The following is a 57,671-nucleotide window of genomic DNA, read 5'->3' as shown; positions in this document are numbered from 1 at the left end:
GAAGCGAGGATGTTGCGGACGCGTTCGTGCGACGGCGACGGCAGTAGCCCGGCCGCGGCGAGCCTGCCCGCGAGACCCGGCCGGGTGACGCCGCGCAGCTGCACGTTGCCGCGGGAGGTCAGGTGGAGGGCGCCGTCCCCGAGCTCGTCGGCGGCGTCGGCGAGCGCCCTGAGCTGGTCCGCGGTGATGGCACCGCCGGGCAGCCGGACGCGGGCGAGCGGACCGTCGGCCGCGTCGTGCGTGGCGAAAACACCAGGGCACGCGTCGGCTCGGACACGTGCGCTCGTGGACATGCGCTCACTGTAGATGGCCCCTTCGAGCAAGAGTATGTCTCAGATCATATGTAGTAGATGTGCTACATTCGATCGCAGCACTGAGATGGGGGTGACCTATGAGAGATCCACACGACGTGATGATCTCCGTCCAAGATCTCCGGATGCGGTACGGCACGAACGACGTCCTCCACGGCGTCGATTTCACCGCGCACCGTGGCGAGGTGATCTGCCTGCTCGGCCCGAACGGGGCGGGCAAGACCACGACGATCGAGATCCTCGAAGGCTTCCGGATGCGGTCGGAGGGCGAGGTCAGCGTGCTGGGCGTCGACCCGGCGCACGCCGACGAGAACTGGAGGGCGCGGCTGGGGGTCGTCCTCCAGGCCTGGCGTGACCACGCGAAATGGCGGGTGCGCGAGCTGCTGGAACACCTGGGCGGCTACTACGCGCCGTACTCCACGGACCGCATCAAGCGGCCGTGGGATCCGGACGAGCTGGTCGCGGCGGTCGGCCTGACCGAGCACGCGGACAAGAAGGTCCGGATGCTCTCGGGCGGGCAGCGGCGACGGCTCGACGTCGCGATCGGCATCGTCGGCCGTCCGGAACTGCTGTTCCTCGACGAGCCGACCGCCGGGCTGGACCCGGAGGCACGGCGCGAGTTCCACGAACTCGTGCACCGGCTGACCGATGACGACGACACGACGATCCTGCTGACCACGCACGACCTCGACGAGGCCGAGAAGCTGGCCGACCGGATCCTGATCCTGAACCACGGCCGCATCGTGGCCGACGGTTCGGCCGACGCGCTGAGCAGGCAGATCGCCGGCGAAGCCGAGGTGCGCTGGACGCTGGACGGCCAGCGGTTCGTGCACTCCACGACCGAATCGACGAAGTACGTGCACGAGCTGTTCAAACAGCACGGGGACGCCATCGGCGATCTGGAGGTCCGGCGGGCGTCGCTCGAAGACACGTACATGACCCTGGTCCGCAAGGCCGAGTCCCTGGAGGCGGTGGGCGCGCGATGAACACGATCCGGCACAGTGTCCGGCTGGGCGTCCGGCGCGGCTGGCTCGAGGCCCGCCAGATGATGACCAACCGGGAAGACCTCTTCAACACCTTCCTCTTCCCGGCGATCTTCGTGATCGTCATGTTCTTCATGCGCGACTCGAAGCTGCCGGGGACCGAGTTCTCGCTCGGCGCCGCCACCGTGCCGAGCGTGCTGGGCGCGTCGATCGTGTTCAGCGGCATGCTCGGGATGGCGGGAGTCCTCGCCGTCGAACGGGAAGACGGCACGCTCCTGCGCGCCAAGGCGACGCCGAACGGCATGATCGGCTACCTCGTCGGCAAGGTCGTCACGGTGTCGTCGAGCACCGTCATCGGAATGCTGCTGGTGCTGATCCCCAGCCTGATCCTGTTCGACGGCATCGCACCCGGCGGGCTGACGTCGTGGCTGGGCCTGCTGTGGGTGCTGGCGCTCGGCCTGCTCGCCACCATGCCGATCGGCGCGATCTTCGGCTCGCTGACCTCGAACGCGCGCAGTATCGGGCTGATCATGCTGCCGACACTGGGAATCGGCGCGATCTCGGGGATCTTCTACCCGATCACCGCGCTGCCGGAATGGCTGCAGTATCTCGGGCAGGTGTTCCCGATGTACTGGCTCGGCCTCGGCATGCGGTCGGCGCTGCTGCCGGACTCGACGGTGGTCATCGAGATCGGCCAGTCCTGGCGGCCTTGGGAGACCCTCGGCGTGCTGTCGGTGTGGGCCGTGATCGGATTGACGCTGGCCCCGGTCGTCCTGCGGCGCATGGCGCGGCGCGAGTCCGGGTCCTCGGTGGCGGCACGACGGGAAAAGGCGATGCAGCGAATTGGCTAGCTCATGAGCGAGGTCGTTTACAACCGGATCGCGATGTTGCGGGCGGAACGGGGCATTTCCCGCCGCGAACTCGCCGATGCGCTGGGCGTGCACTACCAGACCATCGGCTACCTGGAACGCGGCGAGTACAGCCCGAGCCTCTACCTCGCCCTGCGGATCGCGGCGTTCTTCGAGGTGGCGGTGGAGATCATCTTCTCCACCGCCCCTTTCCCGCGGATCGGGGACTCTTCGTCGGAGCGGTCGGCGTGAGCCTGCTGGAGCGGGCGCACGCGCACGCGCTCCGGCTGGGGCGTGATCGCATCGGGGATTCCACTCGCTGCTCTCGACGACAGTGTCAGGTGCGCGCTTCCTGACGCCTCGGGGAATCTCTCGTGTCGGCTTTGTGTGGCAACTGGAGAATGCGGCTTGGTCGCCTGTCGCCGGGAGCATCGACGGCTATCCGGTGTTGGCCGCATTCTGGGCGAACACGGCGTGACCTAGGAGCGGGTGCGGGAGGCCTACGCGCGAATGCGGGCTTCCTTTCTCGACGAGAACGCCGTCTGGGAAAGTCCTGTTGCGCGACACCCTGCGTCCCCACCTGTCGAGATCGACGTGCGGACGTTCCGGATCGCCGAATTTCGGCGACCGTCGACGTGCAGGAGTTCACCCGTGTGGCCCTCATTCGCGATAAGGAGAAAGAGGTCGCCCGGCGGCGGTTCGAGCTCGCCGCCCTTCGCCGCAATTAGTCGGCTAAATGCGGTGGCCCGTTTACGGGGAAGCAACGTTACGGCCTCTGGCGTAATTCGGGCCGGACGATCGCCGCAGTTAGTCGACTAATTGCGGCGTTGCCCAACCCCTCAGCGTGACGTAACCCTGAAATTCTTGCAGTTGCGGATTGCTCAGGGCGACTCGGCGCTGGCGACTGTTTCACCCTTCAGTGTTGTCGGCGCGCTTTGGCGGTCGGTTAAAATTACGAACACGTGTTCGATGGAAAGTGGTATTATTGAGTGGTGTCCGAGACCTTCCTTCCCGAGTTGCCGCAGGAGCTGTGGCGCGCCGGCAAGCTGGAGCTTGCTCATGGTGTGCAGCAGTCGTTGCAGGTGATTCGGGTGGCGACCGCCGCGCTGGGGCGGTTCTTGGCGGAGATCGAGTCTCGGGGCGTCAAAGACTTGTACGGCCACGGCAGTACGGCTAGCTGGCTCGCGGATGTGGCGGGCTTGTCGCGCGGTGAGGCCGGTGCGGTGGTGAAACGGGCCATCGCGCTGAACCCCACCCGCGCCTTGGATGGCACTGAGGTTCCGCCCGTCGCGCCCGCGACTGCTGCGGTGGCGGCAGAGGGGTTGGTCGGGGATGAGCGGATCGATCAGATCCTGGAGATCTTGAAACGGCTCCCCGCCGACACGTCTGCTGAGGATCGGGCGAAGGCGGAGAAGATCCTGGCCGATCTCGCCCCGAACGCCGGTCCTGCACAGCTCACCAAGGCCGAAGCGAACCTGTTGGGCTGGCTCGATCCCGACGGCAAGGAACCGAAAGACCCCGAACCCAAGGAACCACGCCGCGAACTCACCCTGGAACGCCGGAAGGACGGGTTCTGGAAACTCACCGGCCTCCTCGACGACGAGACCGGCGCCCGGACGGCGGCCGCTCTCGAAGCACACGCCCAGCCACGGCCAGTCGACGAATTCGGCCAAGCCGATCTGCGGATGAAATGCGAACGCATGGGAGACGCCTGGGCCGACCTGCTCGACCTGGCCATCGCCTGCCCGGACCAGCCGGGAACCAGCGGCTACCGCACCTTGGTGAACGTCACCATCGGACTCGACGAACTCAAATCGGGTCTCGGCACCGCGTGTCTCGATTTCGTGGGGACGATGACCGCTCGGGAAGCCAGGCTCGCGGCCTGCGATTGCCTCATGCTGCCGGTCGTGATGAGCACCTCGGGTGAGCCACTGGATATGGGGCGCCTGCGACGGTTCGTCACCCCAGGCCAGAGACGCGCGTTGAACATCCGCGACAGAGGCTGCGCCTTCCCCGGATGCCACCGGAAACCCAAGAACTGCCACGCCCACCACATACATCACTGGGCAGACGGCGGACCCACCGATCTCCGGAACCTCGTGCTGCTCTGCGGCTTCCACCACCGCCTGATTCACCACGGCGACTGGGAAGTACGCATGGCCGCCGACGGGCTACCGGAATTCATCCCACCCCAATACCGAGATCCGCTCCGACAACCCCGCCGCAACACCCTCCACCACATCTGAACCATCGAGGAGCCCGCCAGCCACCCAGGCGACGGGCCCCTCGTCATACCCGCGACCTGGATCAACGGAAGACCCGGGACACGCAACGTCCCCAATTCTCCGTCGCCGAACCGACACCCAACCGGCCGGGGAACCGCGAAGAACCCACGCCGCTCGACCGGCGCACCCGAGAGCGCGCAGCGCGCCGAGGACACGACGTCAGGACTGGTCGTTCCGCCGACCCCAGGTCCCCGATATGGCGGCCTGCCGCACGGGCAGGCCACCACGAGGATCCGGGCGACGTCCGCGGCCCAGTAGCGGACGACCGTGCCGCAGGTCCCCACCGCACGAACCCATCGCGGAAGTGGACAACGAAACTCGCCGAGCCGACGTCACAGCAGACGGTCGACCAGCCCGTCGATGTACTCCGGGGTGAGCGGGCCCATGCCGAACAGGACGCGGATGTACATCGGGGCCAGGATGTGGTCCAGCACGCCGAACGCGTCGGGTGGGTCTTCGCCACGGTCGCGGGCACGATCGAGCATGGCCTGCAGTTGCCGGGTGCGTTCGGTGCGGATTCCCTCACGGGCTCGCAGGCCCTGCTGCCCCGAACCGGACAGGGCGACGGCCAGGTGCAGCAACGCCGGACCGTCGGGTCCGGTGATCTCGCGAGCCACGGCGGCCGCGTAAGTGCGCAGGTCGCCCTCCAGACTCCCGGTGTCGGGCATCGGTGACTGCGCGTTGAGACGGGTCAGCACCACGTCGGCGAGCAGGTCGTCCAGGCTGCCCCAGCGGCGGTAGATGCTGCTGTCGGCGACGCCGGCGCGGGCCGCCACGTCGCCGACGGTGAAGTGGCCGTAGCCGCGCTCGCCGATCAGGTCGGCGACGGCCTGGTGCACCTGCGCGCCGACGCGGGCGCTGCGCCCACCAGGCCGCGGGGCTCGCTGTCGCTCGTTCACCTCCCCACCTTAACGCAGTCCGCACTTGCGTTTACGAGGCACGCGACTTACAGTCCCTAACGCAGTCGCCGACTGCTTTAAACTCTGGGAGGAATCCGGATGGTTGTGTCCCCCGCGGCGGTGGGCCGTCGATCGAACCGGGCTGTGCTGCTCGCGGTGACCTGTCTGGGTCAGTTCATGGTGCTGCTCGACAACACGATCGTCGGAGCGGCTCTGCCCGATATGCAGCGTCGGCTGAACACTCAGCTGACCGGCTTGCAATGGATCGTCGACGCGTATGTGCTGCTTGTCGCCATGCTGCTGCTGTCCGGCGGCATCTTCGCCGACCGTTTCGGCCGCAAGCGGGTGTTTCTGTCCGGCGTGGTCGTGTTCACGGTCGCGTCGGTGCTGTGCAGCCTCGCGCCTTCGGTCGGCTGGCTGGTCGCGGGCCGGGTGCTGCAGGGCATCGGGGCCGCGGCGCTGAGCCCTGCCTCGCTGGCCCTGCTCGCCGCCGCCCATCCCGTGCCGCGAGAACGAGTCAAGGCGATCGGGCTGTGGGCCGGATTCAGCGGGATCGGCCTCGCCGCGGGCCCCGTGGCAGGCGGCGTGCTGACGGAGGCCTTCGGCTGGCCCGCGATCTTCCTGGTCAATCTCCCCATCGGCGTCGTCCTGCTGCTGGCCGGCCTGCGCACCCTCGAAGAGGCCCGCAATCCCGGCGCCCCCGCGATCGACGTCCCGGGAACGGTGCTGTCCGTTCTGGGGGTCGGCGCGCTGACCTATGGCCTGATCGAGGGTGGGGCCCTCGGCTGGACGTCGCCGGTCATCCTGGGCAGTTTCGCCGCCGCGGTGGTCCTCCTCGCCACCTTCATCGCCGTCGAAGCGCGTCGCTCCGCACCGATGCTGCCGTTGCGGCTGTTTCGGGAGCGGTTGTTCACCGTGTCCAACACCGCCATGGTCGTGGTCGGGTTCGCGCTCATGGGCTCGTCGTTCTTCTTCTCCCAGTTCTTCGTGTACGTCCAGGGCAGCTCGATCCTGCTCGCCGGCCTGCAGACCCTGCCGGCGACCGTCGCCATGGTGATCGTCAGCCCGTACGCGGGACGGCTCGCCGCCCGGTACGGCTTCCGGATCGTGGTCACCATCGGGCTGGCCCTGGCAGGCCTGGGGCTGCTGGCGCTCGGCATGGTGCACGCCGACACCGGCTACGGGAACGTGTGGTGGCGGCTGGGTGTCGTCGGCATCGGCTTCGCCCTCACCATGTCCCCGCTGACGGGGGCCGCCATCCAAGCGGTCAGCGTGCAGGAAGGCGGCCTCGCCTCGGGAGTCAGCAGCACCACCCGGCAGATCGGCGCGGTGCTCGGCGTGGCGGTACTCGGAGCCATCGTCCGCACCCGGCAATCCGGCGGCGCCTCCTTCGAGACCGGTCTCAACAGCGCGTTCGTCGCGGCCGGCCTCGTCACCCTGGCCACCGCCGTGCTCACCGGCGGGTGGCTGCACGTCCGGCCCGGTCGCACATCACCTTGACTCCCGCCGGAGCGCACCGGAGAGTGAACCGCGACCCATGCGACGGCAGAGGGAGGAACCCGGTGAGAGTCCGGGGCGGTCCCGCCACTGTCACCCTCCCGGCACGGGAGGGGAGCCAGGAACTCCCGCCGTCGCGACCACCCGACCCGGGGCGCGGACACCCCGAGTGAGGACTGCCGTGATCCTGCTTCTGTCCACTTCGGACACCGACCTGCTCAGCGCCCGTTCCAGCGAGGCCGAGTACCGGCTGGCCAACCCGGCCCGCCTCGACCTCGCCGAGCTGCCCGCCCTGCTCGACGGCGCCAAAATCGTCGTCGTCCGGATCCTCGGCTCCGAGCGCAGCTGGCAGGAGGGTCTCGACACGGTCCGCGCGAGCGGCGCGCACGTGGTGGTCCTCGGTGGCGAGCAGACGCCGGACGCGCAGCTCATGAAGCTGTCCACCGTCCCGGCGGGCACCGCGGCGGAGGCGCACGCGTACCTCGCGCAGGGCGGCCCGGCCAACCTCACCCAGCTGCACCGCTTCCTGAGCGACACGCTCCTTCTGACGGGTGACGGCTTCGAGCCGCCCGCCGTGCAGCCGCTGTGGGGTGTCCTGGAGCGCGAGCCGAAGAGCACCGAGGGCCCGGTCGTCGCGATCCTCTACTACCGGGCGCATCACCTGTCCGGGAACACCGAGTTCGTCCACGCGCTCTCCGACGCCGTCGAGGACGCCGGGGGCCGCGCGCTCCCGATCCACTGCGCCTCCCTGCGCACCCGTGAGCCGGAGATGATGGCCGAGCTGGCCAAGGCCGACGCGCTCCTGGTCACCGTGCTGGCCGCCGGCGGCACCCGGCCGTCCGAGGTCGGCGCGGGCGGCGACGACGAGGCGTGGGACGTCGCCGAGATGGCCGCGCTCGACATCCCGATCCTCCAGGCCCTGTGCCTGACCAGCGATCGCGGGACCTGGTCGGCCAACGACGACGGCCTCTCCCCGCTCGACGCGGGCAACCAGATGGCCGTCCCCGAATTCGACGGCCGCCTCATCACCGTGCCGTTCTCGTTCAAGGAGATCGACGACGACGGCCTCCCCAAGTACGTGCCGGACGCCGAACGCGCCTCGCGCGTGGCCAAGATCGCGCTCGCCCACGCCCGGCTGCGGCACACTCCCCCGCCGGAACGCCGGATCGCGCTCATGCTGTCCGCGTACCCGACGAAGCACTCCCGCGTCGGCAACGCCGTCGGCCTCGACACACCGGCGTCCGCGATCGAGCTGCTGCGCCGCATGCGCGACCAGGGTTACGACCTCGGCGAGGATCCGTTCCCCGGCGTCGAGCCCACCGGCACCGATCAGCCCGACGGTGACGCGCTGATCCACGCGCTCATCGCCGCGGGCGGCCAGGATCCGGAGTGGCTCACCGAGGAGCAGCTGTCCGGCAACCCGATCCGCGTGCCCGCCGACAAGTACCGCGAGTGGTTCGCCCAGCTGCCGGCGGAGCTGCGTGAGGGCATGGAAGAGCACTGGGGCCCCGCGCCCGGCGAGCTCTATGTGGACAACGGCGACATCGTCCTGGCGTCGCTGCAGTCCGGCAACGTGATCCTGATGATCCAGCCGCCGCGCGGATTCGGCGAGAATCCCGTCGCGATCTACCACAACCCGGACCTCCCGCCGAGCCACCACTACCTGGCCGCTTATCGCTGGCTTGAGGAGGAATTCGGCGCGCACGCGGTCGTCCACCTCGGCAAACACGGTTCGCTGGAATGGCTTCCCGGCAAGACCGCAGGTCTCTCGGACTCGTGCGCGCCGGACGCCGTCCTTGGCAATCTGCCGCTGATCTACCCGTTCCTGATCAACGACCCCGGCGAGGGCGCGCAGGCGAAACGGCGCGCGCACGCGACGATCGTCGACCACCTGATCCCGCCGATGGCGCGCGCCGAGAGCTACGGCGACATGGCCCGCCTGGAGCAACTGCTCGACGAACACGCCAACATCGCCGCGATGGACCCGGCGAAGCTGCCCGCGGTCCGCGCGCAGATCTGGACACTGATCCAGGCCGCGAAACTGGACCACGACCTCGGTGTCGAGGAACGCCCGCACGACGCGGAGTTCGACGACTTCCTGCTGCATATCGACGGCTGGCTGTGCGAGGTCAAGGACGCCCAGATCCGCGACGGCCTGCACATCCTCGGTGCCGCGCCGGTGGGCGAGGCGCGGATCAACCTCGTGCTCGCCATGCTGCGCGCCCAGCAGATGTGGGGCGGCAAACAGGGCGCGGTCCCCGGCCTGCGGTCCGCGTTGGGGCTCAAGGAGAACAGCGACGCACCACTGTCCGAAGTGGACGCCATCGAGCAGACCGCGCGGTCGCTCGTCGAGGCGATGGAGGCAAGGGACTGGTCCCCCGCCGCCGTCGCCGAAGTCGTCGCCGAGGTGCCGGAACACCAGGAGGTCGCCCGCGTGCTGACCTTCGCCGCCACCGAGATCGTGCCGCGGCTGGCAGGCACCGGCGCCGAGATCGACGCCGTGCTCCACGCGCTCGACGGCGGCTACATCCCGGCCGGGCCCAGCGGTTCTCCCCTGCGCGGCCTGATCAACGTGCTGCCGACCGGCCGCAACTTCTACACGGTCGACCCGAAGGCCATCCCGAGCCGTCTCGCCTGGGAGACCGGGCAGGCGCTCGCGGACTCGCTTCTCCGCCGCTACAAGGAGGACACGGGCGACTGGCCGCGTTCGGTCGGCCTCTCGGTCTGGGGCACGTCGGCGATGCGCACATCGGGCGACGACGCGGCGGAAGTCCTTGCCCTGCTGGGTGTCCAGCCGGTCTGGGACGAGGCGTCGCGGCGGGTCACCGGTATCGAGGCGATCCCGCTCGCCGAACTCGGCCGTCCGCGGATCGACGTCACCGTGCGGATCAGCGGGTTCTTCCGCGACGCCTTCCCGCATGTGATCACCCTGCTGGACGACGCCGTCCGCCTGGTGGCGAACCTCGACGAGCCGGACGAGCAGAACTTCGTGCGCGCCCACACCCGCGCGGATCTGGCCGCGCACGGCGACGAACGCCGGGCCACCACGAGGATCTTCGGTTCCAAGCCGGGCGCGTACGGCGCGGGCCTGCTGCCGCTGATGGATTCCGGGAACTGGCGCGACGACAAGGATCTCGCCGAGGTCTACGCGGTCTGGGGCGGGTTCGCCTACGGCCGCGACCTCGACGGCAGGCCGGCGCGCGAGGACATGGAGAACTCGTACAAGCGGATCGTGGTCGCGGCCAAGAACACCGACACCCGCGAGCACGACATCGCCGACTCCGACGACTACTTCCAGTACCACGGCGGGATGATCGCGACGGTCCGCGCGCTGACCGGGACCGCGCCCGCATCCTACGTCGGCGACAGCACCACCCCGGACGCCGTCCGCACCCGCACCCTCGGCGAGGAGACCGCCCGCGTCTTCCGGGCCCGCGTGGTCAACCCGCGCTGGCTCGCGGCGATGCGCAAGCACGGCTACAAGGGCGCCTTCGAGCTGGCGGCGACGGTCGACTACCTCTTCGGTTTCGACGCCACCGCGGGCGTGGTCGGCGACTGGATGTACGAGAAGCTCACCGAGTCCTACGTGCTCGACGAGGTCAACCAGGAGTTCCTGCGCCAGGCCAACCCGTGGGCGCTGCGCGGCATCATCGAGCGGCTGAACGAAGCCGCCGATCGGGGCCTGTGGGCGGAGCCGGACGCCGATCTTTTGGCTCAGCTGCGCGAGGTCTACTTATCGCTCGAGGGTGACCTCGAATCCTGACATCACCCCTTGGAGCAGGCCCGTGGCACTCCCGGCGGTACCACTGTCATATGCGCAGAACTTAGCGTGACAAGGGCGGTGGGACGTCAATGATCGGGAGGACAGCGATGATCAAGCGTCTGTTGAAGGTCGTGCTTCGCCACGGTTGCTGCTCGGCGTGCACCGGTCTGGGCTGCGGCTGCTGCGACGCCTGCAAGTAGAAGTTCAGCGGTGGACGCCCGGGATATGGGTGTTCGCGCGGCGGACGTCGGCGGCGAGGGCGGGTACCTCGATCACCCGGCGTCCGGCCGCCTCCAGTGTCTCGGCGCCGACGCAGTCGACGAACACCGACGGCTCGCGCCAGGCGAAAACGACGCGCGGGATGCCGGCGTCGAGGATGAGCTGGGTGCAGCTTCGCGGATGTGACGTCCGCGAGCTGCACGGCTCCAGTGACGTGTACATCGTCGCCTCCGCCAGCCTCGGATCCCCGGGTTCGAGCTTGGCCAGGGCGGCTTCTTCGGCATGGTTGGCGGGATCGCCGTCGCCCGAGAATCCGGTGGAGATCACTTCGCCGTCGGCGGCGGCGATGACCGCTCCGACGCGGAACGTACGCGGCGGGCAGTTCTCCGCCAGCGCGATGGCTTCGCGCAGCCGCCGAATGTCCAGATCGGACGGTTCCGGCGTCGCGTGGTACTCCAGGACGGCGATGTCGCCCAGCCTCGTGCTTTCGACCAGGGTCAGCCCGCGCGGGAACGCGCCTGGCCCGACGAAGCGCGGCGCGCGCGGATCGCCGACGAAGAACGGCGCGATGGCCAGGTGGAGTTCGTCGACCAGGCCTTCGGTGAGGAACTGGGTGTGGATCGCGCCGCCGCCTTCGACCATCAGCCGCCGGATGCCCCGCGCGTGCAGATCGGCCAGCACTTCGCTTAGGCCGGACAGTTCGACGACGGTCGCCTTCACACCCGTGACGACGCCGGGCGGCGCGTAGACGAGCTTCTCCGTGTCACCGGCGGTGAAGAACCGCGCCGCCGGATCGAGTGACCCGCTCCGCGTGAGGGTGACCTTGACCGGCTGCCCCGGACGACCGGCCGCGACCCGGTCCGCGACCAGCTCCGGCGAACGGACCAGCAACCGCGGATCGTCCGCGCGCACCGTGTTCGCGCCGACGAGGATCGCGTCCGACGCGGCCCGCAGACCGTCCACCCTGGCCCAGTCCTCGTCGTTGGACAGCACCAGCCGGGTGTCGGTCGCGTCGTCGAGGTAGCCGTCGAGCGAGACCGCGGCGGACAGCAGGACATGGGGGCGTTCGATCACGCCAGCCAGTATGCCCCCGCCGGTCGCGGGTCGCCGAGGCCGCACGGTGGGGCTTGTGGCAGGTTCTTCGTTGCCGGAAATCGGCGGCTGGGATCCGCGCGTCCCGGTGTCGCGTCGGAGTCGGCGTGCCGGTGCCGGATTTCGGCAACGGTTGGCTGCGGGGAGCGGGCCGATGTCTGGTGATCGGGGCGGCACCTGGGGTGTTGCCGGAATTCGGCGACAGCCGCCCGCGGGTCCCAGGAACGTCCCGAAGCCGCGTGGCCGAGACCGACACCTGGGCTGTCGCCGGAATTCGGCGACGGTTGCCTATGGGTCCCGGGGAACGACCCGATGTCAGGTGATCGGGGGTGACACCCGTGCTGTTGCCGGAATTCGGCGACAGCCACCCGCGGGTCCCGGGAACGTCCCGAAGCCACGTGACCAAGACCGACACCCGTGCCCATCGCCGAAATCCGGCAACCACCAGCCACGGAGCACCACCGGCAGCGCAACCGTGAACACACTGGCGACCATTACCGGAATCCGGCAATGCAAGGGCAGCGTTCAAGAAACCTTTCTGTACTGCTGACCACTGCCAGGCGCCAAGCACACGGCCGCCATTACCGAATATCGACGACCAGCTTCGCGCAGCTGTCAGGCCGGGACCGGCACCCTCCCGCGGCCGGTCCTACCGACTTCGACCTGGCTCGCGAAAACCGCAGACCATTCCTGACCTTCACTCCCCGCGAAAATCGATGGCCACGCGGCAACCCGCGGGCTACCCTGTCGCGGTGATCTTCTGAGACGAACCTGCGCCCTCATCCGCCTCCTTCGCAGGGAGTCTCATGTCTTCTTCCTTGACGCTTTCCGACGTCACCTTCACCTGGCCGGACGGCGCTCCGGTGTTCGAGCGCCTCTCGCTCACCCTCGGCACCGGCCGCACCGGCCTGGTCGGCACCAACGGATCCGGTAAGTCCACGCTGCTCAGGCTGCTCGCCGGCGAACTGCGGCCCACCACGGGCTCCATCACCGCACCGGGTGAGCTCGGCTACCTGCCGCAGAACCTCGTCCTCGACACCGGCCGCCGGGTCGACGACGTGCTCGGTGTCACCGCGATCCGCGCGGCCATCAAGGCCGTCGAGGACGGTTCCGCCGCCGAAGAGCACTTCGCCGTCATCGGCGACAACTGGGACGTCGAGGAGCGCATCCGCGCGATCCTCGACCGGCTCGGCCTGGGCGCCGTCCGCCTGGATCAGCGGGCGGGCGAGCTGTCCGGTGGCGAGCTCACGCTGCTCGGGCTGGCCGCCCTGCTGCTGCGCCGTCCCGCCGCGTTGCTGCTCGACGAACCGACGAACAACCTCGACCTGCGGGCCCGCGAACTCGTGCACCGCGAGGTTGCGGGCTGGGGCGGGATCCTCGTTGTCGTCTCGCACGATCGCGAACTGCTCGGGCTGGTCGACCGGATCGCCGAGGTCCGCGACCACGAGGTGACCCTCTACGGCGGGAACCTCGCGGACTACGAACACGCCGTCGACGTCGCGCAGGAGGCAGCGCGGCGGCATGTGCGCGCGGCGGAGTCGGACGTCAAACGGCAGAAACGGGAGCTGGTCGAGGCCGGGATCAAACTCGCCCGGCGGGCCCGCTACGGCCAGAAGATGTGGGACACCAAACGCGAGCCCAAGGGACGCATGCGCAAACGCCAGGAGGACGCGCAGATCGCCGCGGGCAAGTACCGGAACCTGCACACCGACCGGCTGGAAGGTGCCGTCGAGGCGTTGAAGGCCGCCGAGGAACTGGTACGGGAGGACGCCGAGATCCGCGTCGAGCTGCCGGAAACGACGGTCCCGCGCGGGACGGACGTGCTGCGGATCGACGCCGTGCCCCGGTTCGGCCCGGCGGTGGATCTGCATGTCATGGGCCCCGAGCGGATCGCGCTCGTCGGCCCGAACGGTTCGGGGAAGACCACCCTGTTGCGGACGATCACCGGTGAACTGCCGCCGAAATCGGGCGAGGTGGGGCTGTTCGTCCCCGCGAGGCTGCTCCCCCAGCGGATCGACGTGCTGGACGACGTCTTGTCCATTGTGGACAACGTGCGGCTCGTGGCGCCGTCGCTCACGGACAACGAGATCCGCGCGAGGCTGGCCCGGTTCCTGTTCCGGGGCAAGACGGCCGACCGCGAAGTGGCGTCGCTGTCCGGCGGGGAACGGTTCCGGGCTGCGCTGGCGACGTTGCTGCTGACCGAGCCCGCGCCGCGGCTCCTGCTGCTCGACGAGCCGACGAACAACCTCGACCTGGCGAGTGTCCGCCGGCTCACCGAGGCGTTGCTGGCCTACCGGGGCACGCTCATCGTGGCGAGCCACGACCGCCCGTTCCTCGCCGACATCGGCATCACGCGACGGCTGGAGCTGTAGGGCCTCGTGAGTGGCAAGGACGGTTCTAACCGTCCTTGCCACTCACGAGGCTTTAGGCGTCGAAGTCCACGGTGACGGAGTCGGAGAGGGGCACCGACTGGCAGGTGAGGACGAAACCGGCGTCGACTTCGGCCTTTTCGAGCGCGAAGTTGCGTCGCATGTCCACCTTGCCGTCGCAGATCTTCGCCCGGCAGGTGCCGCATACGCCGCCCTTGCAGGCGAACGGCAGATCCGGGCGGAACTTCTGCGCGCCGTCGAGCACCGAGGTGCCGCGCGGCAGCGTCATCGTCGTCGACCGGCCGTCGAGCACCAGCGTGACCTCGCTGGACGCGCCCACGACGGCCGGGTCGACGTGGTGCACCGGCTCCGGCGGAGTGTCCACATAGAACAGTTCCTGGTGGACACGCTCGTCGGGAACGTCCAAGGACCGCAACAGTTCCTGCGCGCAGGTAACCATCTCGAACGGCCCGCACAGCCACCAGTGCGCGACATCCTCGACCGGGATCAGCACGGCGCACAGCCGCCGCAGCTTCTCCACGTCGAGCCGCCCGGTGAACAGTTCGGCCTCACGCGGCTCGCGGGAAAGCACGTGGACGAGTTCGAGCCGCGCGGGATGACGGTCCTTCAGATCCGCGAGGTCGTCGGCGAACATGACGGTGTCCGTACGACGGTTGCCGTAGAGCACGGTCACCGTCGCGTCGGAGTCGCTGAGCAGCGAAGACGCGATCGACAGCACCGGCGTGATCCCGGATCCGGCCGCGATCAGCACGTGATGCCCGGCGGCTTCCAGATCGGGGCTGAAGTTGCCGGCGGGCGGCGCGACCTCGATCTCGTCGCCGGGTTTCACGTCGCGCACCAGCCACGACGAGAACAGCCCACCCGGCACCTCGCGGACGCCGACCCTCGGCGCCGCACCCGCGGGCGCGCAGATCGAGTACGACCGGCGCTCGTCGCGGCCGTCGATCTCGCGGCGCAACGTCAGCGACTGGCCCGGTTTGAAGCGGAAGGTCTCCGCGAGGTCTTCGGGCACGTCGAAGGTCACCGCGACGGCGTCGTCGCACAAGCGCTGGACGTCCGCCACCTTCAGGGTGTGGAAGCCCGTGCGGCGCAGGGTTGCGGTCACGCTAGATCTCCTTGACGTGTTCGAACGGTTCGAGGCAGAACCGGCAGCGGCGCAAGGCCTTGCACGCCGTCGCGCTGAACCTGGACTGTTCCTCGGTGTCCGCGGAACCGCAGTTCGGGCAGCGGACCGACGACACCGGCGGGCTCAGCGTGAGCGGGATCGGCCCGGTCCGCCGCGGCGCGGCCCCCGGCGGCGCGATCCCGGCCTCGGCCAGTTTCCGTTTGCCGTCCTCGGTGATCCAGTCGGTGGACCAAGCGGGCTGGAGCACTGTGCGGACTTCGACCTCGCCGTAGCCCGCGCCGGTCAGCGCGTGCACGAGGTCGTCGCGCATGGTGTCCATCGCCGGGCAGCCGGTGTAGGTCGGGGTGATCGCGACGACCACCCGGCCGTCCTTTTCGGACACTTCACGCAGCACGCCGAGATCCGCGAGCGTCAACATCGGGAGCTCCGGGTCGGTGACCGTGGCCGCCACGGCGTACGCGGTCACCATGTCGCGTCCGGATGTTCCCTGGCGACACTCTGCAAGGTCGCCAGCAGGTAGCCCATCCGCTCGGTGTGCACGCCGTCGCGGCCCATCCGGCCGGAAACCCCGGCGATGGCACCGATTTCGGGGCGCTTCAGCGTCGCGACGGCCAGCACCTGGTCCAGGATCGCGTCGAACTCCGGCCGCAACGACGGCGACTCGACGAACTCGACCTCGTGCGCCGCGAAAAGCTCGTCCACGTACGGCCAGACCGCGTCCAGGCCTTCCTGCATCCGCGCGTGGGACAGCTCCGTGCCGTCGCCGAGGCGCACAGCCCACTGGGCGGCGTAGTCGCGGTGGTACGCGACCTCCTTGACCCCCTTGTCCGCGATGGCCGCCAGCACCGGGTCCACGCTCGTCTGCAAGCGCTGCAACAAAGCGAGCCGCCAGATCGAGAACACCAGCAGCCGCGCGATCAGATGCCCGAAGTGCCCGCCTTCGAGTTCGGCGAGGCGGACGTTGCGGTACTCCTGCTCGCTCCGGAAGAAGGCGTACGAATCCTCCGAACGGCCGCTGCCGTCGGCCTTGCCCGCGCGGGCCAGCAGCAGCCGGGCCTGCCCGAGCAGGTCGAGCGCGATATTGGCGATCGCGACCTCGTCCTCGAGTTCGGGCGCGTTCGTGCACCACTCCTGCAGCCGGTGCGAGAAGATCAGCGCGTCGTCGCCGAGCATCAGGCAGTAGGCCGCCAGCCGGGAACCGTCCACACCGGACGGAACCGTGGTGTCCACACCGGACAGCGGATCCTCGAACCCGGTGCCGAAGGCCCAGCGGGAGTCGTTCTCCTCGGTGATCGCCTCGTAGGCGTTGTCGAAGCTCATGTCAGATGTGGGGAACGTTGTCGGGGATGTCGTAGAACGTCGGGTGCCGGTACACCTTGTCGCCACTGGGCGCGAAGAACGGGTCCTTCTCGTCCGGCGAGGACGCCGTGATGTCCGAGGCTTTCACGACCCAGATCGACACGCCCTCGTTGCGGCGGGTGTACAGATCCCGCGCGTGGTGCAACGCCATGTCGTCGTCCGCCGCGTGCAGCGAACCCACGTGCACGTGGTTCAGCCCGCGCTTGCCCCGGACGAACACCTCGTACAACGGCCAGTCGTGTTTCATCACGAACCCTTCTTCGCTGCGTGCGCCGAGGCGGCTTCCCGCACCCACGCGCCGTCTTCCTGAGCCCGCCGCCGGTGCGCGATGCGCTGGGCGTTGCAGGGGCCGTTGCCCTTCAACACGTTCTTGAACTCGTCCCAGTCGACGGCGCCGAAGTCGTAGTGCCCGCGTTCGGCGTTCCACTTCAGCTCCGGATCCGGGAAGGTGACACCCAGCGCCTCGGCCTGCGGGATGGACATGTCGACAAAGCGCTGGCGCAGTTCGTCGTTGGTGTGCCGCTTGACCTTCCACGCCATCGACTGCGCGGTGTTCGGCGAATCCGCGTCCGGCGGGCCGAACATCATCAGCGACGGCCACCACCAGCGGTTCACCGCCTCCTGCACCATTTCACGCTGTTTCTCGGTGCCGCGCATCATGGTCATCAGCAGTTCGTAGCCCTGCCGCTGATGGAAGGACTCCTCCTTGCAGATGCGGATCATGGCGCGCGCGTACGGCCCGTACGAGCTGCGGCACAACGGGACCTGGTTGCAGATCGCCGCGCCGTCCACCAGCCAGCCGATCACGCCGACGTCGGCGAAGGTCAGCGTCGGGTAGTTGAAGATCGACGAGTACTTCTGCTTGCCGTTGATCAGTTTGTCGGTCAGATCCGCGCGATCGGCGCCGAGCGTGGCGGCCGCGGAGTACAGGTACAGCCCGTGCCCGGCCTCGTCCTGCACCTTCGCGAGCAGGATCGCCTTGCGCCGCAAGGAAGGCGCACGGGTGATCCAGTTGCCCTCCGGCTGCATGCCGATGATCTCCGAATGCGCGTGCTGCGCGATCTGGCGGATCATCGTCTTGCGGTAGCCCTCGGGCACCCAGTCGCGCGGTTCGATGCGCTGGTCGCGCTCGATGGTGGCCTCGAAATGCCGTTCGAGGTCTTCCTCGGGCAATGTCGCGGTCATGACTGCTCCTTCGCCACCAGGGTCAGCACGTCGTACTTGGCGACCGAGTCGCCGTCGGCGTTGGTGACGTCGGCGTCCCAGCGGACCTCGCCGTACTCCTGGTCGATACGCGGGGTGATCTGCTTGGCGGTCAAGGTCACGGTCAGCGAGTCGCCGACCTTGACCGGGGTGAGGAACCGCAGGTTCTCCAGGCCGTAGTTGGCCAGTACCGGGCCGGGCTCCGGCGAGACGAACAGACCGGCGGCGAACGAGACCACGAGGTACCCGTGCGCCACGATCCCGCCGAACAGCGGGTTCGCCGCCGCGGCCTCGGGATCGGTGTGGGCGTAGAAAGTGTCGCCGGTGAACTCGGCGAAGTGGTCGACGTCCTCCTGGGTGACGGTGCGCGGGCCTGCGACCACGGAGTCGCCGATCTTCAGCTCCGCCAAGGACTTCCGGAACGGGTGGACGTCACCCTCGGTGCGCGGCGCCCCCGCGACCCAACGGCCGGTGACCGTGCTCAGCACCGCGGGAGAACCCTGGACCGCCGTGCGCTGCATATGGTGCAGCACGCCGCGGACACCGCCCATCTCCTCGCCGCCGCCGGCGCGGCCGGGCCCGCCGTGCACCAGCTGCGGCATCGGCGAACCATGACCGGTGGACTCCTTGGCGTCTTCGGCGTCGAGCACCAGCAGGCGGCCGTGGTACGGCGCGACCCCGAGGACGACCTCGCGCACGAACTCCTGGTCCGCCGAGACGACGGAACCCACGAGGCTGCCGCCGCCGCGAGCGGCGAGCTCGATGACCTGTTCGGTGGACGTGTACGGCAGCAGTGTCGACACCGGGCCGAACGCCTCGACCTCGTGCGGCTCGGAGCGCTCCGGGTCGGCCTTCAGCAGGACGGGTGAGATGAACGCGCCGCGTTCGGCGTCCGCGCCGACGACCTCGACCTGCTCCGGGTCGCCGAAGACGACCGTGCCGACGTCCAGCAGCGCCTTGAGCGACCGCCGGACCTCCTCACGCTGCTCCAGGCTGGCCAGGGCGCCCATGCGGACACCTTCGGCGGTGGGATTGCCGACGGTGGTCTTCGCCAGCCGCGCGCTCGCGGCCTCGGCGACGTCGTCCACCAGGTCGGCGGGCACGAAGGCGCGGCGGATGGCGGTGCACTTCTGCCCCGCCTTGACCGTCATCTCGGTGGTCAGCTGCTTGACGAAGAGATCGAATTCGGTGGTGCCGGGTTTGGCGTCCGGGCCGAGGATCGAGAGGTTCAGCGAGTCGGCCTCGGCGTTGAACCGGACGGAGTTGCGCACGATCGCCGGGTGCGCGCGCAGCTTCTGCGCCGTCGACGCCGAACCGGTGAAGGAGACGAGGTCCTGCGCGGTGACGTGGTCGAGCAGGTCGCCGACGCTGCCCGCGACGAACTGGAGCGTGCCCTCGGGCAGGATGCCGGACTCGATGATGATCTCGACCAGGCGCGCGGTGAGATACGCGGTCTGGCTGGCGGGCTTGATCAGGCTCGGCACCCCGGCGAGGAACGCGGGCGCGAACTTCTCCAGCGGGCCCCAGACGGGGAAGTTGAACGCGTTGATCTGGACGGCGACCCCGCGCAGCGGGACGGCGATGTGCTGGGCGACGAAGGTGCCGCCCTTGCTCAGCGGCTCGACGTTGCCGTCGACGTAGACGGTGTCGTTCGGCAATTCGCGCTTGCCCTTGCTGGAGTAGGCGAACAGCACGCCGATGCCGCCGTCGATGTCGACCATCGAGTCGCCCTTGGTCGCGCCGGTGCGCGCCGAGAGCGCGTACAGCTCCTCGCGGTGTTCGCGCAGGTGGGAGGCCAGGGCCTTCAGCAGCGCGGCGCGCTGGTGGAAGGTCAGCTCGCGCAGCGCGGGGCCGCCGACGCGGCGGCCGTAGTCCAGCGCGGCGGCGAAGTCGATGCCCTCGGAGGAGACCCGGGCGACCTCTTCGCCGGTGGAGGCGTCGTGCAGCGGTACGCCGTCGTTTTCCGCCGTGTGCCATCCGCCGGAGACGTAGCTGCGCAGCAATGCCATGGGGCGACCCTTCATGGTGGATTAACAGACCGTCCGTTCAGTAATTCACTGTAGCTCGTGACCCGGGTCTTGCAAACCCCCCGATGGCGGTGGACCCTTGACATCTGCCCGAAAGCGCGCCTTTACTTGCGACACCCCTCACCAACCGTCCATTCGGTCAGTAACTAGGTGGTCAGGCTTGACTAGCAACGCCGCGCACACGATGTTCGCCGACGACCAGGCGTCGAAGGCGCTGGGCATCGAGCTGATCGAGGCCGCCGAAGGGCACGCCGTCGCCACCATGCGGATCACCGAGACGATGGTCAACGGCCACGACATCGCCCACGGCGGTTACGTCTTCCTGCTGGCCGACACGACGTTCGCCTGCGCCTGCAACAGCCATGGGCCGGTGACGGTCGCATCCGGCGCGGAGATCTCCTTCGTCGCGGCCGGCAAACTCGGCGACCACCTCATCGCCACCGCCACCGAGCGGACCCGCTACGGCCGCAACGGCATCTACGACGTCACCGTGCACCGGGAGACCCCCGACGGGCCGGAGGTCGTCGCCGAATTCCGCGGCCGCAGCCGCACCATCCAGAAAGCATCACGATGAACGCCTTCAGCGACGACGCCGAGAACCTGACCATCGACGAGCTCCAGGCGCTGCAACTGAAACGCCTCCAGTGGACGCTGCGGCACGCGTACGACAACGTGCCGTTCTACACCCGGAAGTTCGACGAAGCCGGCGTTCACCCGGACGACTGCAAGGCGCTGGAAGATCTGGCGAAGTTCCCCTTCACCACCAAGCAGGACCTGCGCGACAACTACCCGTTCGGCATGTTCGCCGTGCCGGAAGCGCAGGTGAGCCGCATCCACGCGTCCAGCGGGACCACCGGGAAACCGACCGTCGTCGGCTACACGTCCGAAGACATCGACACCTGGGCGACGGTGATGGCGCGCTCGATCCGCGCCGCGGGCGGGCGGCCGGGCGACAAGGTCCACGTCGCCTACGGATACGGCCTGTTCACCGGCGGGCTCGGCGCGCACTACGGCGCCGAAAAGCTCGGCTGCACGGTGATCCCGGCGTCCGGCGGGATGACCGCGCGGCAGGTGCAGATCATCACCGACTTCAAACCCGAGATCATCATGGTCACCCCGTCGTACATGCTGACACTGCTCGACGAGTTCGAGCGACAGGGCATCGACCCGCAGACGAGTTCGCTCAAGGTCGGCATCTTCGGCGCCGAGCCGTGGACCGAGCAGATGCGCGCGGAGATCGAGGAACGCGTCGGCATCGACGCGGTCGACATCTACGGCCTGTCCGAGGTGATGGGCCCCGGCGTCGCGCAGGAATGCGTGGAGACCAAGGACGGCCTGCACATCTGGGAGGACCACTTCTTCCCCGAGGTGATCGACCCGTTCACCGAGAAGCCCACCGACGCCGAGGGTGAGCTGCTGTTCACCTCGCTCACCAAACAGGCGCTGCCGATCATCCGGTACCGCACGCGCGACCTGACCCGGCTGCTGCCGGGCACCGCGCGGCCGGCGTACCGGCGGATGGAGAAGGTGACCGGGCGCAGCGATGACATGATCATCCTGCGTGGCGTCAACGTCTTCCCCACGCAGATCGAGGAAGTCGTGCTGGTGACCCCCGCGCTCACACCGCATTTCCAGCTGATCCGGTCCACGAAGGGCCGGATGGACCATCTGACCGTCCGCGTCGAAGCGCGTCCGGACGCGACCGCCGAGCAGCGCGCCGAGGCCGCCGCCCGGCTGATCGCCGGGGTGAAGGACGGGGTCGGCGTGAGCGTCGGCGTCGAGGTCGTCGACCCGGACACGCTGGAACGGTCGCTGGGCAAGATGCGCCGTGTCCTCGACGAACGGGACCGCGCTTGAGCACCCCCGCCCGCCGGGGGCGCCCCGGTTACGACCTCGAATCGCTGCTGCAGGTCGCGGTCAAACTGTTCAACGAACGCGGCTACGACGGCACCAGCATGGAGGACCTCTCCCGCAAGCTCGGCATCACGAAATCCGCGATCTACCACCATGTGCCGAGCAAGGAGGAGCTGCTGCGGCTCGCCGTCGACCGCGCGCTGAACGGCCTGTTCGCCGTCGCCGCCGAGACGGAATCCTTCGAGGGCAAGGCGATCGAGAAGCTGGAGCATCTGGTGCGGGGCAGTGTCCTGGTGCTGGTCGACCAGCTGCCGTTCGTGACCCTGCTGCTGCGGGTGCGCGGCAACACCAAAATCGAACGGGCGGCGCTCGCGCGGCGGCGCGAATTCGACCGGCTCGTCACGGAACTGGTGAAACAGGCCGAAACCGAGGGCGACGTGCGGCCGGACATCGATCCCGCGGTCACCGCGCGCCTGCTGTACGGCATGGTGAACTCGCTGATCGAGTGGTACCGGCCGCGCCGTGGTTCGGCCGGGACCGAACTGGCGGACGCGGTCTGCAAGATCGCCTTCGACGGCCTGCGGACCCAGTAGCCGTAACTCGCGTGTCTGGAGGCGTGACTCGCGTGATTGAAGCCGTTACGGCTCTGATCACGCGAGTTACGGCTACTCCCCCGCGGCCTTGGGCGGCCGCCGCGCCTGCCAGACCAGCGCGTCGCGCAACTGCTGGATGAGCTGTTCGTCGTCGGCCTCCGACGGATCCACCCCGAGCGGGATCCAGCGTTCGCAGACCTCGGCGCCGTTCTCGAAACTCGTGATCACGATCCCCGCGTAGGAGACGGATTCCTCCCCGGTGTCACCTTGGATCCGGACGTCACGATGCTGCAGCCGCACACTGACCCACCGCCCGGTGCGGCGAACCGGATCGCGCTCAGCACTGGCCATTCGTCCCTACCCATGACGTCCGGTCCCCCCGCCCCGAACGTCGCCGGGCGGGCCCCAGGGGTTACCGGCGGGTTGTTCCGAATGAGTAACGGCAGGCGGTCACGTGAAACGGTTACGCTCGGCCCATGAGCACCGATCCGGAAGCCCGGCGGCGCCGCCTCGAACCGGCCGCCCGGCGCGCCGAGATCCTGACCGCGGCCCGGCGGCTCTTCGGCGAGGGCACGTACGCCTCGGTTTCGACCTCGGACATCGCGAAGGCCGCCGGGGTGGCCCGGCCGCTGATCAACCACTACTTCGGCGGCAAACGCGAGCTGTACCTCGAGGTCGTCCGGCAGATGATGATCGTCCCGGCGCCGGTCATCGAGAACCTGCCGGAAACGACCGCCGAAGAGCGGCTCGCGATCAGCGTCCGGCACTGGATCGAGGTCGTCGAACGCAACGAGCAGGCGTGGCTGACCGCGATCGGCCCGGAGGCGGTGGGCCGCGACCCGGAGATCGAGCGGATCATGCTGGAGGGTGACGAGATCGCCGCCGATCGCGTGCTCGCGGCCGCGTTGATGAGCGACGTCACCGAGGGTCGCGAAGAACTCCGCGCGATGATCCGTTCGTACGGCGGGATGCTGCGCGCGGCGTCACGCGAATGGCTGATCCGCGGCACGCTCGGCCGGGAGGAGCTGCGAGTGTTCCTCACCGAGTCGATCCTGCACCTGCTGCGGGTCACCTACCCGGCCGTGCTCGCAACGCGTTCCGCCGGGCATAAGCCGCCGGCGTCATCCCCTTCCAGCGTTTGAAGGCGTAGATGAAGCTCGACGCCTCCGCGTAGCCCAGCCGCAGCGCGACGTCCTCCACGGTGAGCGCGCCGGTGTCGAGCATCTCCTCCGCCAGCGCCTGGCGGACCTCGTCGAGCAGGGCCCGGTAGCCGGTCCCGGCCTCGAACAGCCGTCGCCGCAGGGTCCGCGGGCTGAGCGCGAGCTGCCGCGCGACCTCTTCCATGCCCGCGTCGACCCCGCCGAGCCGCACCAGTCTTTCCCGGACCTGCTGTGCGATCCCGGACCGCTCCCGTTTCCGCGACACCAGCAGCTCGCATTGCGCGGCGCAGACCGCGACGGTCTGGTCGTTGGCCTGCGGCAGGGGTTTGTCGAGGAAGAGCGGATCCAGGGTGGCGAGCTGCGACGGAGCGGAGAATGACGGAACCAGCCCGAAGGTCCGCACGTATTCGTCCACAGTGGATGGACGACCGTGCCGGAAGGCCAAGGAGCGCAAGGAGATGTCCGGCAGGATGTCGCGCATGACGGTGTGGATGGCACCGAGGTCGCGCAGCAGCAGGAACCGGGCGACGTCGCCGGGCACGCGGCTGTCGTCCATGGCGAGCGCGAGCCGTCCGGCCTCGACGGTCACGTGCGGGATGCAGAAGGTGAAGCTCAGGTCCAGATAGCGCAGGGCGAACCGCATCGCGTCCCCCAGCGTCGGGCTGCTGATGCACGCGAAGCCGAAGATGCCGAACGCGCTGACGCGGTATCGCCTGCTCAGCCGTAGCGCGACGGCGTCCTCGCCGCCGAGCCCGCGGACCAGGGCCCGGACCACGGCGAGTTCCTGACGCGCGTCGACCTGGCCGTCCACGGGGGCGTGTTCGTAGGACTCCAGCCCTTCGACGCCGTTTTCGGCGGCGAAGCGGGCCATGAGCACGATGCTCGCCGTGCCGCGCGGGTAGTCCCAGTCCCGGATCACCGGCGGCGGTAGTTCCATGGCCGGGATTATGGATCCCCGGGCGACGATCGGCCCATTGAGGACCGTAACTGTCCTTGATCCCCTTTAGGGTGAGCGGTATGTCCGACACGTTGAGCAGGCGCGCGCTGAACCGCGCCATGCTGGACCGGCAGCTGCTGCTCCGGCGTTCGAAGATGACCGCGCTCGAAGCGGTCGAGCATCTGGCCGGGTTGCAGGCACAGGCGCCGAACCCGCCGTACTTCGCGCTGTGGACCCGGTTGCACGGCTTCCGCCAGGAAGACCTGGCGAACCTCCTGCTCGACAAGAGCGTCGTGCGGATCGCGCTCATGCGCGGCACGGTGCACCTGGTCACGCCGTCGGACGCGCTCGCGTGGCGCCCCATCGTGCAGCCGCTCTACGACCGCTCGGTGCTCGGCAACACCCAGCACGGCCCCGACATCAAGGGGCTCGACCACCAGGAGATCGCCCGCACCGCCCGCAAGCTGCTGGGCGAGCGGCCACTTTCGGCGGCGAGCCTCGGCGCGGAACTGGCGAAGCACTGGGAAGGCGTCGCGCCGTCGTCGCTGGTGCACGTCGCGCGGGCGTTGCTGCCGCTGGTGCAGATCCCGCCGCGCGGGGTCTGGGGCAAGTCGGGGCAGCCGACGTATCAGACCACCGGCGACTGGCTGGGCGCCGAACCGGACACCGCTCCCTCGGCGGAGGCGATGTTCCGGCGCTATCTGGCCGCGTTCGGGCCCGCCAGTGTGCAGGACGCGCAGGCGTGGGCCGGGATCACGAAACTCGGCGACGTCGCCGAGCGGCTGCGGCCGGAACTGCGGACGTTCCGTGACGAGAACGGCCGCGAACTCTTCGACCTGCCCGAAGCCCCTCGCCCCGATCCGGACACCCCCGCGCCCGCCCGGCTGCTGGGCCCGTTCGACCAGACCGTCCTCTCCTACGCCGACCGCACCCGGGTGATCAGCGACGAGCACCGCAAGGTCGTCATCACCCAGAACGGCCTGGTCAAGGGCACCATCCTGGTCGGTGGGTTCGTGAAGGGGTTCTGGGAGATCAAGACCGTGAAGAAGGCGGCGTCGGTGGTGATCACGCCGTTCGAACGCGTCCCGAAGCGCGATCTGGACACGCTGGAAAGCTCCGCGCACCGGCTGCTGGCCTGGGCTCACCCCCAGGCTGAAAGCCATTCGGTGGAGATCGTGGCCGAAAATCTCGATTGAGTGGCCGCTCGTGTACTTCCACCAGGGGTGACCGCTGGGTAACTTCGATCGGCATGGGCGATACGAGCGTGCTGATCGTAGGGACGGGCTTCGGCGGGGTCGGAACGGCGATCGAGCTCAAACGCGCCGGGTTCGACGACTTCACCATCCTGGAGAGCGCGGACGAACCCGGCGGCGTCTGGCGGGAGAACACGTATCCGGGCGCGGGCTGCGACATCCCGTCGCCGCTGTACTCGTTCTCCTACGAGCCCAATCCCGACTGGCCGAAGCGGTTCTCGCTGCAACCGGATATCCACGAGTACCTCAAAAGGGTGGTGCGCCGCTACGGGCTCGAACCGCATATCCGGTTCGGCGTCCGCGTCACGTCCGCGGCCTTCGACGAGGAACGCGGGCTCTGGCGAGTGGAGACCGCGGGCGGCGAGACGTACGAGGCGAACGTCTTCGTGCCCGCCGTCGGCCAGCTCTCGCGGCCGGTCCAGCCGGACATCCCCGGCCAGGAGACCTTCGAGGGCGCAAGTTTCCACTCCGCGCGCTGGGATCACGACGTCGACCTGCGCGGCAAGAAGGTGGCGGTGATCGGCACCGGTGCTAGCGCGATCCAGTTCGTACCCGAACTCCAGCGCCAGGCGGGCGAGCTGACGGTGTTCCAGCGCACCGCGCCGTACATCATGGCGAAACGGGACACCGGCTACCGGCGCTGGCAGCAGCGGCTGTTCCGGCATCTCCCCGCCACGCAGCTGCTCGGCAGGCTCCGGATCTTCCTGCTCGCCGAGTACGCGACCTACGCGATGACGAAACATCCTTTGCTGGCCAAGGTCTTCGAATTGCGGACGGCCCAGCTGCGCCGCCGTCACATCAAGGACCCGGTGCTGCGCGCGAAGCTCACCCCGGACTACCCGCTTGGCTGCAAACGGATCCTGTTCACCAACGAGTACCTGCCCGCGTTGGCTCGGCACAACGTCGCCGTGGAGACGCGGCGGATCAGCGCGATCACGCCGTCCGGCGTGCGCACCGAAGACGGTGTCGAGCACGAGGCCGACGTCATCGTCTACGGAACCGGTTTCGCGGCGACCGACTTCCTCGGCGACCTGAAGGTGGAGGGCCTCGGCGGAAAGGCGCTGTCGGACGTGTGGAAGGGCGGCGCGCGGGCGTACCTCGGCATGACGGTGCCGGGTTTCCCGAACCTGTTCTGCGTCTACGGCCCCAACACGAACCTCGGCGCGGGCTCCATCATCTACATGATCGAACGGCAGGCCCGCTACATCCGCCAGGCCGTCGAGCATCTCGCCAAACCGGGAGTGTCCTATATGGACGTCGTCCCGGAGGTCGAGCAACGGTACGACGAGGAGATCCAGCGGCGGCTGGGCAAGAGCGTCTGGACGGCCTGCGCCAGCTGGTACCGCCAGGAGAACGGCCGCGTGAGCACGAACTGGCCCGGTCTGGTCACCGAATACGACCGCCGGACGAGGACCCTCGACCTCGGCGACTACCGGACGGCGGGACCGCGATGAACTACGACGTGCTGGTGATCGGCTCCGGTTTCGGCGGCAGCGTGACCGCGTTGCGACTCACCGAGAAGGGCTACCGCGTCGGCGTGCTGGAGACCGGCCGCCGGTTCGCCGACGACGAGTTCGCGAAGACCTCGTGGCGGCTGCGGAAATACCTGTGGGCCCCGAAACTGGGCTGCTACGGCATCCAGCGGCTCACCCTGCTGAAGAACACGTTCGTGCTGAGCGGCGCGGGCGTCGGCGGCGGGTCGCTCGTCTACGCGAACACGCTCTACGAACCCCCGGACACCTTCTACCGGGACCCGCAGTGGGCGCACATCACCGACTGGAAGGCCGAGCTCGCCCCGCATTACGACCAGGCGAAACGAATGCTGGGCGTGGTGGAGAACCCGCTGGTCACCCCGGCCGACCGCGTACTGCGCGAAGTCGCCGAGGACATGGGCATCGCGGACACCTACCGGCCGACCCCGGTCGGCGTGCATTTCGGCGAGCGCGACGTCGACCCGTTCTTCGGCGGCGAAGGCCCGTTGCGGAAGCCGTGCACGCACTGCGGCGAATGCATGACCGGCTGCCGGGTCGGGGCGAAGAACACGACCGTCAAGAACTACCTGTACCTGGCGGAGAAGGCGGGCGCGGAGGTCCATCCGCTGACGACCGCGGTGTCGGTCCGGCCGATCGACGGCGGCTACGCGGTCGACACCGTCCGAACAGGACGGTGGGCCCGCAAGGGCAAGCGGACCTTCACCGCCGAACAGGTCGTGTTCGCCGCCGCTTCCCTTGGCACGCAACGACTTCTTCACTCTTTGAAGGACTCGGGAACGCTGCCGGGGCTGTCGCCGCGGTTGGGCCTGCTCGCCAGGACGAACTCCGAGGCCGTGCTCGCCGCGCGCTCGCTGCGGAAGGACACGGACTTCACCCGCGGCGTCGCGATCACGTCGTCGATCCATCCTGACGCCGTCACGCATGTCGAGCCGGTGCGCTACGGCAAGGGCAGCAACGCCATGGGGTTGCTCGCGACCGTGCTCGTCGACGCCGAGCCGGGCAAACACCGATGGGCGCTGGGCGTCCGCGAACTGTGGCGGCACCGGCGGAACCTGGTGCGGCTGCACAATCCGCGGCGCTGGTCGGAACGGATGGTCGGGCTGCTTGTGATGCAGACGCTGAACAATTCCGTGACCACGTATACGAAACGCGGGCTCTTCGGCCGCCGGATGACCACGAAACAGGGCATCGGCGACCCGAACCCCGAGTGGATCCCGGCCGGGCACGAGGTCACCCGGCGGGTGGCGGACAAGATCGGCGGGCTGGCGCAGGGCGCGTGGACGGATCTGGCGAACATCCCGGTCACCGGCCATTTCATCGGCGGCTGCGCGATCGGTGACAGCGCCGAGACCGGCGTAGTCGACCCGTACCAGCGGGTGCACGGGTGTCCGGGGCTGCACATCGCCGACGGCTCGGCGATCTCGGCGAACCTCGGCGTGAACCCGTCGCTGACCATCACCGCGCAGGCGGAACGCGCGATGTCGTTGTGGCCCAACAAGGGCGAGGAGGACCCGCGGCCGCCGCTCGGCTCCGCCTACCGGCGCCTTTCCCCCGTCGCCCCGGTGAAGCCCGTCGTCCCTCCGGAGGCCCCGGCCGCCCTGCGCCTCCCCCTCACCTCGTGAGTGGCAAGGACGGTTAGAACCGTCCTTGCCACTCACGAGGCCCGAGAGATCACGGGAGGCCGGCCAGGCCCGCGCTCACCGTGTTCGACCACGCGTAGCCCTGCGAAGCGTCCCAGTTGATCGACCAGGTCATCGCGCCCCGGATCGTCGGGTACGTCGTCGAAGGCTTGAATGAGCCGCAGTTCGTGCCCTTCGCCAGGCAGTTCAGCGCGTTGACCGTGTTGCCGGGCGCCTGGTAGCCGCCGCCTGCCGCCGAGCCCGACGCGGGCAGGCCGAGACCGACCTGATCGGCCCGCAGCCCGCTCTGCAGCTGGATGCAGGCCAGCGCGGTGAGGAAGTCGACCGTGCCCTGCGAGTAGACCTTCTGGTCGCAGCCGAGCATCGTGCCGCTGTTGTAGTACTGCATGTTGACGATGGTCAGGATGTCCTTGACGTTCAGCGCCAGCTTGAAGTACTCCGCCGCCGGGCTCTGCATGTCGATCGTCTGCGGCGCCATGGTGATGATCGAGCCGCCCGCCGCGTGGATGCTGCGCAGCGCCTGCGCCATGTACGTCGCGTTGACGCCGTTCTCGAGGTCGATGTCGACGCCGTCGAAACCGTAGGTCGCGATGAGCGACTTCATGCTGTTGGAGAAGTTCGTCGCCGCGGCCGAAGAGTCGACGCGGATCGTGCCCTTCTCACCGCCGACGGACAGGATGACCTTCTGCCCGCGTGCCTGCGCCGTCTTGATGTCGGCCTTGAACTGCGCGTCGGTGTAGCCGCCGAGCTGGCTCGACAACCCGGAGTCGAGGGTGAAGCTGACCGCACCCGGCGTGGCCGTCGCGTCGGCGAAGGACACCGCGATGATGTTGTACTTCGTCGGGACGTCAGCGAGCTTGAGCGCCTTCGCGCCGTTGTAGAAGTTCTGCCAGTAGCCGGTGATGACGTGCTTGGGCAGGTTCCCGGTGGGCGGGGTGCTCGTCGTGGTGGTCGGCGGGTTGCTGGTGGTGGGGGTCGTGGTGGTCGTCGGCGTGGTGGGGGTCGTCGGCGTCGTGGTCGGCGAGCCGCCGGGGCCGTCGAGGTTCACATCGTCGGCGAAGTACGCCGGCTGGCCGTACCAGCCGTGCAGGTAGATCTCGACGCTCGTGGTGGACGCGCCGGTGGTGAAGCTCAGCGAGAGCTGCGACCAGCTGCCGCCGCCCGGGGTCCAGGTGTTCTTGTCACCCGTCCCGGTGCCGGTGACACCGAGGTAGGTGTAGCTGCCCTGCACCCACGCCGAAAGCGTGTACGCGGTGTTGGCCTTCACCGGCACGCTCTGCGAGCAGCGGGCGTTGTCCTGCCCGGCCGGGGTGGCGCTGAGCGCACGGCTGCCGGAGTGGACCGGAGTGGTGACCACCGCGTTCGCTCCGGTGCAGGTCCAGCCGCTGGTGGTCCCGAGTTCGAAGCCCGGGTTGGTGAGGATGTTGGCGGCCGAGGCGTTGCCCGAGACCGCGAAAGTCACCCCCAGGCACACGGCCAGTGACGACAGCAGGGCGAGGAACGCGTGTTTGGGCTTCACTTTCACGACTGGCCTCCACGAACGAGTGATGTCGGCCACATCAAAATGGTACAGACCAATACAACTGTCAAGGGTTCGGTTAGGGGAGGCCATACGAAAGTCGGCTCGGTGCGAGCGGCAGAATGCAGGGTCCGAGAGCACCCGAGGGCGGATTTCAGGAGCGTGGGAGTGAGCGTGCAGGGCCTGCAGACAGTCGAGCAGAAGATCGCCGAAGAACTCGGCGTGCGCGAAGGGCAGGTCAAGGCGGCCGTCGACCTGCTGGACGGCGGATCGACCGTGCCGTTCATCGCCCGGTACCGCAAAGAGGTCACCGGGATGCTGGACGACACCCAGCTCCGCACCCTCGAAGAACGCCTCCGCTACCTGCGGGAACTCGGCGAGCGCAAGGTCGCGGTGCTGGAGTCGATCCGCGGTCAGGGGAAGCTGGACGAGGCGCTCGAAGCGTCGATCATGGCGGCCGACACCAAGTCCCGGCTCGAAGACATCTACCTGCCGTACAAGCCCAAGCGGCGGACGAAGGCGATGATCGCCCGCGAGGCCGGTCTGGAGCCGCTCGCCGACGGGCTGCTGAGTGACCCGAACACCGATCCGCAGGCAGCCGCCGCGGTGTTCGTCGACGCCGACAAGGGTGTCGCGGACGCACAGGCCGCCTTGGACGGTGCCCGCGCGATCCTCGTCGAGCGCTTCGCCGAAGACGCCGACCTGATCGGCGAGCTGCGCGAGAAGATGTGGGCGGAAGGCCGCCTGGCCTCGAAGGTCCGCGACGGCAAGGCCGAAGAGGGCGCGAAGTTCTCCGACTACTTCGAGTTCTCCGAGCCCTACACGAAGCTTCCGTCGCACCGGATCCTCGCGATGTTCCGCGGTGAGAAGGAAGAGATCCTCGACCTGTCGATGGAGTCGGAAGAGCCTTCGGAGGAGCCGAAGACCGGGCCGACCGAGTACGAGAACCGCATCGCGCACAAGTTCGGCATCGCCAACGAAGGCCGTCCGGCCGACAAGTGGCTCGGCGACACCGTCCGCTGGGCGTGGCGCACGAAGATCCTGCTGCACCTGGGGATCGACCTGCGGATGCGGCTGCGTCAGTCGGCCGAGGACGACGCCGTCCGCGTGTTCGCCGCGAACCTGCGCGACCTGCTGCTCGCCGCCCCGGCGGGCACCCGCGCCACGATGGGCCTCGACCCGGGCTTCCGCACCGGTGTCAAGGTCGCCGTGGTCGACGCGACCGGCAAGGTCGTCGACACGCACGTGATCTACCCGCATCAGCCGGCGAACAAATGGGACCAGTCCATCGCCGAACTGGCCGCGCTCTGCGCCCGGCACAAGGTGGACCTGATCTCGATCGGCAACGGCACCGCGTCCCGCGAGACCGACAAGCTCGCCGGCGAGCTGATCAAGAAGCACCCGGAACTGAAGCTGACGAAGGCCGTCGTCTCAGAGGCGGGCGCGTCGGTCTACTCCGCGTCGGCGTTCGCTTCGCAGGAACTGCCGGGCATGGACGTCTCGCTGCGCGGCGCGGTCTCGATCGCGCGGCGGCTGCAGGACCCGCTGGCGGAACTGGTGAAGATCGACCCGAAGTCGATCGGCGTCGGGCAGTACCAGCACGACCTGTCGGAGATCTCGCTGTCGCGTTCGCTCGACGCGGTGGTCGAAGACTGCGTGAACGCCGTCGGCGTGGACGTCAACACCGCGTCGGCGCCGCTGCTGACCCGCGTTTCGGGTATCACGACGACGCTGGCGGAGAACATCGTCGCGCACCGCGACGAGAACGGGCCGTTCAAGACCCGCAGCGGCCTCAAGGAGGTCGCGCGGCTGGGCCCCAAGGCCTTCGAGCAGTGCGCGGGCTTCCTCCGGATCCCGGACGGCGACGACCCGCTCGACTCGTCCTCGGTGCACCCCGAGGCGTACCCGGTGGTGCGGCGGATCCTTTCGTCGACCGGCACCGACATCCGTTCGCTGATCGGCAACTCGCGGACGCTGCAGGCGCTGAAGCCCACGGAGTTCGTCGACGACACCTTCGGTCTCCCGACGGTGACCGACATCTTGGCCGAGCTGGAGAAGCCGGGCCGCGACCCGCGTCCGGCGTTCAAGACCGCGACCTTCGCCGACGGCGTCGAGAAGATCGGCGACCTCAAGCCGGGTATGCGCCTGGAAGGCGTCGTGACGAACGTGGCCGCGTTCGGCGCGTTCATCGACGTCGGCGTGCACCAGGACGGGCTCGCGCACGTGTCGGCGCTGTCGAAGAACTTCGTCAAGGACCCGCGTGAGGTCGTGAAGCCGGGTGACATCGTCAAGGTGAAGGTGCTGGAGGTCGACGTGCCGCGCAAGCGGATCTCGCTGACCCTGCGCCTCGACGACGAGCCCGGCAAACCCGCTCGCGAACAGGGCGGCGGCGGTCGTGACCGCGGCCAGGGCGGCCAGCGTCAGGGCGGCGGTCAGCGTGGTGGCCAGGGCGGCCGTGGTGGCGGCCGGGACCGCGGCGGGAACTTCGGTGGCGGCGGCGCCATGGCGGACGCGCTCCGGAAGGCCGGTTTCGGCAAGTAGGTCTCAGAAGTCCGTGAGGGCCTCCTTCCCTACCCTCAAGGTAGTGAAGGAGGCCCTCACGGATCTTTACGGATTCATCGCGTAGGTACCGGAGAGATCGCGGACGAGGGACCACACGTGGTCGAACCGGTCCGCGTCCACGACCGGCTTCCGGATCGAGGCCAGCGCCAGCGCCTGCTGCGCGTCGGTCGAGGAAGACTTCCCGTGCAGGTCGATCGCGGCGACGCTGAAGTCCTGCACCAGCACGGCGAAGATCTGGTCGACGACCTCGGTCTCGATTCCCGTGATCTCCGCCTGCTCCAGCACCAGCTGCCCGTAGACGACCAGCGTGAACAGCTCGGTCAGCGCGAGCCCGAAGTCGAGGTCCTGCTGCTGCGCCTCGTCCGGGGCCGCGTCGGTGAACAGCTTCACCAGCGCCTCGGCCTGCTCGGTGAACCGCGCGACGTTCGGGATCGCGGACGCCTTGGCGTACGCCTCGCGCCAGTCGTGGAACCGCACCTTGGACAGCCCGCGCGCGGGGCCCTGGCGGAACAGGAACTCGTCGTCGGCCGCGTCGGAGCGGGTCGGCACCGGCTCGTAGGCCTGCGGCGCGAACAGGTACGCGGGCACGAACTTCGCGATCAGCGCGAGGTTCACCGCCACCGTGCCTTCGAGCTTCGGCAGGCCGTCGATGTCGTTCTTGGACATCGCGAGATAGGTGTCGGCCTCGAAACCCTTGGCCGCCACCACATCCGCGACCAGGCCGATGACCTTCTGCGCCTCGGTGGTCACCTTCATCTTGGTGATCGGGTTGAACAGCAGGTACCGGCGGTCGTCCGCGTTCGCGCTGCGGAAGTAGTCCACGGCGCGGTCGGAGAACAGCTTCATCGCGACGAGCCGCGCGTACGCCTCGACGAATTCCCGGCGCACGTGCGGGAAATCGGTGACCTTCTTGCCGTAGAGCACCCGGTTGTGCGCGTGCGTGATCGCTTCGTACAGCGAGTGCGTCGACATCCCGATGCCGCCGAAGCACAGGTTGAACTTGCCGATGTTGACCGTGTTCAGCGCCGCGGAGAAGGCTTCGGCGCCCACGTGCAGAATGTCCTCTTCGGACACCGGGTAGTCGTTCAGCTCGAACTCGGCGACGTACATCTGCGACGGCACGACGTTCTTCACCACACGGTAGTTCGGGTGTTCCGAGTCCGCGTAGAAGAACACGTACTGGTCCGGGCCCTCGACACCGTCGATACGGCCGAACACCGACACGGTCCGCGCGCAGTTCCCGTTGCCGATGTAGTACTTCGACCCGTTCGCGCGGTAGCCGCCCGCGCCGTCCGGGGTGAGCACGAGGTCCGACGAGTAGATGTCGGCGCCGTGGTCCTTTTCGGACAGTCCGAACGCGGCGACGCCACCGGCCGCGAGCGAGTCCGCCGCGCGTTTGCGGGCGGCCTCGTTCGCGCTCTGCCACACCGGGCCGAGGCCGAGGATGGTGACCTGCCACGGGTACCAGTAGTTCAAGCCATAGAAGCCGAGGATTTCCGACAGGGCCGCGACCCGCGCGGTGTCCCAGCGCTTGTCGGGGTTCCCCTCGGCGTTCGCGCCGGGAGTGAGGAACGTGGAGAACAGGCCTTCCTTGCCCGCGAACTCGATGAAGTCCGCGTAGAAGGTCCGGTCGTGGTAGTCCTCGACGAGCTTGCGCTTGCCACGCTGTTCGAACCACTCGATGGTGGCACGCAACAGGCGACGCGTCTCCGGGTCGAACTGCTGTGGGTCGTACCCACCCGGGTTCAGCAACAACGCGGTCGCCTTTTCGCTCATGGTCACTCCTGGTCAGCCGAAGTTACTACCCGGTAACCGTAGCGCCTCGCTTCGCCGTCCGGCCACCGAACTCGACCGAAGTCACCCGTCCACGCTCGTCGCGCAGGAACCGCGCGGTGGGCTTGCGGGTGTCCGCGGCCGGGGCGATCGCGTCCCCGCCGACGAAAACGGCTTCGAACGGCGGCGGCGACGGGAAGTCCTCGATCTCGGCGACCAGCTGGGCCCAGAGGGCGCCGTCCCGCTCGCTGACCACGAACGCCAGGTCGCCGGTCTGGTAGCGGCCCAGGTACTCGGCGATCTCCGGCTGGGCCACGGGCGGCGGGGTCGCGAGCGGCGGCAGCCCGACCACGTGCTCCAGGCACCAATCGACGATCTTGGCGCCCAGCGCGGACCCGCCCGCGCTGTTGGTCAGCACCGTGACGGCGAAATCGTGCTCGGGCAAGGTCACGAAATCCGACAGCTGCAGGTTGCTCACGTTGCCACCGTGCCGGACCAGCCTGGCCTCGCCGTGAGTCGTGTGCAGCCAGCTCAGCCCGACCTCCTCGAACCGCAGTGCGGCCTTGCGCTGCGGCGCCCGCATGAGGTCGCGGGTGGCCTCGCTGAGCGGCGCCTTCCCCTCGGCCTCGCCGGTCAGGAAGAACCGCGCCCACTTCAGCTGGTCGCCCGCCGTGGACCACAGGCCCCCGCTCGCGCTGTCGGCCCGGGTCAGGCCCACGGTGTGCTCGACGGCCGGTCCGCCGTCGCGCAGGACGTGACCGACGGCGTGACGCCGCGTGAGCACCTCCCACGGCAGGTAATACGACTCGGTCATGCCGAGCGGTTCGAGCAGCCGGGCGCGCACGACGTCCTCGAAGGGCTCGCCCGCCGCCACCTCGACGACCCGTCCGGCCAGCTGGAACCCGGCGTTGCAGTAGGAGAACACCTCACCGGGCGCGAAATTCTGCGGGAGGTCGCCGAACTTCGCGACCGCGAGGGCCAGCGCGTCGTCACCCCACCCGGTGGTGAAGTCCACGTCGCCGAGGAACCCGGCCGAATGCGTGAGCAGATGGCGCAGGGTCACCGTCTTCCGCGCCACCGGATCCGCCAGCGGGAGATCGGGAAGGTGCTCGACGACCGGCCTGTCCAGGTCCAGCGTCCCGTCCTCGACCAGCGCCATGACCGCGGCCGCGGCGAAGGTCTTGCTGGTGGAGCCGATCATGAACAACGTGCCGGGATCGACCGGGAGCCCGGTGTCCACACTGGACACCCCGGTGGCGAACACCGACTCCTCGCCCCGGTGCGTCACCCCCACCACGGCTCCGGGGACGCTCGCGCGACGCGCCTCCTCGTCGAGCACCCCTTGCAGTTCCTGAACGTTCGACACCCGTGTCCCCTTTCGATCCGGTCGTGCCAGCGTTCCACCGCGAGACCGGGTCCGGCTCGTACGAACCGACGAACATCGCCGGACCGGTGCGGGCGATATCACGTAGCCCTGGAGATCACGACCCAGTACACTGGACGACGCGGTCCGCTCAGTTCTGCCTCGGGCCGCGTTTCGTTGTCGAAGACCACGCGCCGCGGCCCCCCGAGGTCTGCGCCGGGCAGGACAACCGTTTCTACTCTTACGGAGATACCAGGGCGCCCGTGCGCCCACACGCTTATGAGCACACCTACTTTCACCGAACTCGGCCTGCCCAAGACGATCGTCGACGCACTCGCCGGACAGGGCGTCACCAGCCCGTTCCCGATCCAGGCCGCCACGCTGCCGCATTCGCTGGCGGGCCGGGACGTCCTCGGCCGCGGCCGCACCGGCTCCGGCAAGACGTACGGCTTCGTGCTGCCCGTCCTCGCCCGGCTAGCCGAGGGCCCGACGCGGCGCCGCCCCGGCCGCCCGCGCGCGCTGGTCCTGGCGCCGACCCGCGAGCTGGCGACCCAGATCGAGGCGTCGTTCCTGCCGCTGGCCAAACCGCTCGGCCTCAAGGTCACCACGATCTTCGGCGGGGTCAGCCCCAACCCGCAGATCACCCGCCTGCGTGACGGCGTCGACATCGTCGTCGCCTGCCCCGGTCGCCTCGCCGACCACATGCGCTCGGGCGAGGCGAAACTCGACCACGTCGAGATCACCGTCCTGGACGAGGCCGACCACATGGCCGACCTCGGCTTCCTGCCCGACGTGCGGCGCATCATGGCCGAGACCCCGGAGCGCGGGCAGCGGCTGCTGTTCTCCGCGACCCTCGACGCGGGCGTCGACGTGCTGGTCAAGCGGTTCATGCACGACCCGGTGACGCACAGCGTCGACTCGGCCCAGTCGCCGGTCTCGACCATGAAGCACCACGTGCTGCACCTGGAGGAGACCCACCGGCTGCCGGTGCTGATCGACCTCACCGCCGCCCCGGGCCGCACGCTGGTGTTCACCCGGACGAAGCACCGCGCCAAGCAGCTGACGCGCAAGCTCATGGCCTCCGGCGTGCCGGCGGTCGAACTGCACGGCAACCTCGGCCAGACGGCGCGGACCCGCAACCTGGAGGCGTTCGCGTCCGGCGCGGCGAAGACGCTGGTCGCGACCGACATCGCCGCGCGCGGTATCCACGTCGACGACGTCACGCTGGTCATCCACGCCGACCCGCCGGTCGAACACAAGGCGTACCTGCACCGGTCCGGCCGGACGGCGCGGGCCGGGGCGTCCGGCACCGTCGTCACGCTGATGACCGACGCGCAGGTCGGCGACGTCCGCGACCTCACCCGCAAGGCGGGTATCAAGCCGACCACGACGCAGCTCGGCCCCGGCCACCCGCTGCTGTCGGAGCTGGCGCCGGGTGAGCGTTCGTTCACCGCGTCGCCGCGGCGGCCGATCGTGGACACGCGGCCGAAGAAGGTCACCGCGTCCGGTGAGGCCATCCCGGCCAGGGGTGAGGACGAAGACCGTCCGGCCCGCGGTGGCCGGGGTGCCCGTGGTGGCCGTGGCCGTGGTCCCTCGGCCGGTGGCCGGGGCGCTTCCGGCGGCGGACGTCGCGGTGGCTCCTCGGACGGCCGTTCGCGTCAGCCCCGCTCCGAAGGTGACCGTCGCGGCGCTTCGGCCGGCCAGGGCCGTCGCGCGGCCGAGTCCACCGGACGTCGCGAAGGCGCGCCCAAGGGCGGCCAAGGCCGTCGCGCCGCCGCCGAGTCGCAGCCGCGCCGCGGCTCCGGCGCCGCCAAGTCCCAATCAGGCCGGGCCCAGACCTCGCGGAACCAGTCCGGTGGTGCCCCGGCCCGCCGTGGCGGTGCCGCCGCGTTCTCCTCGGGAACGCGCGCCGGCTCGCGCCGCTCGCGCTAGCTCCCGGCCCCTTCACGCGAGTCCCGGCGGACGACACACACGCGTCGTCCGCCGGATCACGCGTGTCGTCCATCCGATCACACGTGTCGTCCGCCGGATCACGCGTGCTTGAAGCCGTAACTCGCGTGCCTGAAGGCGTAACTCGCGTGCTTGGAGCCGGATCACGGAGTTACGCCTCCAAGCACGCGAGTCACGTCCCTGATCACGCGAGTCACGTCCCTGATCACGGGTGGCGGGCGGCGGCACGGGCTTCGGCGGCCGCGCGACGCTCTTCGAAGCGCGAAGCCTGGGTGTCGAGGGCCTTCAGGAACTGGTCGAGTTCGTCCCGCGCCTTCTCCCCCACCTCGCCGAGCCCTTCGAGCTCGAAGATCTTCCACTGCCGCAGCAACGGCCAGATCACCTCGTCGTGGTGGATCCGCAGGTCGTAGATGCCCGCCTTCGCGATCAGCGCGGCCTTCCGCACGAAGCTCGGGATCACCGCGCCCGGCATCTGGAACTGGACGACCTCGTCGGTGATGGCGCGCATCATCGCGTCGGGTGAAAGCTCCAGCGACGCCTGCACCAGGTTCCGGTAGAAGAGCATGTGCAGGTTCTCGTCCATCGCGACCCGCGCGAGCAGCTTCTCGCACAACGGGTCCTGCGTGTACTTCCCGGTGTTGCGATGCGAGATCCGCGTCGCCAGCTCCTGGAACGACACGTACGCGAAGACGTTCAGCAGCGCCTTGTCGCCACTGTCGTACCCGGCCTCCATGGTCTGCATCCGCATACGCTCCAGCTCGACCGGATCGACCGCGCGCGTCACCAGCAGATAGTCGCGGATGCAGATACCGTGGCGGCCCTCTTCGGCGGTCCAGCGGTGCACCCAGGTGCCCCACGCGCCGTCGCGGCCGAAGGCGCGCTCGATCTCGCGGTGGTAGCTCGGCAGGTTGTCCTCGGTGAGGAGGTTGACCTCCAGGGACGTCCGCGCGATCGGCGACACCCGCGACTGCTCGGGATCCCACGCCTCGCCGCCGAGGTCGGCGAAGTTCCGGCCCTCGTCCCACGGCACGTACTCGTGCGGCATCCATTCCTTGGCGACCGAGAGATGCCGGTTGAGGTTCTCCTCGACCGTCCCCTCGAGCTCGAGCATCAGCCGGGTGGTTTCGGGGACCGCCATGCGTTTCGTCCTTCCAGGGTACGGAAAACGCTACCTACGACACCGTAACTTACGGTGTCGTAGGTTTGCCACCCGCGGAAGATGAACGCGTGGGGCACTACGCGCGGGGAGCCGCCGCCGAACGTTGCGAAAGCCACTTTCGCAACGCTGAAGGTTGCGAAAGTGGCTTTCGCAACCTGCGAGCCGGCGGCGCACGCGGTCCCGATCCCGGGCGGGACGCTCAGGAGCCGGGGACGGCCGCCAGCTTCGGCACCAGCTGCTCGATCGCGTACGGGATGCTCAGCACGGTGTTGAACGAGATCGCGGCGCCCACCGGCGGATTCTCGTAGGTGATGAACAGATCCCGCTTCTCCGCCGACACCTTCAGCTTCCGATACACCGGATCGGCCCGCACCCGGGTCTCGGCGCCGACGTCGGAGTTCAGCCACACCAGGCGGTCGGCGTCGAACAGGTCGAATCGCTCCGACGTGACCTCGACGACGTTGTTCTCCGGTTTACTCAGCGCCTTGACCGGCTCGAACGGCCGGAAGCCCAGCTCGGTCATGAAGATCATCTTCGGGTCGGTCGTGGTGAACGCGGAGAACTTGCCCGCCTCGAAGGTGTCGGCGACGACCATCGTCAGCTTCGCGAATTCGGGGTGTTCCGCCCGCGCCTGCGCGAAGCGGCTGTCGATCCCGGCGATCAGTTCGTCGGCCTTGCGCGGAAGCCCCAGCGCGCGGCCGACCATCCGGGTCGTCTCCTGCCACGGCGCCGCGTAGTCCGCGTACTTCGGCGGCTGCGCGACGACCGGCGCGAGCTGCGTGAGCTTGTCGTACTGCTCCTTCTTCATCCCGCTGTACTGGGCGAGGATCAGATCCGGCTTCAGCGCGGCGATCTTCTCGAAGTTGAAGTCGTCGCGCTCGCCGACGATCTCCGGCGCCTTGTCCCCCCAGCGCGCCTGGGTCCACGGCCACTTGCCGTAGGGCCGCTCCTTGAACCAGTCGACGGCGCCGACCGGCCGGATCCCGAGCGCCAGCACGGCGTCGTGGTCGGACAGGCCGAGCGTGACGATCCGCGACGGCTGCTTCTCGACCGTCGTCGACCCGTACTTGTGCTCGACGGTCACCGGGAAGGTGCCGCGAGCCTCCGGCGGCACCAGGGTTTCGTCGGCCGATCGCGAAGAACCGCAACCCGCCACCAGCAACGACATCATCAGCGCGGTCAGGAACGCCTTGACCCGCACCCCAGGAACAGACATGCGGGTAAGGCTAGCCTGCCCAAAGTCCTAAAGGGACGCGGTGAGACCACGGGCACGCAGGACCGAACGTTCCAGCGGGCGGAACACCAGCAGTTCGATACCGACGCCGACCAGCAGGATCAGGAAGATCGCCGAGATCACGCGCTCGACGCTGTTGAGAGACGATCCTTGGTTCAGGTACGCGCCGAGCCCGACGCCCAGTTGAGGCGAGAGGGCGATCAACTCCGCCGCCATCAGAGACCGCCAAGAGAACGCCCATCCTTGCTTGAGCCCGGAGAGGAACCCAGGCAACGCAGCAGGGAGGAGGATGAGCCTGGCGGACGTCAACCGGGTGGCCCCCATGGCTTGACCGACCCGGGGAAGCATCGGCGGGATCTGATCGATCCCGGAGACCAGTCCGTTGGCGATCGAGGGCACCGAGCCGAGAAGCACGACGAAGTAGATCGCGGCGTCATTGATCCCGAACCAGAGGATCGCGGCCGGCACCCAGGCGACCGACGGCAGGCTTTGCAGGCCGGTGAGCAAGGGCCCGATCGCGGCTCGGACCACCCGGACCTTCGCCACCAGCAGCCCCAGTGGCGTACCGATCAGGACACCGGTCATGAAGCCGAGCGCGGCACGATGCACCGAGGTCCACACGAAGCCGAGCACCTGGCCGTCCACGACGATGCCCCAGAACTCGTCCCACACGGAAAGCGGCGCGGGCAGCTGCGCCTCCGGCCAGAACGCCGCGGCCCACAAGATCTGCCATATGACGATCAGGACGGCGAGAGCGCCGAGTGGCGGCAGAAAGCCCCAAGCGAGTCGCTTCCAGATACCCGGACGACGCTCTCCGGCTGGTGCGTCGAGTGCGTCCAGCCCCGAACCGACGGCATCGAGATCTTCTCCGTCGTCTTTCCGCGAGCTCAAGTCCCGGCCAGCCGAATCAAGCCGCGGCATGGGTGCTGATCACTTCCCGTAGCTGCCCGGTGATCTCTTCGGTCAGCTCCTCCGTGTCCACAAGCGGCACATCCGCCCATTCGCGCACGACCCGGCCCGGTCGGGACGAGAGCAGTACGACCCGCTGGCCGAGCCGGACGGCCTCGCGGACGTCGTGGGTCACGAACAGCACCGAGGTTCCGGTGCTTCGGTAGACGCGCAGCAGCTCACCCTGCAGGACGTCGCGGGTGATGGCATCGAGCGCGGCGAACGGCTCGTCCATCAGCAGCAGAGACTGCTCGGGGTCGCCACCGACCCGCAGGGTCGCGGCCAATGCCCTGGCGAGCGCGACGCGCTGCCGCATACCGCCGGAAAGCTCGTGCGGGCGTTTGTCACCCGCACCACCGAGGCGGACGAGTTCGAGCAGCTCGGTCGCCTTCTCGCGCCGTTCGGCCCTGCCGAAGCCGGCGAAGCGCAGCGGGAGTTCGACGTTGCGGGCAGCCGTCAGCCACGGCATCAGCGCGGCCTCCTGGAACATGACCGCGGGACGGGACGTGTTCAGGGTGATCGTCCCCGCCGACGGCGAGTCGAGTCCGGCCACCAGGTTGAGCAGTGTGCTCTTGCCGCACCCGGACGCACCGAGCAGGCAAACGAATTCACCGGGCGCGACGGATAGATCGACGCCGTCCAAGGCGACGACCTCGCGCCCCGCCGGGCCGAACGCCTTTCCCACATTGTCGAGCCGCACGGCCGTAACGCCGGTGATTTCGCTCCGGCCGACAGGAAGGGTCGTAGTCATCACTGGCCACCTATTCGGGTCACTTGGTCAGTTCGGGAGCGCCGACAACAGGGAGGTTCTTCGCCTTGAGCACTTCGTTAAGCGGACCGAAGTCGGCGAAACCCTTCAGCGCGACCGCTTCCTTGACAACTCCAGCCGTCACGGAGTCCTTCGCAAGCTGGGGGAAGGCCGCGGCGACAGGGTCCGGGTTCAACTCGATCGCGGAAAAGGCCCGGTCCAGTACCGCCTCACTCAGCGCACTGCCCGCAAGCTCCTTGAGAGCGCCGTTGACCACGGTCTTCGCTTCCGCTGGGTTGGCCTTCGCCCAGTCGATCGCCGCCAATTCGCCCTTCAGCAAGGCGCGGACCGTATCGGGGTGCCGCTGCAGGAACTCCCCGCGGACGATGACGACGGTGCTCGGGAACCGGCCGTCCGGCCACAAGGTCTTCTCGTCGATCAATACCTTTGCCCCGGCGTCGACCACCAGTCGCGAAGCCCAAGGTTCGGGTAGCCAGCCACCGTCGACTTCGCCCTTCTTGAAGGCGTCGAAAGACTTGGGGTTGTCCATTGTGGTGATCTTGACCTGCTCGGTCAGACCTTTCCCGGCGAGAAACTTCTTAAGTGCGACATCCTGGGTGTTGGCCAGCTGGGGCGTGGTCAGGTTCTTCCCCTTCAGCTGCCCGACGTCGGCGATCTCCGGTTTGACGACCAGCTGCGCGCCTCCCGTGACCGCACCGGAGATCAGCTGGATGGCGCCTTTGGACTTGGTGAAGGCGTTGATCGCCGGTCCCGAGCCGATGAAAGCGATATCAAGAGAGCCGCCGAGCAGCGCGTTGACTTCCTCAGGCCCCGCGTTGAACGTCTGCGTGGTCAGCTTGGTCGCGCCGAGCTCCTGCTTGAAGAAGTCCTTCTTCACCCCGATCAGCGCTGGGGCATGCGTGACGTTGGGGAAGAAACCGACACGGACCTCGCTCGCGGCACCCTCGTTCGCGGCCGGACCGGCCGAGCTGTCGGCGCGGGAACACCCGGTGAGCACGCCTACGGCAGTCGCTACGGCCAGTGCCGCCAACAGGAAGCGGTTCTTGTGGTGGATGCGCACGGGGGCGTCGCCTTTCGGGGTCGATGTCGAGCCGAGGTTCGCACGATCGCCCACATGAGCGCATAGCCATCCATATCCCGGGAAACTCCGTGAGATTTCTTGACAAGCCACACCTCGCGGCAGTAGCCCACGAAAAGAGGGAAATTAACAAACAGTGTGACTCAGGTCATGGGAATTCACCTGATCGTCGAGATCTTTCTCAGTACGGTCGAGATGATCATCGGATCGACAAGGGGAGGAAAGAATGCGACGCGTTCTCTCGATGGTGGCAGCGGCCACAGCCGCTCTGGCATTGACCGCGCCGCCGGCGAGCGCCGACGACAACCCGGACTGGCACGGCAAATGCAGCACCCGGGTTTCACCGACCGAGGTCAACAACGCCGAAGGCTGGGTGAACGCCCAGGCCGACGGGAACAATTGGAAGATCGTCAACATCTACGCCAACCTGCGCAACGTGGGCGGGAAGATCACCGGCGATCACCAGATCGTCGTCAAGGTGTTCAACGGTCCAGGCGGTTCGATGGTCACCAGCCACACCTTCACGAACATCGCCAACAGCGACATCCCCCAGACCGCCGACGTGTACCCGGCGGTGTCGATCCCGAAGGGCCGGGTCGGTGTGCAGATCGTCGTGGCGACCAACCTGAACTCCTGGCCGAAGAACTGCAGCGGCGCGGGTCTGCTGTTCTAACCGGACGGATGGCGTTCACAGGCCACGTTCGCGGCCTCGAGGTCGCGGACGTGGCCGCCATCCGTTCGGGAAGCCTGTCGGTGTAACGGTTCGGGCCGAACGGACGAATCACGCTTAGTGGTGACGCACCCTCGGACCGTCGCGATGGCGGGCGTGCTGGCCGCCGGGATCGGCATGGGCGTCGTCGCGACGACCCTCAAGATCGCCGACGGCGGGCACACCGTGCTCGACACCACCCTGTCGTCCACGACGGGGTTCCTCTTCCTCCTCGCCGGCGCCGTCGCGCATGTGCGCCGCGCCTCGAACCCGATCGGCCTGCTCATCGCGCTGGCCGGGCTCGCGTTGTTCACCGAAGACCTCCAATTCGCCGACGATCCGCTGGTGCACACGGCGGGTTTGGCGCTGTCCGCCGCGTCCAGCCCGGTGATCGCGCATCTCGTGCTCGCCTTCCCCCACGGGAAACTCCGGTCCCGCGGGGAGCGGATGCTCGCGATCTCCGCGTACGCCGTGGTCTTCGGGTCGGCCGTCCTCGGCCTGCTGGTCAACGACGATCCGAAGAACCTCGCCGCGGTCGCCGCCTCGCCGGAGGCCGAGCACCTGGTCAAACGGCTGCTGGAACTCGTCGGCGCGCTGATCGGCGGCGGGGTCGTGGTGGTGCTGCTCTACCGCTGGCTCACCGGGCGGCTCCCACAGCGGCGGCTGCTCTCCCCCGTCCTCGCGATCGCCGTGGTCGGCGCGGTGAGCACCACGGTCGGCAGCGCGCTCGGCTCCGGGCATCCGTTCTCCGAACCGCTGCTGGACGTCTACCGGATCTCGTTCTGCCTGTGGCCGCTGACCTTCCTGATCGGGGTGCTGCGGGCGCGGGTCGGCAACGCGGAGATGATCCGGCTCCTGCTGGAACGCGACGGTTCCGGGCTGGCCGCGCTCGTGCAGGACGACGAGGTGTGGAAGGACAGCCGGTCGATCGACGCGCTCAACGCCGCCGCCGGGCTGGTACTGGACAACCAGCGGCTGGCCGCGGAACTGGAGGAGCGGCTCGTCGAGGTACAGGCCTCCCGTGCCCGCATCGTCGCCGCCGCCGACGACGAGCGGCGGCGGGTCGAGCGGGACCTGCACGACGGCGCGCAGCAACGCCTGGTCAGTGTCGTGCTGCTGCTGCGGATGGCGGAACGACGGCTCGGGGACGACCTCACCCCCGCCGTCGCGACCCTGTTGAGGAGCACGGTCGACGAACTGCAGGCCACCGTCACCGAACTGCGTGAACTCGCGCGTGGACTGCGGCCCCCGATCCTCACCGAGGCCGGGCTGATCCCCGCGGTCCGGTCACTGCTGGACCGGGTCCCGATCGCGGTCGACCTCGCGGGAGCGGACGTGCCGCGGCTCAGCGGCGCGGTCGAGGCGACGGCGTACTTCGTCGTCTCCGAAGCGGTCACCAACGCGTTGAAACACGCGCGGGCCGAGCAGGTCCGGGTGCGTATCCGCGTCGAGGAGGACGGCCTGCGGGTGGACGTCCACGACGACGGCACCGGGACGGCCGACATCGGCGGCGGTTCCGGGCTGCACGGCCTCCGCGACCGGGTCCGCGCGCTCGGCGGCGAACTGACCGTCGAGAGCGAACCCGGCTCGGGCACCACGGTTTCGGCCGTCATCCCGTTGGACGGCTAGGCCCGGCGTCCGCGGCGCGCGTGTCGCGGTCGGGCGCCCACGAACAGCGCCGCTAGGCCAGCCCGCGGATCGCGCGCGCGGGCGGCCGCACCCCCTGGATCGACGCGACCATCTCCAGCACCTGCCGGGTGCGCCGCACCTCGTGCACCCGGAACACCTTCGCGCCTTCGGCCACCGCCCAGGCCGTCGCGGCGAGCGTGCCGTCGACCCGCTCCGCGAGCTCCACACCGAGCGTCTCCCCGACGAAGTCCTTATTGGACAGTGCCATCAGCACCGGCCAGCCGGTGTCGGCCAGTTCCCGCGCGTGCCGCAGAAGCGCCAGGCTGTGCCAGGTGTTCTTGCCGAAATCGTGCGTCGGGTCGATCAGCACCCCTTCACGCGGGACGCCGAGCGCCACGACGGCTTCGGCGTGGGCCGTCGTCTCCGCGACGACGTCCGCGACGATGTCCGGATAGCGCACCCGGAACGGGCGGGTGCGCGGAACGGCGTTCCCGGTGTGCGAGCAGACGTAGCCGGTGCCGAACTCCGCGGCGATCTCGGCCAGTTTCGGATCGGCTCCCGCCCAGGTGTCGTTGATCAGGTCCGCACCGGCCTCCGCCGCGCGCCTGCCCACCTCGTGGCGCCAGGTGTCGACGCTGATCACCAGGTCGGGATGCAGTTCGCGGATCCGCTCGACGAACGGGACCACCCGTCGGATCTCTTCCTCGACGTCGACGTCCGCGCCGGGGCCCGCCTTGACCCCGCCGATGTCCACGATGTCGGCGCCCTCCTCGACCACCCTGGCGACGGCGGCGAGCGCGTCCGGATCCGAGAAGGTCGCGCCCTTGTCGTAGAACGAATCGGGGGTCCGGTTGACGATCGCCATGACCAGGGCGCGGTCCCTGGCGACGCGGCGCCCGCGGAAGGTCAGCTCGTTCACGCACCGATCGTAGGCGAGCGGGCGCCCCGGGAAGGAAAGTGCCGCCCAGCGGGACCGTCCCGGCGACCGGGAGCGCCCATTCGAGTGGCGTATCTGATATATGACGTAAGAGATCGGATCTCTCTTGACTCGCCGTCGAATACGCGGGTAGACGTTGTTCAGCCGGGATGGCGACGGACGGCGGATCGGCATCCCGGCCACTCATTCCCCTGCTTTCCCCGGCGCAGGAAGGACCTCGAATGGCACCGGATCCTCTTCGCGCGGCACGGCTTTCACGGCGCACCATGCTGGCGGGAACCGCGGGCGCCCTCGGCGCGCTCACCCTGCCCGGCGTGGCGACCGCGGCACCGGTGGACTGGTCGCGGGCGGTCGTCGACTCGACGATGAAGCGCCACACCCCGGCCACCCTCGGCGGTTGGGGCTACACCCGCGGCCTCTACCTCTACGGCCAGTACCTGGTGTACCGGCGCACCGGCGAGAAGTCCTACCTCGACTACATCCTCGCCTGGTACGACCGCTTCGTCACCGACAGCGGTATCTCCAATGGTTTCACCAACCTGGACGCGATGCGCTCCGGGCAGATGTTCCCGTTGCTGTACACCGAAACCGGGCAGGCGAAGTACAAGACCGCGGCGGAACAGCTGCGCGCCCGTTTCCCGTCCTATCCCCGGACGTCCGACGGCGGGATGTTCCACGCCACGAGCCGGGTCGGGCAACTGTGGGCGGACGGCGTCTACATGGCGCAGCCGTTCCTCGCGCTGTACGGCAAGACCTTCGGCGATGCCGGTTACTGCTACGAAGAGGCCGCGAAGAACGTCAGCGTCTACTTCGACCACCTCAAGGAACCAGCCAAGGGGCTGCTCTACCACGCCTACGACGAAGACGGCTCGGAACCGTGGGCTTCAGGCGCCGGACGGCATTCGAAGTACCACTGGGGGCGGGCGATCGGCTGGCTCGGGATGACGGCGATCGATCTCCTCGAAATCCTCCCCCGCGACCATCCGCGACGACGTCGTCTCGTGGACGTCGTCAAATTCCTCGCGGCAGGTTACACGCGCTGGCAGGACCGGGCTTCCGGCCGCTGGTTCCAGGTCGTCGACCGGGGTGGCGACAAGGACAACTGGCTGGAGACCTCGGCTTCGGCGATGTACACCTTCCTGCTCTCCCGCGCGGTGCAACGCGGCCACGTCGGCCCGGAGTACGGAGCTGTGGCCGCGAAGGGCTATCGCGGCGTCCTTTCCCAGGTTTCGACCGGTTCCGACGGATTGACCGATATCACGAATATTTCCGAAGGCACCAACGTCGGCGACACGGCGTATTACTACGCGCGTAAACGCAACACCAACGATTTCCACGGTCTCGGCGCGTTTCTCATCATGAATGAGCAACTCGCCCGCTGAGGTCGCCGCACCGGCCGAAGGGCGCCTTCCCCGCTTCCGACCTGGGGAAAGCGGCTTTCGGTCGTTTTCGTGGGCGGGTGCCGGGTATTGACCGGAGGCGCTAACATCGCGTGCTGCGACGCCCACTCCCAGGAGGGACGACCGGATGCGCGAGACGCCGCCCCCGGCTTCTTATACCCGGCTCGAACTCGGTGATACCGGAACGATCCCGGTCGGTGTGACGGTTTCCCCGCACATCTCACTGGTTTCGATGCTCGTCGAGGTCGTCGGCGGGTACGACCGCGGCCTGCCCGCCGCCTGGCGCCGTCAGGTGGGCTCGGCGATCCCCGAGCAGGGATACCGCGCGGCGAGCGCGCTCGCCCGCCGCGGCACCTCCGTGCAGCCGGATTTCATCGTCCCGATCAGCCCCGGCGAGGACTCTTCCGCCGCCGCACAGGCGGAGATGCTGCGCGAGCTTTCGGAAGCCGATGTCCTGAAAGGCCTGGAAGAGGTCTTCGGCGACCGGTTGCCCGCACAGTGGCGGCAGGCCGCCGACCAGCCGAGACGCTGGGCCGCCTCGCTCGCGGACGCCTTCACCGCGACCAGGCTGGCCACCGAGAACCTCTGGACCAAGGCCCGTCCCCTGCTCGACCGCGAGATCGAACGCATCGGCGTCGCCTCCGTCCGCGGCGGGACGGACGCGGTGCTCAGCCTGCTGCGGCCGCATTTCCGGTTCAGCAACGGATGTCTCCTGCTGCCCGACGCCGAACCGGCGCGGTACACCACCCGCGGCCGCAAGCTGATCCTCGTCCCGATGCTCGCGGGCAGCCGCTCGGTGGTGTCCAACTTCGACGAAGAGGACGCCATCTGGATCGGCTATCCGCTGCCGGGGCTCGACGGCCTGCTCGACGGCGGCCGGGCCGAACCGGCGCCCGGGGTCGACGGGCTCGACCTGGTCGTCGGCGCCCACCGCGCGAAACTGTTGCGGCACTTGGGAAAACCCGCCCGGATGGGCGAGATCGCGAATCTGCTTTCGTGTGCCGCGAGTACCGCGACCTACCACTGCGAACAGCTCGTTTCGGCGGGTTTGATCCAGCGGCACCGCGAGGGCCAGGTCGTCCTCGTGGTGCGGACTCCTCGCGGTGACGCGCTGGTGGACCTGCTCTCCTGACTCGTGAGTGGCAAGGACGGTTAGAACCGTCCTCAACACTCACGAGGCCCTAGACCCGCTGCAGCCCCGGCTTCCCCGCCTCGACGACGTAGGAACGGTCCGCGGCCAGTGTCACCTTCGAGAAGTCGTACTCGCTGGTGTCCGAAACCGTCATGAAGTCCGCCCGCATCTGCGTTTGCGACGCCGTCACCCGGACATAGCCGCGCTTTCCCCGGCAGTACTTGATGTGCGGGTTGTTCGACAGCCACGTCGACGTCGGATCGGTCGCGGTGTCGCTGTTGCTCGTGACCGAGGTCGTCACGAGTTCCGAACCGAACACCGGGTCGCTGTGGTTGAAGTAGTCGCGGCGCAGATCGGCCGCCCAGTGCCGGTGGACGTCGCCGGTCAGCACGATCGGGTTCGGCACCTTGCGGTCCACGATGCCCTTCGCGATCCGGTCGCGCGAGGCCTCGTAACCCTGCCAGGAATCGGGGCTCTCACACGTCGCCTTGTTGCCGTCGCCGTCACGGGTGGCGAAGAAGACCTGCTGACCGAGGAAGTCCCACTTCGCCGGGTGCGTCTCCAGCGCCTTCAACAGCCACGCTTCCTGTGTGGTGCCCAGGATGCTGCGCGACGTCGACCGCATGTCGGTGCACGACGGTCCGGCCGATCCGGACGGGTCCGGCACCTGCGCGTTGCGGTACTGCCGGGTGTCGAGCATATGGAACCGGGCGAGGTTCCCCCACGTGAACTGACGGTAGAGCCGGATCGACGCCCCGCTCGGCTTGGCGGTCGACCGGATCGGCATGTTCTCGTAGAACGCCTGGAAGCCGGCGGCCTTGCGGTCGGCCGTGGCCGGGCTGGTGGTGCCGTTCCAGTTGTTCATCACCTCGTGGTCGTCGAAGACCACGACCCACGGCGCCATCGCGTGCGCGTTCTGCAGGTCGGCGTCCGTCTTGTGCTGTGCGTGCCGGGCGCGGTACTGGGCGAGCGTCGTCACGTCCTCGGTGAAGGCCAGCCTGCGCGGGTTCCGGTCGGCGGCGGCGCGTCCCGACTTCCGCTCGTACATGTAGTCGCCGAGGAACAGCACCAGTTCCGGGTTGTCGGCGAGCATGCCCTTGTACGAGTGGTACCAGCCCTCCTCCCAGTGCTGGCAGGAGGAGAAGCAGTACTTCAGCTGATTCACCGCGGCACCGGCGGCGGGAGCGGTCCTGGTCCGGCCGACCGGCGAAATGTAGCCGCTGGTCTTGAACCGGTAGAAGTATTCGCGTCCCGGCTCGAGTCCGGCCGGTTCGATGTGCACGCTGTGCCCGGAAGCCCGGGCCGCGGTCGCGGTGCCCCGCTGCACGATCGAGGAGAACGCCTGGTCGTTCGCGAGTTCCCAGTCCACTGTGTACGAAGCGTCCGGCATCCCGCCGAAACCGTCGGGGTTCAGCGGGGCGGGCGCGAGCCGGGTCCACAGCACGACACTGTCCGGCAGCGGGTCACCCGAGGCGACACCGAGCTGGAACGGATCGTGGATGGCGGGCGCCGCCGCCAGCGTTCTCGCGTTCGCCCATGAGGGCACCGTCGACGACAACGCCGCCGCCGAAACCGCCGCGGCCCCACCGAGGAGTACCGCCCGCCGATTCACCTGGCCCATGAAAATTCAACCTTTCGAAGTGGGGAAAGAACGGGGAGGGTTTTCACGCGGCGTAATCGGTGATGCCGCCACTACAGGCTTCGAGCGCCGGATTGGCGGCGGCGTCGGCGACGCAGACCTTGTAATAGACCCACGATCCCTTCGCGACCGGCACGGCCTTGTCGACGTGGGTGCCGTTGCCGCCGGAGGCCCAGACGTAGAACGGGCCGGCGCCGCCCTTCAGCCAGTAGGCGACCACGGCGGACTTGCCGTCGGCGTTTTTGTCGTAGACGAGGAAATGAGCATCCGATGAACGGAACTGCCCCTCACCCGCGCAGACACCGGTGGAGCATTCGGCGCTGCCGGAGCCGACGCCGCAGTCGGGTGCGATCCGCTGATCCGAGCCGGTGTAGACGTAACTGTCCGAGATGTAGCCGCCGAGCGCGGGAACGTAGTCCCACAACGTCGTGGTGCCCAGCGGGCCGGTGACCGAGGTCCCGACCGTCTGGCAGTCGATGGTCACCGTGGCGCCGTTGGCCACCGTGCGCACCGCGGTCGCGGAGGTGCTCGGGGCGCGGCGGACGTTCAGCGGATCACCCGCCGTCTTCACGGTCCCGGTGGCCGCGGCCAGTGCGGGAGTGGCTCCGGCGAGGCCCATGGCACCCGCCGTCACCAGCACGAGAAAGAAACCGGCGAGCCGCCGGACACTTGAACGCTTCATGACCGCAGCGTCGACCGGCGTCGTACACATCACGTACAAACGCCGACGGCTGTCTGCACATGCATGCGAATGGATCTAGCCAACCATGGCGGGACGGCAATATTATCGGCGGATATGGGGCTCCTGCCGTATTGGCGGTTTAGGTGACTATTCTCGGGTTTCGCGTTCTCGGTCCGCTCGAAGTGGCGGTGGACGGGCAGGTGGTGCCGCTCGGCGGCCCCAAACCGCGTCTGCTGCTGGCCGCTCTCCTGCTCCAGCCCAACGTCGTCGTCTCCACCGAACTGCTGATCGAGGTCCTGTGGCCTTCGTCCGCTCCCCGTTCGGCGGCCGCGAACATCCGCACCTACGTCCATTCACTCCGCAAACGCCTCGCCGACCACGACCCCGCGCTCGGGGAACGCATCGGGAGCCGGGCGTCCGGATACATCCTCCAGGCCACGCCCGAGGAGATCGACCACATCCGCTTCGGCGAATTGGCCGCCCGCGCGCAGGACGCGCTCGGCCACGGCGAAGCCGGATCCGCTCTCGACCTGCTGGATCAAGCCGAAGCCCTGTGGCGGGGAGAAGTGCTCGAAGGCCTCCCCCACGACCACGGCTGGGGCGCGACCGTGGCGCGGCTGTCGGAATTGCGGCTGGCGGTGCAGGAACAGCGGCTGCGGGCGAGGATCGAACTCGGCCGGACCGCCGAGGCCGTCGCCGAACTGCGCGGCCTGGTCACCGAGCATCCCCTCCGCGAGGAACTCTGGCAGCAGCTGATCGTCGCGCTGCGGGCCGACGGCCGCACGGCCGACGCGATCGAGGCCTACGAAACGGCCGAGAAGGTGCTCGCCGAGGAGCTCGGCACCGAACCGGGCCCGCGGCTGAGGGAACTACGGGCCTCGCTCGTCCTCACGCCGTCCGCGACCCAGGAGGCGGTGTCCGCCGCGCTCACCCGGCCGATGGCGCCGGTCTGCCAGCTGCCGCTGGACCTGCCGGACTTCACCGGCCGCGACGACGTGGTCGGCGAACTCGTCGGCCTCTTCCGCGAGCGCCGCGCGCAGGGAACGCCGTCGGTCGCGGTGCTTTCGGGGGCGCCGGGGATCGGCAAGTCCTCCGTCGCGATCCGGGTGGCGCACGCGGTCCGGGACGACTTCCCGGACGGTCAGCTGCACGTCGACCTGGCCGGGACGTCGTCGTCGCCCCGGCCCCCGATGACCGTGCTCGCCGAACTTCTCCGCGCGTTGGGCGTCCCGGACGCGGGACTGCCGCGCGATCTTCCCGAACGCGCGGCGCTGCTGCGGTCCCGGCTGTCGACCATGCGGATGTGCGTGGTCCTCGACGACGCCGGCAGCGCGGCGCAGGTCCGGCCGCTGCTGCCCGGCGCGGGTTCGTGCGCGGTGCTGATCACCAGCCGGATCCGGATGCCGGATCTGGCCGGGGCCACCCCGGTCGACATCGAACTCCTCTCCGAAGCCGAGGCCGAAAAGCTGCTCGAAGGCATCGTCGGCGCCGAGAGGGTCGCCGCGGAACCGGAGTGCGCGAACGCGATCCTGCGCCACTGCGGGTATCTGCCGCTGGCGATCCGGGTCGCCGGGGCGAAGCTGACGCACCGGCCGGGCTGGACGTTGCGCCTGCTGGCGGACCGGCTGCGGGACGAGAGACGAAGATTGGACGAACTCCGCGTCGGCGACCTCGCGGTACGGGCGAGTGTCACCCTCAGCTACGACCTGCTGCCCATGTCGGCGGCGACCGCGTTCCGCGGCCTCGGCGGGCTCGGCTCGGTGCAGTTCCCCGGCTGGGTGGTCGCGGCCCTGCTCGGCCGCGAGCACGGGGACGACGTCCTCGACGTGCTGGTGGACGCCCATCTGGTCGAACTCGCCGGCTCGGACACCACCGGCGAGCCTCGCTACCGCCTGCACGACCTGTTACGGTGCTACGCCCTCGAACTCCGTGCGCAGGACGTCCCGGCGAAGGCGCACGACGCCACGAAACGGGTGCTGGAGGGGTATCTCGCGCTCGCGGTCGAGGCCGCGGACCGGCTGCCGATCCATTTCTTCGGCCTCTACCGGGACGACACCGCGGTCCAGCCCGCGCTCCCCCGGGGTACCGCGCGTCTGCTCGACGATCCGGCCGCGTGGTTCGCCGCCGAACGGCACACCTGTGTCGCCGCCGTCTCGCTGGCCGCCGACCTCGGCTTCGACGCGCTGGCCTGGCGGCTCGCCGCCGCGCTGGCGCCGTACTTCGACCAGCGCGGTCACCAGGACGACTGGATGCACACGCACGCCGTCGCGCTGGCCGCCGCCCGCCGGTCCGGCGAGGTCCGCGGTGAGGCGATCATCCAGCGCAACCTCGGGCAGATCCAGCTGTACCAGGACAGTTACGCCGAAGCCCTGATCGCCTTCGAGCAGTCGCAACTGCTGTTCGACAAGGTCGGCGACGCGCAGGGCGCGGCGATCGCGCTCGCCGGGCTCGGCACCGTGCTGCGGATCAAGGGCGAGGACACCGTCGCGCTGGAGCATTGTCACGCGGCGTTGGACCAGTTCTCGGCGGCGGGCGACCCGCACGGCGAGGCCGTCGCGCGGATCGCGATCGGCGCGGTGTGGCTGGCGCGGCGCCGGTTCGCCGAAGCGGAACGCTGGTTCACCGAAGCGCTCGACCAGTCCGCCCGGATCGGGGACCGGCATCGGGAGGCGCACGCGTTGAAGCGGCTCGCGATGCTTCGCCAGCATCAAGGCGACCTCGCGGGCGCCCGGGAGTGGGTCGACCGCGCCATCGCCCTGTTCAACGAGCTCGGCGACGACCACTGCGTCGGCTACGCGAACCAGAATCTCGGCGAGCTGTACCTGCACAGCGGCGATCTGGCGCACGCGCAACTGCTGCTGGTCAATTCGCTGAGCGTGCACCGGCGCAACGGGGACCGCCGGTCCGAGGCCGAGGTGTCGCAGCTGCTCGGGGAACTGCACGAGGCGCTGAGCCAGCCCGAGCGGTCACGCACGTATTCGGAGCGCGCGCTGGCGTTGTGGCGGGAACTCTCCGCGCGCCCGCAGGAATCCGCGCTCGCTTCGCGCCTTCAGGAGTCGGCCGAAGCGTCCTACAACGACTCCGCGAGCGCCTGACCTTTTCGCCAGTCGGCACCTGATCGCGATGTTCACGCACCGCGATCAGGTGCCGACTTGCGTTTGTATCGATCGTGTACAGGCCCCGGCGAAGCTCCCTTCGTAGCAACCGAGAGTGCTCGAAGGGAGACCGGAATGGTCCGGACCGTTAAGGCCCGCCGGGTGATGGCGGCCGTCCTGGCCGTGGGGGCGGTCACCGCCTTGGCCGCCAGCCCCGCGAACGCGGCGCCCGAAGGAAGCTGGCGCGCCGACCTGTCCACTGTGGACGGCGACGATGTCAATGTCCGCAGCGACGGTGGCGTGCTGAGCCTGGAAAACGCCGCCTGGCACAGAAAACCCGACTCCATCGGCAGCCAGGGCTACCTGCTGCTGGCCGAGCAGAAGCTCGGGAAGCCGGTCAACCGTGTCACCGCCCAGGTGACCGCCGACGCGCCGAAGGGCACCGAGGTCGAGGTCGACGTCCGCGGCAAGCTCAACGCCAACGACTGGACCGAGTGGACGCCCGCCAATGGCGACGCCGCCCAGCTGTCCGCTTCGGTCTCCACGGTCCAGGTCCGCGTCGGACTGCGCACGGTGAACAACGGCGTGACCGCGAAGGTCAGCGACGTCACCCTCCAGGGTGAGCTCGGCCCGCAGGTGAACGCGATCGGCGCGCTCGCGGCCCCGCTGACGTACAAGGTCTACGGCACCCGCGAGGGCCTCGTCGGCGGCACCACCGCCAACGGGCACGTGATCAAGTCCCGCGACCACTTCGTCGCGCTCCCCTCGGGCCGTGGACTGGCGCCCAAGAACACCGGCAACTACACCGTCCGGATCTGCCGCACCGACAACAGCCGCTGCGAATACGCGCCGGTGTGGGACGTCGGCCCGTGGAACACCAAGGACGACTACTGGAACCCGTCGGCCACCCGCCAGATGTGGAAGAACCTGCCGCAGGGCAAGCCCGAGGCGCAGGCCGCGTACCAGGACGGCTACAACGGCGGCAAGGACGAGTTCGGCCGCAAGGTGGCCAACCCGGCGGGGATCGACCTCGCGGACGGCACCTTCTGGGACGGCCTGAAGATGACGGACAACGGCTGGGTCAACGTCTCCTACCTGTGGACCGGCTCCGGCCCGACCGGCGTCGTCAGCACGGCGGGCGACCCGATGAACGTCCGCGCTTCGGCGAGCACCTCGGCGGCGATCAAGGGCCTCGCGGCGAACTACGCGAAGGTCAACATCGAATGCTACGTCGAGGGCGAGACCGTCACCGGCAAGTTCGGCACCAGCAACATCTGGGACCGGATCGGCCCGGGGCACTACATCTCCGACACCTACCTGCAGACCGGATCGGATCTGCCGGTGGCACCCAAGTGCTCGTGACGCACTCCTGATCGCGAAGGCCCGGCGTACCCCATAACGCCGGGCCTTCGCCCTTTCGTCCGCCATCGAGACTTGCGGTAGCCACGACCTGAGGGGGTCCGCATGAATCCGCCGGAAACGACCACGTCGCGCGAAAAGCTCTCCGGCACGGTGGTCACCGCCACCGACGCGACCGCGTTCGGCGGGCCACGGACGCCCGGATTCGTCATCGGTCTCGCGGCGACCGCACCGACACCGGAACTCTGCCGCATTCCAACAACCACGGCGGCTATCTGAACTTCATGAACGAATTCGACGAAGACCGCGTGCGCACGGCGTTCGGCACGGAGAAGTACGCGCGGCCGGCCGCCGTGTACGACCCGGACAACGTGTTCCGGCACAACGCGAACATCCGTCCCGCTGAGCGAGGCTTCTATTCACAACCATGAATGGTCTTCACAAGTCCGTAATCGTCGTGCGAAACTCCCGTGACGCATTTCCCACTGACGAATGGCGGGCATTGTGAGCGTTTCCCGGCGAACCCTGTTGACCACCGCTGCCGGTGCCGCCGTCGCGGCGACGACGATCACCCCGGCCGCCAATGCGGCCGAGGAAGCCACTGACAGCCTAAGGACTTTCCGCCGAACGGCCGACTACGCGGTGGCCAAACTACGGGCCGTCGCACCCGGCGTCACGGCCTTTCCGGAGATCACCCGATTCGAGAAATGGACCTATTCGCAGAACGGCGGCTGGATCGGCGGATTCTGGCCGGGTACTTTGTGGCTCGCCTCGATCTACAGCGGCGATCACCAATTCCGCACGCTCGCCATGGCGTCGGCGGAAAAACTCGCCCCGCGTCAGTACGAGACACGGGACCATGACCTCGGTTTCCTCTTCTACCCGTCTTGGGTGACCGGCTGGCGCCTCACCGGCGAGGAGAAGTGGCGCACCGGCGCGCTCAACGCCGCCGCGTCGCTCATCCAGCGCTACAACGAAAAGGGGAAGTTCATCCGGGCGTGGGGCGCGCTCGGCACCCCGGGCAACGCGGGCCGGGTCATCGTCGACACGATGATGAACCTGGACCTGCTGACCTTCGCGAGCAAGCAGACCGGAGACCGGAAGTACCTCGACATCGCCATCTCGCACGCGAAGACCACCGAGCGGGTCTTCGTGCGCCCGGACGGTTCGACGCCGCACGTCTTCGATTTCGACCCGGACACCGGCGCCGAGATCGGGCCGGGCACCGTGCAGGGTTACAGCCCGACGTCCTGCTGGTCGCGCGGTCAGGCCTGGGGGATCTACGGGTTCACCACGATGTACCGGCGCTCCGGGGACCCGCTGTTCCTGCGGACGGCGCAACGTCTGGCCGACTTCACGCTGCGCGCCCTGACTCCGGACAACGTGCCCGTGTGGGACTACCTCGCCCCGCAGGCGCCGCACGACGTCAAGGACTCCTCCGCCGGCGCCGTGATGGCGTGCGGGCTGCTCGATCTGGCGAAGGTCGCGAACCGGCCGCACTACCGCGAGGCGGCGATCCGGATCCTCACCGCGTTGTGCGACACGTGCCTGACCACGAAGTCCACCCGCGCCGAGGCGATCGTGGCGCGGGGAACGCGCAACCGCCGGGCCGAGGACGGCGTCGAGGTTTCGTTGCCGTACGGCGACTACTACCTGCTGGAGGGCATCCTGCGGGTGCTGATGCCGAAGGAGATCGACAAGGCGATCGATCTGTCGAGCGTCTGAGCCCGGCTTTCTGCGTGACCGCAGGGACGCCACGCGTGACTGGACGGACGACACGCGTGATCCGACGGACGACACGC

At 68.8% G+C, this 57,671-nt stretch carries 47 protein-coding genes and 1 riboswitch (1 of these 48 running past the window's edge); of the genes, 25 read left to right on the top strand and 22 right to left on the bottom strand.

From position 1 onward, the window contains the following. Positions 1–293: the 5' portion of a precorrin-3B synthase gene (locus ACFWIW_RS04280; protein ID WP_378367067.1), read on the bottom strand. The gene continues 787 nt to the left of window position 1, outside the view; the window shows 293 of its 1,080 coding nt (coding positions 1–293); the start codon lies at positions 291–293; the stop codon falls past the left edge of the window. 98 nt (positions 294–391) lie between these two features. Between ACFWIW_RS04280 and ACFWIW_RS04275 the strand changes: the two genes are divergently transcribed. The 4 genes from ACFWIW_RS04275 (at position 392) to ACFWIW_RS04260 (ending at position 4,388) form a co-directional block, all read left to right on the top strand. Continuing rightward, positions 392–1,297: an ABC transporter ATP-binding protein gene (locus ACFWIW_RS04275; RefSeq protein ID WP_378367066.1), complete on the top strand. Its 906-nt coding sequence runs from the start codon at positions 392–394 to the stop codon at positions 1,295–1,297. After that, positions 1,294–2,145, top strand: a complete 852-nt coding sequence (locus tag ACFWIW_RS04270; RefSeq protein ID WP_378367065.1) for an ABC transporter permease — start codon at positions 1,294–1,296, stop codon at positions 2,143–2,145. Before ACFWIW_RS04275 ends, ACFWIW_RS04270 begins: the two co-directional genes overlap by 4 nt. 3 nt (positions 2,146–2,148) lie before the next feature. Further along, positions 2,149–2,394, top strand: coding sequence for a helix-turn-helix transcriptional regulator (locus ACFWIW_RS04265; RefSeq protein ID WP_101605726.1), 246 nt, complete (start codon positions 2,149–2,151; stop codon positions 2,392–2,394). A gap of 740 nt (positions 2,395–3,134) precedes the next feature. After that, the gene (locus ACFWIW_RS04260) at positions 3,135–4,388 is read left to right on the top strand and encodes a DUF222 domain-containing protein (protein WP_378367064.1); all 1,254 of its coding nucleotides are present in this window, start codon (positions 3,135–3,137) and stop codon (positions 4,386–4,388) included. A gap of 371 nt (positions 4,389–4,759) precedes the next feature. On the opposite strand, the gene ACFWIW_RS04255 is transcribed toward ACFWIW_RS04260, so the two are convergent. After that, positions 4,760–5,326 carry a TetR/AcrR family transcriptional regulator gene (locus ACFWIW_RS04255; protein ID WP_378367063.1) on the bottom strand — a complete coding sequence of 189 codons (567 nt, stop codon included), beginning with the start codon at positions 5,324–5,326 and terminating at the stop codon, positions 4,760–4,762. A 99-nt stretch (positions 5,327–5,425) separates the two neighbouring features. On the opposite strand from ACFWIW_RS04255, the gene ACFWIW_RS04250 reads away from it, so the two are divergent. Then, complete coding sequence (locus tag ACFWIW_RS04250; protein WP_378367062.1) at positions 5,426–6,826, top strand: MFS transporter; 1,401 nt, start codon at positions 5,426–5,428, stop codon at positions 6,824–6,826. 52 nt (positions 6,827–6,878) lie between these two features. Next, a riboswitch (cobalamin riboswitch) is annotated at positions 6,879–6,951 on the top strand. 53 nt (positions 6,952–7,004) lie between these two features. Continuing rightward, on the top strand, positions 7,005–10,586 hold the full coding sequence (cobN, locus tag ACFWIW_RS04245; RefSeq protein WP_378367061.1) for a cobaltochelatase subunit CobN: 3,582 nt from the start codon (positions 7,005–7,007) through the stop codon (positions 10,584–10,586). A gap of 204 nt (positions 10,587–10,790) precedes the next feature. Here the strand turns inward: cobN and ACFWIW_RS04240 are convergent, their stop codons facing one another. Further along, positions 10,791–11,879 carry a dihydrofolate reductase family protein gene (locus ACFWIW_RS04240; RefSeq protein ID WP_378367060.1) on the bottom strand — a complete coding sequence of 363 codons (1,089 nt, stop codon included), beginning with the start codon at positions 11,877–11,879 and terminating at the stop codon, positions 10,791–10,793. Between the two features lie 824 nt (positions 11,880–12,703). Here ACFWIW_RS04240 and ACFWIW_RS04235 point away from each other — a divergent pair. Continuing rightward, positions 12,704–14,269, top strand: coding sequence for an ABC-F family ATP-binding cassette domain-containing protein (locus tag ACFWIW_RS04235; protein ID WP_378367059.1), 1,566 nt, complete (start codon positions 12,704–12,706; stop codon positions 14,267–14,269). A gap of 52 nt (positions 14,270–14,321) precedes the next feature. Here the strand turns inward: ACFWIW_RS04235 and paaE are convergent, their stop codons facing one another. Genes paaE through paaZ form a run of 6 tightly spaced genes read right to left on the bottom strand, consistent with a single transcriptional unit; the run spans position 14,322 to position 19,984 of the window. Then, on the bottom strand, positions 14,322–15,392 hold the full coding sequence (gene paaE / locus ACFWIW_RS04230) for a 1,2-phenylacetyl-CoA epoxidase subunit PaaE (RefSeq protein ID WP_378367058.1): 1,071 nt from the start codon (positions 15,390–15,392) through the stop codon (positions 14,322–14,324). A 1-nt stretch (position 15,393) separates the two neighbouring features. Then, positions 15,394–15,882, bottom strand: a complete 489-nt coding sequence (gene paaD, locus ACFWIW_RS04225; protein ID WP_378367057.1) for a 1,2-phenylacetyl-CoA epoxidase subunit PaaD — start codon at positions 15,880–15,882, stop codon at positions 15,394–15,396. Then, positions 15,876–16,733, bottom strand: a complete 858-nt coding sequence (gene paaC / locus ACFWIW_RS04220; RefSeq protein WP_378367056.1) for a 1,2-phenylacetyl-CoA epoxidase subunit PaaC — start codon at positions 16,731–16,733, stop codon at positions 15,876–15,878. Before paaC ends, paaD begins: the two co-directional genes overlap by 7 nt. 1 nt (position 16,734) lies before the next feature. Continuing rightward, positions 16,735–17,019: a 1,2-phenylacetyl-CoA epoxidase subunit PaaB gene (gene paaB / locus ACFWIW_RS04215; protein ID WP_240594878.1), complete on the bottom strand. Its 285-nt coding sequence runs from the start codon at positions 17,017–17,019 to the stop codon at positions 16,735–16,737. Further along, positions 17,019–17,957 carry a 1,2-phenylacetyl-CoA epoxidase subunit PaaA gene (gene paaA, locus ACFWIW_RS04210; protein WP_378367055.1) on the bottom strand — a complete coding sequence of 313 codons (939 nt, stop codon included), beginning with the start codon at positions 17,955–17,957 and terminating at the stop codon, positions 17,019–17,021. The genes paaB and paaA overlap by 1 nt, the downstream gene beginning before the upstream one ends. Beyond that, complete coding sequence (gene paaZ, locus ACFWIW_RS04205) at positions 17,954–19,984, bottom strand: phenylacetic acid degradation bifunctional protein PaaZ (RefSeq protein ID WP_378367054.1); 2,031 nt, start codon at positions 19,982–19,984, stop codon at positions 17,954–17,956. Before paaZ ends, paaA begins: the two co-directional genes overlap by 4 nt. A gap of 202 nt (positions 19,985–20,186) precedes the next feature. Between paaZ and paaI the strand changes: the two genes are divergently transcribed. From paaI to ACFWIW_RS04190, 3 genes are read left to right on the top strand one after another with little or no spacing between them, the layout of a single operon-like run. Then, complete coding sequence (gene paaI / locus ACFWIW_RS04200; protein ID WP_240601476.1) at positions 20,187–20,576, top strand: hydroxyphenylacetyl-CoA thioesterase PaaI; 390 nt, start codon at positions 20,187–20,189, stop codon at positions 20,574–20,576. Continuing rightward, positions 20,573–21,859: a phenylacetate--CoA ligase PaaK gene (paaK, locus tag ACFWIW_RS04195; RefSeq protein WP_378367053.1), complete on the top strand. Its 1,287-nt coding sequence runs from the start codon at positions 20,573–20,575 to the stop codon at positions 21,857–21,859. Before paaI ends, paaK begins: the two co-directional genes overlap by 4 nt. Next, positions 21,856–22,449: a TetR/AcrR family transcriptional regulator gene (locus ACFWIW_RS04190; RefSeq protein WP_034323145.1), complete on the top strand. Its 594-nt coding sequence runs from the start codon at positions 21,856–21,858 to the stop codon at positions 22,447–22,449. Before paaK ends, ACFWIW_RS04190 begins: the two co-directional genes overlap by 4 nt. A gap of 72 nt (positions 22,450–22,521) precedes the next feature. Here the strand turns inward: ACFWIW_RS04190 and ACFWIW_RS04185 are convergent, their stop codons facing one another. Then, the gene (locus ACFWIW_RS04185) at positions 22,522–22,800 is read right to left on the bottom strand and encodes a hypothetical protein (protein WP_378367052.1); all 279 of its coding nucleotides are present in this window, start codon (positions 22,798–22,800) and stop codon (positions 22,522–22,524) included. Between the two features lie 125 nt (positions 22,801–22,925). Between ACFWIW_RS04185 and ACFWIW_RS04180 the strand changes: the two genes are divergently transcribed. Then, positions 22,926–23,591 carry a TetR/AcrR family transcriptional regulator gene (locus ACFWIW_RS04180; protein WP_378367051.1) on the top strand — a complete coding sequence of 222 codons (666 nt, stop codon included), beginning with the start codon at positions 22,926–22,928 and terminating at the stop codon, positions 23,589–23,591. Here ACFWIW_RS04180 and ACFWIW_RS04175 read toward each other — a convergent pair. Further along, a complete protein-coding gene (locus tag ACFWIW_RS04175; RefSeq protein WP_378367050.1) occupies positions 23,518–24,546 on the bottom strand; it encodes an AraC family transcriptional regulator in 1,029 nt (342 codons plus the stop codon). The genes ACFWIW_RS04180 and ACFWIW_RS04175 overlap by 74 nt on opposite strands. A gap of 80 nt (positions 24,547–24,626) precedes the next feature. Here ACFWIW_RS04175 and ACFWIW_RS04170 point away from each other — a divergent pair, with 80 nt between their 5' ends. From ACFWIW_RS04170 to ACFWIW_RS04160, 3 genes are read left to right on the top strand one after another with little or no spacing between them, the layout of a single operon-like run. Continuing rightward, a complete protein-coding gene (locus ACFWIW_RS04170; RefSeq protein ID WP_378367049.1) occupies positions 24,627–25,742 on the top strand; it encodes a winged helix DNA-binding domain-containing protein in 1,116 nt (371 codons plus the stop codon). 53 nt (positions 25,743–25,795) lie between these two features. Then, positions 25,796–27,253 carry a flavin-containing monooxygenase gene (locus ACFWIW_RS04165; protein ID WP_378367048.1) on the top strand — a complete coding sequence of 486 codons (1,458 nt, stop codon included), beginning with the start codon at positions 25,796–25,798 and terminating at the stop codon, positions 27,251–27,253. Continuing rightward, positions 27,250–28,914 carry a GMC oxidoreductase gene (locus tag ACFWIW_RS04160; protein ID WP_378367047.1) on the top strand — a complete coding sequence of 555 codons (1,665 nt, stop codon included), beginning with the start codon at positions 27,250–27,252 and terminating at the stop codon, positions 28,912–28,914. Before ACFWIW_RS04165 ends, ACFWIW_RS04160 begins: the two co-directional genes overlap by 4 nt. A gap of 49 nt (positions 28,915–28,963) precedes the next feature. On the opposite strand, the gene ACFWIW_RS04155 is transcribed toward ACFWIW_RS04160, so the two are convergent. Further along, complete coding sequence (locus ACFWIW_RS04155) at positions 28,964–30,457, bottom strand: chitinase (protein ID WP_378367046.1); 1,494 nt, start codon at positions 30,455–30,457, stop codon at positions 28,964–28,966. A gap of 162 nt (positions 30,458–30,619) precedes the next feature. Here ACFWIW_RS04155 and ACFWIW_RS04150 point away from each other — a divergent pair, with 162 nt between their 5' ends. Then, positions 30,620–32,992 carry a Tex family protein gene (locus ACFWIW_RS04150; protein ID WP_378367045.1) on the top strand — a complete coding sequence of 791 codons (2,373 nt, stop codon included), beginning with the start codon at positions 30,620–30,622 and terminating at the stop codon, positions 32,990–32,992. A 66-nt stretch (positions 32,993–33,058) separates the two neighbouring features. Here the strand turns inward: ACFWIW_RS04150 and ACFWIW_RS04145 are convergent, their stop codons facing one another. Continuing rightward, complete coding sequence (locus ACFWIW_RS04145) at positions 33,059–34,789, bottom strand: acyl-CoA dehydrogenase (RefSeq protein ID WP_378367044.1); 1,731 nt, start codon at positions 34,787–34,789, stop codon at positions 33,059–33,061. Positions 34,790–34,814: 25 nt separating this feature from the next. Continuing rightward, a complete protein-coding gene (locus tag ACFWIW_RS04140) occupies positions 34,815–36,152 on the bottom strand; it encodes a serine hydrolase domain-containing protein (protein WP_378367043.1) in 1,338 nt (445 codons plus the stop codon). Between the two features lie 276 nt (positions 36,153–36,428). Here ACFWIW_RS04140 and ACFWIW_RS04135 point away from each other — a divergent pair, with 276 nt between their 5' ends. Further along, positions 36,429–38,081, top strand: coding sequence for a DEAD/DEAH box helicase (locus ACFWIW_RS04135; RefSeq protein WP_378367042.1), 1,653 nt, complete (start codon positions 36,429–36,431; stop codon positions 38,079–38,081). A gap of 223 nt (positions 38,082–38,304) precedes the next feature. On the opposite strand, the gene ACFWIW_RS04130 is transcribed toward ACFWIW_RS04135, so the two are convergent. From ACFWIW_RS04130 to ACFWIW_RS04110, 5 genes are all read right to left on the bottom strand, one after another. Continuing rightward, positions 38,305–39,237 carry an acyl-ACP desaturase gene (locus ACFWIW_RS04130; RefSeq protein WP_378367041.1) on the bottom strand — a complete coding sequence of 311 codons (933 nt, stop codon included), beginning with the start codon at positions 39,235–39,237 and terminating at the stop codon, positions 38,305–38,307. A gap of 220 nt (positions 39,238–39,457) precedes the next feature. Next, positions 39,458–40,474: an iron-siderophore ABC transporter substrate-binding protein gene (locus ACFWIW_RS04125; RefSeq protein WP_378367040.1), complete on the bottom strand. Its 1,017-nt coding sequence runs from the start codon at positions 40,472–40,474 to the stop codon at positions 39,458–39,460. Positions 40,475–40,501: 27 nt separating this feature from the next. After that, positions 40,502–41,413: an ABC transporter permease gene (locus ACFWIW_RS04120; RefSeq protein WP_378367039.1), complete on the bottom strand. Its 912-nt coding sequence runs from the start codon at positions 41,411–41,413 to the stop codon at positions 40,502–40,504. Further along, positions 41,400–42,191 (bottom strand): ABC transporter ATP-binding protein, encoded by a 792-nt coding sequence (locus ACFWIW_RS04115; RefSeq protein ID WP_378367038.1) that lies wholly within the window; start codon positions 42,189–42,191, stop codon positions 41,400–41,402. Before ACFWIW_RS04115 ends, ACFWIW_RS04120 begins: the two co-directional genes overlap by 14 nt. Before the next feature lie 19 nt (positions 42,192–42,210). After that, complete coding sequence (locus ACFWIW_RS04110; protein WP_378367037.1) at positions 42,211–43,269, bottom strand: ABC transporter substrate-binding protein; 1,059 nt, start codon at positions 43,267–43,269, stop codon at positions 42,211–42,213. Positions 43,270–43,513: 244 nt separating this feature from the next. On the opposite strand from ACFWIW_RS04110, the gene ACFWIW_RS04105 reads away from it, so the two are divergent. Then, positions 43,514–43,960: a hypothetical protein gene (locus ACFWIW_RS04105; protein ID WP_378367036.1), complete on the top strand. Its 447-nt coding sequence runs from the start codon at positions 43,514–43,516 to the stop codon at positions 43,958–43,960. 144 nt (positions 43,961–44,104) lie between these two features. After that, on the top strand, positions 44,105–45,625 hold the full coding sequence (locus ACFWIW_RS04100) for a sensor histidine kinase (protein WP_378367196.1): 1,521 nt from the start codon (positions 44,105–44,107) through the stop codon (positions 45,623–45,625). A 52-nt stretch (positions 45,626–45,677) separates the two neighbouring features. Here the strand turns inward: ACFWIW_RS04100 and folP are convergent, their stop codons facing one another. Then, positions 45,678–46,544: a dihydropteroate synthase gene (folP, locus tag ACFWIW_RS04095; protein WP_378367035.1), complete on the bottom strand. Its 867-nt coding sequence runs from the start codon at positions 46,542–46,544 to the stop codon at positions 45,678–45,680. Positions 46,545–46,783: 239 nt separating this feature from the next. On the opposite strand from folP, the gene ACFWIW_RS04090 reads away from it, so the two are divergent. Both ACFWIW_RS04090 and ACFWIW_RS04085 read left to right on the top strand, forming a co-directional pair. Then, positions 46,784–47,944 (top strand): glycoside hydrolase family 105 protein, encoded by a 1,161-nt coding sequence (locus tag ACFWIW_RS04090; protein ID WP_378367034.1) that lies wholly within the window; start codon positions 46,784–46,786, stop codon positions 47,942–47,944. 145 nt (positions 47,945–48,089) lie between these two features. After that, a complete protein-coding gene (locus tag ACFWIW_RS04085; RefSeq protein ID WP_378367033.1) occupies positions 48,090–49,094 on the top strand; it encodes a winged helix-turn-helix domain-containing protein in 1,005 nt (334 codons plus the stop codon). A gap of 49 nt (positions 49,095–49,143) precedes the next feature. On the opposite strand, the gene ACFWIW_RS04080 is transcribed toward ACFWIW_RS04085, so the two are convergent. Together ACFWIW_RS04080 and ACFWIW_RS04075 are read right to left on the bottom strand one after the other, a co-directional pair. Further along, positions 49,144–50,715: an alkaline phosphatase D family protein gene (locus tag ACFWIW_RS04080; RefSeq protein ID WP_378367032.1), complete on the bottom strand. Its 1,572-nt coding sequence runs from the start codon at positions 50,713–50,715 to the stop codon at positions 49,144–49,146. Between the two features lie 43 nt (positions 50,716–50,758). Then, positions 50,759–51,415: a hypothetical protein gene (locus tag ACFWIW_RS04075; RefSeq protein ID WP_378367031.1), complete on the bottom strand. Its 657-nt coding sequence runs from the start codon at positions 51,413–51,415 to the stop codon at positions 50,759–50,761. 143 nt (positions 51,416–51,558) lie between these two features. Between ACFWIW_RS04075 and ACFWIW_RS04070 the strand changes: the two genes are divergently transcribed. The 5 genes from ACFWIW_RS04070 to ACFWIW_RS04050 all read left to right on the top strand — a co-directional run bounded on the left by ACFWIW_RS04070 (position 51,559) and on the right by ACFWIW_RS04050 (position 57,594). After that, positions 51,559–54,510 (top strand): BTAD domain-containing putative transcriptional regulator, encoded by a 2,952-nt coding sequence (locus tag ACFWIW_RS04070; RefSeq protein ID WP_378367030.1) that lies wholly within the window; start codon positions 51,559–51,561, stop codon positions 54,508–54,510. A gap of 135 nt (positions 54,511–54,645) precedes the next feature. Then, positions 54,646–55,872, top strand: coding sequence for a hypothetical protein (locus ACFWIW_RS04065; protein ID WP_378367029.1), 1,227 nt, complete (start codon positions 54,646–54,648; stop codon positions 55,870–55,872). A gap of 102 nt (positions 55,873–55,974) precedes the next feature. Beyond that, entirely contained in the window at positions 55,975–56,148 is a 174-nt protein-coding gene (locus ACFWIW_RS04060) for a hypothetical protein (protein ID WP_378367028.1), read from the top strand. A gap of 5 nt (positions 56,149–56,153) precedes the next feature. Next, the gene (locus tag ACFWIW_RS04055) at positions 56,154–56,300 is read left to right on the top strand and encodes a BBE domain-containing protein (RefSeq protein ID WP_378367027.1); all 147 of its coding nucleotides are present in this window, start codon (positions 56,154–56,156) and stop codon (positions 56,298–56,300) included. A 73-nt stretch (positions 56,301–56,373) separates the two neighbouring features. After that, positions 56,374–57,594 (top strand): glycoside hydrolase family 88 protein, encoded by a 1,221-nt coding sequence (locus ACFWIW_RS04050; RefSeq protein ID WP_378367195.1) that lies wholly within the window; start codon positions 56,374–56,376, stop codon positions 57,592–57,594. Positions 57,595–57,671: the final 77 nt, after the last annotated feature.

It is taken from the genome of Amycolatopsis sp. NPDC058340 (assembly GCF_042723975.1).
Lineage (GTDB): Bacteria > Actinomycetota > Actinomycetes > Mycobacteriales > Pseudonocardiaceae > Amycolatopsis.
Note: the sequence above shows the minus strand (reverse complement) of the source record. Positions and strands in the feature narration are given on the sequence as shown.

Bases quoted from the DNA above. Each gene is read 5' to 3' on its own strand.
- ACFWIW_RS04165 (WP_378367048.1), top strand. From the start codon at position 25,796: ATGGGCGATACGAGCGTGCTGATCGTAGGGACGGGCTTCGGCGGGGTC.
- ACFWIW_RS04060 (WP_378367028.1), top strand. From the start codon at position 55,975: ATGAATCCGCCGGAAACGACCACGTCGCGCGAAAAGCTCTCCGGCACG.
- ACFWIW_RS04175 (WP_378367050.1), bottom strand. From the start codon at position 24,546: ATGGAACTACCGCCGCCGGTGATCCGGGACTGGGACTACCCGCGCGGC.
- ACFWIW_RS04145 (WP_378367044.1), bottom strand. From the start codon at position 34,789: ATGAGCGAAAAGGCGACCGCGTTGTTGCTGAACCCGGGTGGGTACGAC.
- ACFWIW_RS04100 (WP_378367196.1), top strand. From the start codon at position 44,105: ATGGCGGGCGTGCTGGCCGCCGGGATCGGCATGGGCGTCGTCGCGACG.
- ACFWIW_RS04160 (WP_378367047.1), top strand. From the start codon at position 27,250: ATGAACTACGACGTGCTGGTGATCGGCTCCGGTTTCGGCGGCAGCGTG.
- ACFWIW_RS04080 (WP_378367032.1), bottom strand. From the start codon at position 50,715: ATGGGCCAGGTGAATCGGCGGGCGGTACTCCTCGGTGGGGCCGCGGCG.
- ACFWIW_RS04105 (WP_378367036.1), top strand. From the start codon at position 43,514: ATGCGACGCGTTCTCTCGATGGTGGCAGCGGCCACAGCCGCTCTGGCA.
- ACFWIW_RS04135 (WP_378367042.1), top strand. From the start codon at position 36,429: ATGAGCACACCTACTTTCACCGAACTCGGCCTGCCCAAGACGATCGTC.
- ACFWIW_RS04235 (WP_378367059.1), top strand. From the start codon at position 12,704: ATGTCTTCTTCCTTGACGCTTTCCGACGTCACCTTCACCTGGCCGGAC.
- paaC (WP_378367056.1), bottom strand. From the start codon at position 16,733: ATGAGCTTCGACAACGCCTACGAGGCGATCACCGAGGAGAACGACTCC.
- paaK (WP_378367053.1), top strand. From the start codon at position 20,573: ATGAACGCCTTCAGCGACGACGCCGAGAACCTGACCATCGACGAGCTC.
- ACFWIW_RS04090 (WP_378367034.1), top strand. From the start codon at position 46,784: ATGGCACCGGATCCTCTTCGCGCGGCACGGCTTTCACGGCGCACCATG.
- paaZ (WP_378367054.1), bottom strand. From the start codon at position 19,984: ATGGCATTGCTGCGCAGCTACGTCTCCGGCGGATGGCACACGGCGGAA.
- paaA (WP_378367055.1), bottom strand. From the start codon at position 17,957: ATGACCGCGACATTGCCCGAGGAAGACCTCGAACGGCATTTCGAGGCC.
- ACFWIW_RS04055 (WP_378367027.1), top strand. From the start codon at position 56,154: ATGAACGAATTCGACGAAGACCGCGTGCGCACGGCGTTCGGCACGGAG.
- ACFWIW_RS04130 (WP_378367041.1), bottom strand. From the start codon at position 39,237: ATGGCGGTCCCCGAAACCACCCGGCTGATGCTCGAGCTCGAGGGGACG.
- ACFWIW_RS04075 (WP_378367031.1), bottom strand. From the start codon at position 51,415: ATGAAGCGTTCAAGTGTCCGGCGGCTCGCCGGTTTCTTTCTCGTGCTG.
- ACFWIW_RS04270 (WP_378367065.1), top strand. From the start codon at position 1,294: ATGAACACGATCCGGCACAGTGTCCGGCTGGGCGTCCGGCGCGGCTGG.
- paaI (WP_240601476.1), top strand. From the start codon at position 20,187: ATGTTCGCCGACGACCAGGCGTCGAAGGCGCTGGGCATCGAGCTGATC.
- paaB (WP_240594878.1), bottom strand. From the start codon at position 17,019: ATGAAACACGACTGGCCGTTGTACGAGGTGTTCGTCCGGGGCAAGCGC.
- ACFWIW_RS04065 (WP_378367029.1), top strand. From the start codon at position 54,646: ATGGTCCGGACCGTTAAGGCCCGCCGGGTGATGGCGGCCGTCCTGGCC.
- ACFWIW_RS04275 (WP_378367066.1), top strand. From the start codon at position 392: ATGAGAGATCCACACGACGTGATGATCTCCGTCCAAGATCTCCGGATG.
- ACFWIW_RS04170 (WP_378367049.1), top strand. From the start codon at position 24,627: ATGTCCGACACGTTGAGCAGGCGCGCGCTGAACCGCGCCATGCTGGAC.
- ACFWIW_RS04180 (WP_378367051.1), top strand. From the start codon at position 22,926: ATGAGCACCGATCCGGAAGCCCGGCGGCGCCGCCTCGAACCGGCCGCC.
- ACFWIW_RS04115 (WP_378367038.1), bottom strand. From the start codon at position 42,191: ATGACTACGACCCTTCCTGTCGGCCGGAGCGAAATCACCGGCGTTACG.
- ACFWIW_RS04120 (WP_378367039.1), bottom strand. From the start codon at position 41,413: ATGCCGCGGCTTGATTCGGCTGGCCGGGACTTGAGCTCGCGGAAAGAC.
- ACFWIW_RS04125 (WP_378367040.1), bottom strand. From the start codon at position 40,474: ATGTCTGTTCCTGGGGTGCGGGTCAAGGCGTTCCTGACCGCGCTGATG.
- ACFWIW_RS04085 (WP_378367033.1), top strand. From the start codon at position 48,090: ATGCGCGAGACGCCGCCCCCGGCTTCTTATACCCGGCTCGAACTCGGT.
- paaD (WP_378367057.1), bottom strand. From the start codon at position 15,882: ATGGTGACCGCGTACGCCGTGGCGGCCACGGTCACCGACCCGGAGCTC.
- ACFWIW_RS04265 (WP_101605726.1), top strand. From the start codon at position 2,149: ATGAGCGAGGTCGTTTACAACCGGATCGCGATGTTGCGGGCGGAACGG.
- ACFWIW_RS04185 (WP_378367052.1), bottom strand. From the start codon at position 22,800: ATGGCCAGTGCTGAGCGCGATCCGGTTCGCCGCACCGGGCGGTGGGTC.
- ACFWIW_RS04250 (WP_378367062.1), top strand. From the start codon at position 5,426: ATGGTTGTGTCCCCCGCGGCGGTGGGCCGTCGATCGAACCGGGCTGTG.